Source organism: Solibacillus ferritrahens (assembly GCF_037027585.1).
Classification (GTDB): Bacteria; Bacillota; Bacilli; order Bacillales_A; family Planococcaceae; genus Solibacillus; species Solibacillus ferritrahens.
On the sequence record NZ_JAXCLE010000009.1, the window covers coordinates 1 to 57671 of the forward strand.

Consider the following 57671-nt stretch of genomic DNA (forward strand, 5'->3'; position numbering starts at 1 on the left):
CCGTTATTTTTAAAATAACATAAAAAATAGTGAAAATAACGGAAGGGATTTCCGTTATTGACCTAAAAAACATGAAATTTCAGGATTTTATTTAAAATAACGGTAAAACGTTCCCTTATTTTTCCTAAAACGAGTTACATCATTCAAATAGCGGTAAAATCTCCCTTTATTTTAGGAGGGCACTGAAAAACTTAATAATAAGGCACTTTCTGTCTACTAAGGCGTTTTGCCCACTCAAAGTTGGTCGGATACTTCAGTGCTTTTATTCTACCACTTTATAACGAGGGAAAATTTTCGGATTGGTGGGCCTCGCAAACGGTAATAAAGGCAGTGATAAAGACATGTATCACGTGGTTTTAGCGCGGTCTACCGTAGCCCACGAATCAATCAATTGAAATTTTATTAGAAAATCTTCCCCATGTTATGGTGATGAGCGGAATCTTTCGTTTTTAATAGATAATTTTATAGGCGGAAAGACATTTATTAGAAAAACATACAAGCTTTTCGTAACAACGAGGATATAAATTTGTTAAAATAAAAGTAGAAAGTAAAGTGGAGGTGCATGATCATAGAGAAAATAAAAAAGCTCATCCAATTAATAAGTTTTCGTGCGTTGCTAATTATCGTACTTGCTGCTACGGCATTGTTACAATTTTCTTTGATGATTGATAATGTCCGTGGTGTTACATATGATATTAAATTAACAGAATTATCACCAGAAACAATTCGTTCAATAAAAACCATTGAAGATACTGTCAAAACAGAACTGGAAGTAGAGAATGCCGAACGTTCAGTAGAACCTGTTTACATATTTAAAGAAGATGTACCAAGCCATCGTGCTACTTTCGTTACGACTATATTTGATATTGTATTGGACGTAAAAAAGGATATTGGGAATCAGGATGGCGAAGTAGCCCAATCTGAACAGCTAGAGTTATTGCGTTCAAGTCTAAAAGATATAATAGAGAATCAGCAGACCCTGATTTTATCGGATGCACAGCTATTAAATTTACTGAATGCTACACAAGGGAATATTGAATCGACACGCGATTCGCTGGCCACATTGGTAGAAGCGAATTTAAATCGTCCTCTTCGGAAGGAAAATCTGATTACATATCGTAATGACCTTGAAAGTAAGATTCGTCAGCATCCTTCCATATCGGAAGGCTTAATGAGTGTAGCTGTTGCTGTTGGACGTGCTGCTGTCGTAGAAACAGAAATACTTGATGAAGAAAAAACAGCAATTGCTGTGCAGCAAGCTAAAGATGCGGTTGAACCGACCCGGATTCTGCAAGGACAAATCATTGTTCAGGAAGGCGAAGTGGTTACTAGGGAGATTTACCGACAACTCGAATTACTGGGGATGCTGGATAGTGAGGAATCGATCAAACCAATTGCCGGTCTATTCATATTAATTCTTCTGCAGATGTCATTTTTATTTGCATTATTCGATCGTTCAAAAAAGGACCCTGCAAAAAAGCGTAACGAATTATTCGTTACGATGATTGTCTATACTATTGCATTGGTTATGATGAAATTGATTGGTATGATTGCAGGGAATTTCGATCTAACGATTGCATTTATATTCCCTTCAGCCATGGTGACTATGCTTGTTCGTGTATTGGCAAATGACCGTACAGCAAGTATTGTAACGGTAATGACCGCAGCATCTGCAGGCATTATTTTTCATGAAGGTTATTCGGCCATTTTACAGATGGATATGGCACTTTATATTTTATTTGGTGGTTTTGCATCAATTATTTTCATGCGCAGTCTGGAAAAGAGGAAAGATATTTTACAGGCCGTTGGTATTGTAACGCTTGTTAACATACTATTTATTGCATTTTATTTACTTATGGCACAATCAGGCTATGGCTTTGTGGAAATTTCATTCTATGTAGCGTCTGCAATCATATCGGGATTATTATCCGGTGCACTGATGATGGGCTTACTTCCATATTTTGAGTCTGCATTTGGACTTTTATCAGTCATGCGATTAATTGAACTATCGAACCCAAACCATCCACTTTTGAAAAAAATCTTAACGGAAACGCCTGGTACGTACCATCATAGTATTATGGTAGCGAATTTAGCAGAAGCTGCCTGTGAAGCAATTGGAGCGGATGGCTTGCTGGCAAGAGTAAGTTGCTATTATCATGATGTAGGCAAAACGCGAAGACCGATGTTCTTTATAGAAAACCAAATGGGTACAAACCCACATGATTCCATGTCACCTGAAAGCAGTGCGGAAATTATCATTGCTCACACAACTGATGGGGCAGAGCTTCTCCGCAAGCATAAAATGCCTCAGGAGATTATTGATGTTTGTTTACAGCATCATGGGACAAGTACATTGAAATACTTCTTGTTTAAGGCGAAGGAAGAAGGGAAAGAATTGGATGAAAGTATATTCCGCTATCCTGGTCCAAAGCCACAAACGAAAGAGGCAGCAATTATTAGCATTGCAGATAGTGTAGAGGCTGCAGTAAGGTCATTGCATCAGCCGAGTGCAGAAAAAATTCAAAAGCTTGTACAGACGATTATTCAGGACCGTGTGCAAGATGATCAGTTTGATGAATGTGACATTTCTTTGAAAGAACTGAAAATTATTGAAGATATTTTATGTGAAACTTTAAATGGGACGTTCCACTCGCGTATTGAATATCCAAAGGAAAAATAGGAGGGAACAAATTGTTATTAATTGATTTTTTAGATGAAACAAATGAAGTGAAAGATTCGCATTTAAAATTGGTGGAAGAACTTCTGCAGCACGCTGCAGAGCATGAAGGAATTGAAGATGGATCAGAAGTTTCGATTACGTTTGTAACGAATGAGGCCATTCATGAAATTAATCGTGAATATCGCGATAAAGATCAACCGACTGATGTTATTTCATTCGCTCTGGAAGAAATGGGTGAAGGGGAAATGCAAATTATCGGAGAAGGTATACCGCGTATATTGGGAGATATTATTATTTCGACGGACCGCACAAGAGAGCAGGCAACAGAATATGGGCATACTTTTGAGCGTGAGCTAGGCTTTTTGGCGGTGCACGGATTCTTGCATCTACTCGGGTATGACCATATGACGCCAGAAGATGAAAAAGTTATGTTCGGAAAGCAGGATGCCATTTTACAATCATACGGCTTAGGTCGTGATACAAATGAACGTCCGTAAGTTTTTCCAATCATTCCGTTATGCAATGGAGGGAATACTTACAGCTCTAAAGGAACAAAATTTCAAATTTCACTTAGTGAGTGCAATAATAGTAATCCTTGCTGGTTTATTGACAGGCTTAACTGCAGTGGAATGGAGTATTATTCTAATGGTAATTTTCCTTGTCATAGGTGCAGAGCTGATAAATACAGCAATTGAACGTGTGGTTGATCTTGCATCCCCGGAATTTCATCCTATTGCAAAGCAAGCAAAGGATGTTGCAGCAGGTGCTGTACTTGTTTTTGCGCTCGCAAGTGTTATAATCGGACTACTCATATTTTTACCAAAATGGTTTTAATTTCTTTTGGAATATAAGAATACTTACTGGAAAGTTATTACTCTGCTCGACGGTTGAACTTGGAAACAAGGTCAGGTAGTGATTAAAATAATATGTATATGTTGGGGGAACTGACGATGAACATGGAACAACTAATGGAACAATCAAAAATTGCACGTGAAAATGCCTATGTACCTTATTCAAAATTTAAAGTAGGTGCAGCATTATTGGCCGAAGACGGTACTGTATACAATGGCTGTAATATTGAAAATGCAGGATATAGTATGACTAACTGCGCGGAACGTACAGCATTTTTTAAAGCGGTTTCGGAAGGCAATATGAAATTTAAAGCACTTGCGGTTGTAGCAGATACGCCAGGTCCATGTTCCCCATGTGGGGCCTGTCGACAAGTAATGAGTGAATTTTGTGCACCAGATATGCCAGTCTACTTAACAAATATGAATGGTGACGTTCAGCAAACAACAGTAGGCGAGCTAATTCCAGGTGCTTTTAATACGGAGGATATGAAAAATGCAGGAAAATAAAGGTTACAAGTCGGGCTTTGTCTCGATTGTAGGTCGACCAAATGTCGGCAAATCAACATTCTTAAACCGAGTGATTGGTCAAAAAATCGCTATTATGTCAGACAAACCCCAAACGACGCGAAATAAAGTTCAGGGTGTATTAACACAGGAAAACTCTCAGACGATTTTTATCGATACACCGGGAATTCATAAGCCTAAACATAAGTTAGGCGAATTTATGTTAAAAACATCACGTAATGCATTAAGGGAAGTTGATGTCATTATGTTTATGGTGAATGCAGAGCAGGCAATAGGTAAAGGCGATGAATTTATCATCGAGTTACTGCAGGGCAATAAAACACCTGTATTTTTAATCATTAACAAAATCGATTTAATACACCCAGATCAATTAATGAAAATTATTGATTCCTATAAAGATAAGTTTGATTTTGCGGAGATAATTCCAATTTCGGCTTTGCAAGGAAACAATGTAGAAAATTTATTGACGACAATTGAAAAGTATTTGCCGGAAGGTCCGCAATATTATCCAGCAGACCAAGTAACAGATCACCCGGAGCGCTTTATCATCTCTGAATTAATTCGTGAAAAAGTATTGCACTTAACACGCGAAGAAATTCCGCATTCAATTGCTGTAGTGATTGAACGCATCAAGCCTCATGAAGAAAAGGAAAATATGATTCATGTGCAGGCGACTATCATGGTTGAACGTGATTCGCAAAAAGGAATTGTCATTGGGAAGCGCGGCGCCCTTTTAAAAGAAGTTGGCGTACGTGCGCGCCAGGATATCGAAATGTTGCTAGGCTCAAAAGTTTATTTAGAGCTTTGGGTAAAAGTACAAAAGGATTGGCGTAATAAGCAAACGCATTTACGTGATTTCGGCTTTAGAGAAGACGAATATTAAAAATATGAACAGATGCAGCTTTTATGTTGCATCTGTTTTTTATTCATTTTTTCATTTTTGCTAGTGTATACTTGAATAAACTTTAGTATTATAAGATATAATAGGAATTATTTTACAATAAACTTAGTAGGTGAAAGATTGAATACATTGAATAAATTTTTGCTGTCACTGTGGGTCGTCTCATTGGCAATTTTAGTGTTCGTTATGGTGACAATGAATAAAGACAATCCAATACTCATGGCAGAAGGGCAAATGACTGCACCAGTTAAAGAGCAGATTGCCCAAAATAGTAATATAAAAAAAACTTTTGATTCGGTATCTGAGCTTGAATCAGTACAGGAACCAGAGATTGAGCCACAGCCAGAAATTATAAAAGAATCTATGCGACTGGCGATGGTTGGCGATGTCCTGCTTCATTTGAGGCTCGCTCAATACCAGGACTTTACGTCATCTTTTGCAGGGGTGGCATCTACCATGCAAAGTTATGATTATTTAATTGCGAATCAGGAATCACCACCTGTAGGGAACAAATATGCATTAAGTGGCTTCCCTCAATTCTCGAGCCCTCCTCATATTGTTCGAGATCTTCAAAATGCAGGTGTAGATATGGTTACTATTGCAAATAACCATATAGTTGACAAGGGGGAAGGTGGTGTCCGTACGTTTTTTGAAAATCTAGATGAGTACGGCATGCCTTACGTAGGGGCTTATAAAAATTCTGAAGATAAAGCAAACCACCGAATTATTGAAGTAGGTTCGATAAAAATCGGATTACTTGCATATACGTATGGTACTAATGGGTTGTATTTACCAAAAGGCTCCCCATATATTATCAATTATATCGATGAGGCAAAAATAAAGACGGATATAGAATTATTAAAGGGAGAAGTAGATGTCGTAGCAGTTTCAATGCACTGGGGACCAGAATATGTATATAGCGAAAGTGACTATCAGAAGCATTTCGCAAAAGTTTTAAACGAAGCAGGGGCACATATCGTATTGGGGACACATCCGCATGTGCTGCAACCTTATAAAAAGCTTATAACTGAACAAGGCCATGAAACACATGTCTTTTATTCCCTAGGCAATTTCTTTTCGACGATTTTAACAATTCCCAACACAATGATTGGCGGGATCGCTAGCCTGGAAATTATGAAGGAAGGCGATGTCATTACCATTCACCAACCAGAGCTTTATGCAACATCCGTATTAAAGGATGCTGATGGTGTTTATCGAGTATATCCATTAAAAGATGTAGAACAGCGCTCCGTTCAAAATTTAGATTGGGTAAAGAAAATAATTGGAGATGAGGTAACCGTTTATTAAACATTTGATGTAGCAGTACGGTATAATAATACTACGATAGAATTAGAAGGATGTGCAATAGATGCTACATAAATGGGAAGGCATCGTTTTAAAAGCGCGTGCTTACGGTGAATCAAATAAAATTGTTACAATTATGACTCGTGAAGCGGGGAAAGTAGCGTGTATGGCGCGTGGAGCAAAAAAACCTACAAGCCGCCTAGCTGGTGTGACTCAGCCTTTTATGCACGGCTCATTTTTAGTACAGCGTACGTCAGGTATGGGAACATTGCAGCAAGGTGAGCATTTCAATTCAATGCGCCATATTCAAACAGACATTACAGCAACAGCCTATGCGAGCTATATTGTGGAAATTGTTGATCGTTTAGTTGAAGAAGGTAAACCCGAGCAGTATGCCTTTGAAATTTTAATACAGGCGCTAAATGCGATTGAAGAAGGCTATGACCCTGAAGCGATTACATTATTTGTAGATTGGAAGATGCTCCCGTATGCTGGGGTGCAACCAATTTTACATGCATGTGCCGGCTGTGGTGCAGTAGACGGGGAATTTGCTTTTTCATTTTCACAAGGTGGCTTTATATGTCATCGTTGTTTTCATATGGACCAGTATATCATTCGACTATCTCCAACACAGTTAAAACTCATTCGCATGTTTTATACAGTGCCGATTGATCAAGTAGGTAAGCTTGAACTGAAGTCACAGACGAAGCAATTTATAAAGAAAATTGTCACGACTATCTATGAAGAACAAACAGGAATTAGGCTGAAATCACGAAGTTTTATAGAGCAATTGGAGCGTACACCTTTATTGCAACGTGAAAAAAAGGAAGAAAACTGAATTAATTGCCTAGGAAATAAGCTAGTCAGATGGAGCGTTTCTACATTTGACTAGCTTTATTATTTGGAAGGATGATAAAGGATGCATCAGTTTACAAATGAGAATATAACGGTTTTTCAAAGTGTGCTCTATCAAACAACGTCCGCAGTAGTTAAAACAAAGCAGGCAATCATTTTAACCGATCCAAATTGGTTGCCGAATGAAATTGATGAAATAAAAGCATACATCCGATCAATTATTGGGGGCAGGAAATTATTTATTATTTATACCCATAGTGATTATGATCATATTATTGCAGCCGGGGCCTTTCCAAATGCTACGACAATAGCGAGTGAGGCATTTGTGAACCGTCCGGATAAAGAAAAAGTGTTGGAGGAAATACATCAGTTTGACGCGCAGTACTATATACAAAGAGATTATCCGATAATATATCCAACGATTGATATCGTTATTAAAGAAGATGGTCAGACAGTAGATTTGGAAGATGCGTCATGCACATTTTATTTGGCACCCGGGCATACTCAGGATGGTTTATTTACTGTGATGGAACATTATGGGGTTTTATTGGCGGGAGATTATTTATCGGACGTTGAGTTTCCCTTTATTGAGGATTTGAAATCTTATAAGAATACATTACAAAAGGCAGCAGCAATTATATCTGATAAAAAAATTCAAACACTTGTACCGGGTCATGGCCAAGTTACAAATGATTTTATCGAAATGCAAAAGCGGGTAGACGAGTCGATGTTATATTTGAATAATTTGAGTAAGGGAATTGATCAAGAAGAAGCATTGCGAAATCAATATCCTTTTTACAATGGATTGAAAGATATGCACGAATCAAATAAAAAGATAGCTTCAACATAGAAAACGCCAAGTACTTAAGGGAAACTTAATTACTTGGCTTTATTTATAGTTTCATTTCACTTTTGCTTCTTGCTGACCTTATAGTTCACTACTTACCATTTGATCCATACGTTCCATTACACGTCTTTTCCGATAGAGCATCATTCCTGCTTCGGAAATATCTTCAATCATAGATTTGTTAATAAATGCCCCGAAAATCATACCTGCCACTGGAATCATCTGGAATAGCTTTTTCATACCAAAATTGTCTCTGTACGTATAAAATACTTCCTGCCATCCTTGCAGTTGGGATACCATATTTTCGGAAGAGCGGGGCTGTTCATAGTTTTGGGCAAGTTCATTTAATATCGCCTCTTTACCGACGATATCGGATGAAGCGAATTGCAGACATTTAACAATAAAAATACGCTCTGTTTTTTCATTTGGATCATAACCATGAATCAGCGCAATTTCCTGCAATGTTTTTAAAGCAATGCCCAATATAACGGGGATATCAATTGCTAATGTAAAAATACCGCCAACCCCCGTAGATGCCCCCTGTACCGTAGCAATATTCGCCCGGTTTTTCTGAAGCTTTTCACTAATTGCCACCATATCATCTATCGGCATTTGACCAATGTCTTGTATGGACGAAACCGAGTGCAATGTATGCTTTTGAATATGGCGCATCATTGTCTTCTCACTTACTAAATATTTACCGCCCGTTTGCACATAACTTACTAGTTCATCTACTAATACTGAAATTTTTTCCTGAATGAATTTAGGTGTTAATTTATCAAGTATTTTGAATGGAATACGACCAATTTTTTCCCAAAACCATAAGCCGCTTTGGTCTTTTTCCCATTGTTGAATAGCCTGTAAATAATCCTCCAGCTGTTGTTTAGTTTCCAAAGTTCATCCTCCTAATAGACCTGCTAGTCAATTTACGAATTCAAGCAGTAAAGGTTTCATCGCTGTTACTCCAATTGTGTTAACAAGGGAGCTACATCTTCCATTAATCGTTCATAAAATAATTCTTCAAGTTTGAGATGGTTATGATGCTGCTTCTGTTCGAAAAGACTGTACATTTTCTCGATTTTCTCGTTTGAAAAGCGGAAATGATGGTTGAAATGGTCACGTTTATTGTCCTCGCTTAAATGCATATAGCCTCGAATGATTGTATACAGTTGATGGTATTTTTTATTAGCTTGCTCATACGCTTCTCTACTTAAACAACCTAAAGCACTGCCTGGTTCATCAAAGCGGCGATAAAAATCCTTCGCTTCACGATAGGCTTCAAGCTGCATATTTGCGGTATATAAAATGTGGTGCTGCCCACGATGGTCCGGACATTCGAAATGGAGTATCGCTTTGACAAGTTGAGAGATTTTATCATACGTATCTAAAGGTTTTACAGATGTGTCTTTTAACTGAAAAAACATAATTCCACCTCGTTGTTTATCTTTTCAGAAAATTATAGCGTATATCAAATTGAAATGTTAGTAATCTCTTTCTATTTTTACCATTTTAATAAAGGAATTTGATGTTGGTATAAAATGCTCGTTTAGGAATAAAAAAGCTACAATAAACTAATATATTGTAGAATAATTTTGACAATTCAGAAATTTATTATGTATAATATCGTTATAAGAAAGTAGTTACACAATATGCGTAATTGGAGGTTATATTATGAATCTACCTAAAGTTCAATTTACAGAAGAACAAAAACAATTTAGACAGGAAGTGCGGAGCTTTTTAAAACAACATATTGAGAAAGGGACCTTTGAGACTCGTTGTGATTCATGGTTGAGTGGATCGAATCCTGATTTCTCTAAAATTGTAGCAGAGCAGGGCTGGATTGGGATGACTTGGCCGAAGCAGTATGGAGGCAAAGAACGCAGTACGTTAGACCGTTACATTTTAACAGAGGAATTTTTGGCATTTGGAGCTCCAGTAGCTGCTCATTGGTTTGCTGACCGTCAAACTGGACCGCTGTTACTGCGTTTTGGTACAGAATATCAAAAGGAATTCTTCCTGCCAAAAATTATAAAGGGTGAATGTTTCTTCGCTATTGGGTTAAGTGAACCAAACAGTGGATCAGATTTAGCGTCCGTTACAACACGTGCCGAAAAAGTTGAAGGTGGCTGGATAGTAAACGGTGCAAAAACTTGGTCCAGTAATGCCCAGGACTCACATTACATGGTAACGCTTATTCGTACGGAACCATTAGGTGAAAAAAAGCACGAAGGTCTTTCGCAGTTTATTATCGATTTGAAAGGTGAGGGAGTGACTATTACGCCAATTCGCTATTTGACAGGGGAGCCACATTTCAATGATGTATTTTTCGATAATGTATTTGTTCCGGATGAAATGGTCGTCGGAACACTAGGCAACGGGTGGAAGCAAGGTTTGGCAGAGCTGGCATTTGAGCGTAGTGGACCTGAGCGTATTTTAAGTACATTCCCGCTTTTAAATGAAGCGATAGAGCAATTAAAGAAAAAGAGAGATTATGCCGGATTGGAAGAGGCAATGAAACTAGTTGCAGAGCTTTGGTCATTGCGTAATTTATCTATCGGTGTCGCTAAAGTACTTGAAGAAGGTGGCGAAGTAAATATTCCTGCAGCACTTGTAAAAAGTATCGGTACGAAATTTGAACAGAAAATTCCGGAGATCGTACGTTTATTGCTTGACGTTTATCCGGATCTACAAAGCGAAAAAGAGATTGAACGTTATTTGGCAGAATCCATTTTACATGCACCTGGCTTCACGATTCGTGGTGGCACATCCGAAGTTCTATACGGAATTTTAGCAAAGGGGGTTATTGCACAATGAGTGAAATAAAAGAGATGGTCGCAGAAGTAGTAGAAAAAGTATTGAAACATAAAGTCGAAAAAGAAACGGTGGATTTACTGGAGGAGAATCTCTGGGCTGAAAATGTATGGCAACTCTTACTTGAAAATGAATTGCACAATGTAGCAGTCAGTGAAGAAGAGGGGGGGGCAGGTGGAGATATTGAAGATTTACTGGAACTGTATGGCCTGATTGGAAAGTATGCTGCACCTGTTCCATTCATTGAGCATACATTAGCCAACTATTTACTAAAACAGATTGATATAAAAGGGTATGAGCAGTTGACAACGTACAGTATTACTGCCCCGCTTCAGCTTAAGGAAGATGCTTTGTTTGGTACGTTAAAGCATGTTCCGTGGGCTAAATACGCTGAGAAGATCGTTGCATTGGCACAGGAGGGTTCACAGCAGTTTATCGTTGTTGCAGATCTGGAAAATGCGGTATTGAAAAATGGGACAAACCTAGCTGCAGAACCAAGATCAGAAGTTGTTTTCGAAAATATGAAAGCGCTTCAAAAAGTACCGATTACTGCAAAACAGTATATGTCACTTTCGAAATTGGTTACAGCAGCATCTGTCAGTAAAATGAACGGTGCCCTTACGACAGTATTCCAGCTAAGTGTGCAATTCAGCAAGGAGCGCGAGCAATTTGGCCGACCAATTCATCGATTCCAGCTCGTGCAGCAGCATTTGGCGAATATGGCTGGCGAACAGACGTTAATGACAGTAGCAACGAACAATGTGCAAACATTATTGGGCGACGGACAAGAGGGGCTCGAAGTAGCGTATACACGATTACGAATGGATGATGCAAGCCGCGCAGTTGCCACTGCCGCACATCAGGTTCACGCAGCAATCGGCGTTACACACGAGCATCGATTACATCAATTTACACGTCGCTTATGGGCTTGGAGAGATGAGGAATTTACGGCTCGCTATTGGAAGCAGCAGTTAGCTAAGCAGATGCTAGAGTCGAAAATGGATTTATGGGAAAGTATTACAGAACAAAATGAAGCGCATGTTCATGCATAAGGAGGAAGAAAATATGGCGGATTTATTATTTGATGTGAAGGATCATATTGCAACGATTACACTGAATCGTCCAGATAGTATGAATGCATTTAGCGAAGAAATGATTTTATCGTGGATTAAGGCTTTGGAAGAAGTACGGGATAATGATGATATACGTGTTGTCATTTTAAAAGGTAACGGCAAAGCATTTTGCGCCGGTGGTGATGTGAAAGCGATGATTGCTGGAAATGGATTTTTCAATAGTGAAGAAGATATTACTTCAACAGCTTTGGCTCGTAAAAACTCGTTATGGAAAAAGGTTCAGCGTGTCCCTCTTCTCCTTGAAGAAATCGATAAGCCGGTCATTGCACAAATGCATGGATTTGCGATGGGTGCGGGGCTGGATATGGCATTAATGTGTGATATCCGAATTGCTGCACAATCTGCTAAGTTCTCAGAAAGCTATATTAATGTTGGGATTGTTCCAGGAGACGGGGGTGCGTATTTTTTACCTCGTATTGTAGGAATTGATCAGGCGCTTGATATGTTATGGACAGCGCGCGTATTAACAGCCGAGGAAGCGAAGGAAACACGTTTAGTTACCTACGTTGTCAATGACGATGAACTTGAGGACTATACATTGAATTATGCGAAAAAATTAGCTGCTGGACCAATTGAATCAATAAAAATTATTAAGCGTGCGGTTTACCAAAGCCAAACAATGAGCTTACGTTCGTCGCTGGATTATATATCTTCAAAAATGGGCCTAGTAACGGAATTACCGACATACGAAGAAGGGGTTAAAGCAATTGTAGAAAAACGAAAAGCCGTATTTAAATAATACATCTCAAAAGGGGTATGCGGATGAAGAAAAAAATGCTCGCAGCTATTTCGATAGCTGCTATGTTGTTGGTAGGTTGTCAAAGTAATATTGAGCGATATGGGGAGCCTTTAATTTTTACTACAGGTACAACAACAGGTGTCTTTTATTCACTTGGTGCAGGAATTTCTACAATGTGGACAAATGAGCTGGAAAAGCGTGTCGCTTCACAGGCATCTAATGGAAGTATTGAAAACTTGAATTTAATGCGAAAAGGCGAGGCGAATATTTCCTTTACAACAGTCAATATTGCATATGAAGCTTACAACGGTGTAGGAAGCTTCGAAGGAAGGCAATATGAGAACGTTCGTATATTAGGGAACTTATATCCAAATATCAGTCATATTATTGTGAAAAAAAACGATAAATACAAATCGATTGAAGATTTAAAAGGAACTAGCTTCGTATTCGGAGCAGCGGGGAGTGCCACTGAAGTGGAATCTCGACTTGTCCTTGAGGCACATGGCATTGGGGAAAATGATATTAAAGCCAACTATGTCGGGTTTACGGAAGCTACAGATTTAATGCGAAATGGTCAAGTGGAAGGTGTCAATATATACACAGGGGTACCAGCAGCAGCCGCGACAGAGCTTATTTCAACAGTAGATTCCAGAGTATTAAGCATGTCTGATAGCGCAATTGACTATTTAGTGGAAGAATACCCTTGGAACTTTGCTTATACAATCGAGCCAAACACATATGATAAACAGCCGGAAGCAATTCAAACTGTCGGTCAATACAGTACGATCGTCATTGATGAAAGTGTAAATGAAGAAACCGTTTATCAGTTAACGAAAGCTTTATGGGAAAACTTAAGTTCACTTGAAAAATCCTACAGTATTGCAAAGCAGTTCAGTCCGGAAAATGCGGTTTCGGGAACAGCGGATATTCCGCTTCATCCAGGAGCAGAGCGCTATTATCGCGAAATTGGTGTTGTCGAATAAAAGTAAAGGGATAAGGAGGAAACTTTATGACTGGAAAACCTCTTGAAAAAGATGAGCTACAGCAGCTAATGGATCTTGAAGATAAAAATATAAATTCACGTACCTATATTGGTCTATTTGGCAAAATCGTCGTTGGGGTTGCAATTATTTGGTCGATTTTTCAAATTTATATGAGCAGCATTGGCGTAATGGAAGCAACAAAGTTTCGTGCATGGCATTTAGGATTTCTACTTTTATTTAGCTTTATTTTTTATCCCGCAACAAAGAAAAGTGTAGGGACGAGAAGGTTGCCTACATGGTTTGACAGTATTTGTATTACGTTATCGATATTCGTGACATTATATTTTGTTATTGTATATGACATTCTTGTTCGTGACCGAGCAGGGGAAAATACGATTCTTGATCTATGGGTCGGTGCGATTGCCATTTTACTATTATTTGAAGCGGCACGTCGTGTAGTCGGCAATGCATTGACATTAATAGCATTATTTTTCCTAGCTTACAATTTCTTTGGTGCCTATATCCCAGGTATACTTGGACATTACGGCTTCAGTTTAGAGCGAATTATTAACATTATGTTCTGGGGTGGACAAGGTATTTTCGGTACAGCACTTGGTGTATCGGCAACATACATTTTCATTTTCGTACTGTTTGGTGCCTTCTTGAAAAATAGTGGCTTTTCGGATTTTATTAACGATTTAGCGCTAACGATTGCAGGTCGAACAGCAGGTGGACCGGCTAAAGTTGCAGTATTCGCGAGTGCGCTTATGGCAACTATTAGCGGGAGTGCTGTAAGTAATGTTGTAACAACAGGTACAGTAACTATTCCAATGATGAAAAAGGCTGGTTATTCGAAAAAATTCGCCGGTGCTGTAGAGGCAGTTGCTTCAACCGGGGGCTTGATTGCACCTCCTGTAATGGGGGCTGCTGCTTTCATTATGGCTGAGTACTTAGGAGTTTCGTATTCAGTTGTTATGCTGGCTGCGATTATCCCGGCAGTGCTCTACTATTTAACACTGTTTATGATCGTCCATTTTGAAGCGAAGAAAATGGGGTTATCGGGTATTTCAAAGGAAAATATTCCAATAGCCAAGCAAGTTTTGAAAAATGGTGGACACTTATTGATTCCATTATTTATTTTATTATTTATGTTGTTTGCCGGTTATTCGCCACTATATGCAGCCATTTTTGCGTTATTCTCGATCGTGCCGACAGCGGCCATCCGCAAGCACACACGCATGAACTTGAAAACGGTGATTGATTCGGTCGTCGAAGGGGTCAAAGGAGCAATCAGTGTAGGGATTGCCTGTGCCATAGTCGGTATCGTTATTGCAACAATTACGTTGACGAGTATCGGTTTAATCATCGGTAACAACGTATTAAGCTTTGCTGGCGACAGTGTTATGTTGGCGGCTATATTAACAGCGGTTATTAGTATCGTGTTAGGAATGGGTATCCCAGCCACTGCGGCATATATTATTGTGGCAACCATTTCAGTACCGATTTTAACGCAATTAGGTGTACCGGCGATAGCAGCTCATATGTTTGCCTTTTACTTTGCTGCTTTATCCAGTATTACACCACCTGTAGCGTTGGCGCCATATGCAGCGGCCGGTATTGCAGGGGAATCCCCAAATAAAGTATCGTTTGAGTCGGTTCGTTTAGGGATGATTGGTTTTATTGTACCGTTCTTCTTCATTTTCAATCCGGCCCTCCTATTAACAGGCGGTACAATTGGAGAATATATTATTGCAGCGATTACGGCATGTATCGGTGGGGTATCAATTGCGGCTGGGATTAAAGGTTATTTATTCCGCCGGACATATTTTATCGAGCGAATTGTCTTCTTTTTTGCAGGCATAGCACTAATGGATACGACTTTACTCTATAACTTAATAGCATTGGCAATGATTGCTATTGCTGTTGCAACACAAATTATGATGAAGCAGCCTGAACGTAAAGTTGCACCATCATTAATAAAAGGTGAAGAAGCGAGGTGATGGGAATGCGCCCATTAGAAAATATAAAAATATTGGATTTATCCCGCGTTTATGCGGCACCAGCAGGAACGATGATTTTGGCGGATTTAGGTGCAGAAGTTATTCGAATTGAGCATCCGAATGGTTCTGATAGTATGCGTGAATGGGGGCCCTTCATAAATGGTGAGAGCACCTATTATATTAGTGCCAACCGTAATAAAAAGTCGATTACTTTAAACTTAAAGGAACACTCGGATAAAGAAGTTCTACTGGATTTAGTAAAAGAATCGGATGTCATTATTGATAATTTTAAAACGGGTGATATGAAAAAGATGGGGCTCAATTATGAGAATCTTAAACAAATTAATCCGCGCATCATTCAATGCTCTGTAACGGGCTTTGGCCAAACGGGACCCCTTGCCAATGAGCCAGGCTTTGATCCAGTTATCCAGGCAATGAGCGGCTTAATGGATGTAACAGGACATCCGGATGGGGAAGCAACGAAAGTAGGAGTGCCAATTGCCGATATTTTAACATCCCATTATGTAGTGATCGGTATTTTATCAGCGTTGCGTATGCGTGATTTAACAGGGAAGGGTCAGTTTATCGATTTAGCGCTGCTCGATGTCCAAATGAGCTCCCTTGCGAATATTTCAAGCGCATATTTAAATACAGGCTTTGAATCTTCCAGACTAGGAAACAAACATAATAATGTAGCGCCATATCAAGTATTTGAGTGCGAAGATGGTCCACTCATGTTTTGTGTAGGGACAGAAGATCAATTTAGAAAGTTTTGCGAGATGGTTAATCGACGTGAGTGGCTTTCGGATGAGCGTTTCAAGACGAATACACTTCGTAAGCAAAATGAACGTGCATTGACAGCATATATTTCTCAGGTCACGTTAACAAAAACTCGGGATGAATGGATTGAGTTATTGCAGCACTACAAAATTCCAGGTGGACGTGTCAATACTGTAGCAGAGGCGTTTCAACAACCTCAAGTTATTGCGCGCAACCTAATAGGGGAAATGGACCATCCGGTATATGGGACTGTAAAATTTGTGAAAAATCCCCTGCAATATTCCGAATTGAACATTTCCTATGATAGTAGCCCGCCGCTTTTAGGTGAGCACACTGAAGAAATCCTGAAAATGAATAAAAACTAAAGTAGTATAAATGGCATCACCAAAGACTATTTGGAATAATTCTTTTGGGATGAAGATATTAATAACTTGCTATTATATACTGGAAACAACTTTATTGTAGAGATTATTGCCATGAGTTAGATGGCGGGAAAGATAATGATGACTTTTAACATAAGCCCTTCTTTTTTCTTCCAATTAATTTTGATACTATTAGGAAAGGGGGGCGTCTGAATGGAGCAAAACAAGTTTGAAAAAATGTATTTAATGCAGACCGTACAAAAAACAATTGTTATACTGCGTGCCTTTACAAAAGAACAACCTAAGCTGTCTTTAACAGAATTAAATAAAAAAACAGGTATCGGATTATCAAGTCTCCAAAGATTTGTAGCTACTTTAGTATATGAAGGATTTCTAATTCGAGATGATCGTACGAAACATTATCAACTTGGCTTATCGTTAATTCACTTAGGGAAGTTAGTGGAGGAAGAATCCAGTATCATTACAATTGCGCAGCCTATACTCCAGCAGCTAAATCAGAAAACAAATGAAAGTATTTCAATGAGTATTATTGATGGCAATGAGCGCCGTTGTATTATGAATATAGAAAGTAATTATGCATTATCAGCACGTAATCATGTTGGAGATACTTCGCCACTATATGCAGGGGCCTCTGCAAAATCAATGCTGGCCTTTTTACCCCAGGAAGAAATCGATGAGTATTTAAATAAGGTGGATTTGCAGCGTGTGACAGAAAATACTATTGTTGATCGTGAACAGTTACTGCAACAGCTACAGCAAGTGCGTGAACAACAATATATTTTTACAAGAGCAGAACGCATTGTTGGGGCCTGTTCCTTCAGTACTGCCATTATCTCAAATGGAAGACCGATTGCATCCATTGCAATTATTATTCCGGAAGCACGCTTTGATGAGGCGCAATTTGACGACTTACGGGATTTGATTCTGCAGGCGAAATTTGATATTGAAAGGCAACTTAATAAGTGAAACAATCCAACCGGGTATGAATCGGTTGGATTGTTTTTATTTTGATAGGGTAAGGAGTGAATAGGGAAATAGAGGAACGAATTTCCCTTATTTCACAAATAAATTAAAAAATAGTGAAAATAAGGGAAGGAATTTCCGTTATTGACCTAAAAAACATGAAATTTCAGGATTTTATTTAAAATAACGGTAAAACGTTCCCTTATTTATCCTAAAATGAGCTACATCATTCAAATAACGGTAATATCTCCCCTTATTTTAGCGTCGGGTACTCGGTAGGGAAGTTACTTTAATAAAAAAATAAGAAAAAGGCACTTTCTATTCGTAACGAACGGAAAGTGCCATATAAAATTAAAATACTAAATGCTTCTCAATATAAGCTTTAACTTCAGCAATCGGCAAATCCGCATGCCTACTGCAAGCTATAATTAAATTTTATAATTAGAATACTAAATGCTTTTCAATATAAGCTTTAACCTCAGCAATTGGCATACGGATTTGTTCCATAGAATCACGGTGACGAACTGTTACTTGGCCGTCTTCTTTTGAGTCGAAATCGTACGTGATACAGAATGGTGTACCGATTTCATCTTGGCGGCGGTAGCGTTTACCGATTGATTGAGACTCGTCGAAGTCAACAGGGAATGCTTTACGTAAGTCAGCCCATACTTCGCCTGCTTCGTCTGATAATTTTTTCGATAATGGTAATACTGCTGCCTTAAATGGTGCTAGTGCAGGGTGGAAACGTAATACGGTACGTTTGTCATCGCCTTCTAACGCTTCTTCATCATAAGCGTCACATAAGAATGCTAATGTTACACGGTCAGCACCTAAAGATGGCTCGATGCAGTATGGTACATAGCGTTCGTTTGTAATTGGATCAATGTACGTGAAATCTTCACCTGAATGCTCCATATGTTGTTTTAAGTCGAAGTCTGTACGGTCAGCGATACCCCATAGCTCGCCCCAGCCGAATGGGAAGCGGAATTCGATATCAGAAGTTGCATTTGAGTAGTGAGACAACTCATCTTCCTCATGGTCACGCATACGCATAGATTCTTCGTTCATGCCTAAGTTTAATAACCAGTTTTTACAGAAGTTTTTCCAGTATTCGTGCCACTCTAAGTCTTCACCTGGCTTACAGAAGAATTCTAATTCCATTTGTTCAAATTCACGTGTACGGAATGTGAAGTTACCTGGTGTGATTTCGTTACGGAAACTTTTACCTACTTGTGCGATACCAAATGGTGTACGTTTACGCATAGAACGTTGAACGTTTTTGAAGTTCACGAAGATCCCTTGTGCTGTTTCAGGACGTAGGAAGATTTCGTTTGTTGAAGATTCAGTTACACCTTGGAACGTTTTGAACATTAAGTTGAATTGGCGGATGTCTGTGAAATCGATTTTGCCGCAATCAGGACAAGCTACTTCAAGCTCTTCCATTTTTGCTTTCATTTGGTCGAATGTCATACCGTCAACGATGATTTCTTCGCCCGTTTTAGCTAAGTTTGCATCCTCGATTAATTTGTCCGCACGGTGACGCGCTTTACAAGATTTACAGTCGATCATTGGGTCGTTGAAGTTACCAACGTGACCAGAAGCAACCCAAGCTTTTGGATTCATTAAAATTGCTGCGTCTAATCCTACGTTGTGTTCAGATTCCTGAACGAATTTTTGCCACCAAGCTTTTTTAACGTTGTTTTTTAATTCCACACCTAATGGACCGTAATCCCAAGTGTTTGCTAAACCACCGTAAATATCAGATCCAGGGAATACGAATCCACGATGTTTTGCTAATGATACAATTGTTTCCATTGATTTTTCTGCCATGAAAAATCCCTCCTAATAAATATTAATGTACGTTGGCGCAGTGTCCGAATTTCTTCGGCACGCGCTGCAAGAAGATAAAAAGCACCCGTCTCCGGGCACAAACTCCATGCCCGGGGACGAGTGCATCAATGATGATATACCCGCGGTTCCACCCCGCTTGTTTTTAAATAAATAAAAACCTCTTTTATAAAATTAGCTCAGGGGTGCCGTTTCTCAATTCAATGTAGGCTTGCACTATCCCTACTCGCTCATGTTAGAATTGATACTTATTATTCCCTTCATCGCTTACATATGAAATTAAATTGTTCGCTCATATTGTAGCATGGGATTGTTTTCTTCGCAATATAGAAGAAAATAGTATATAATAATTGATGAAAAAGTATAACATTATTTGAAGCGGGTGAGTCCAATCGAACTCAATAAACGTCAAGATGCAATCTTGCAAATTGTAAAAGAAAATGGTCCTATTACGGGCGAACATATTGCTGAGCGCCTTGGATTAACACGGGCAACTTTAAGACCGGACTTAGCCATATTAACGATGGCAGGATTTTTAGATGCGCGACCTCGTGTCGGCTATTTTTATGCGGGGAAAAAATCGACGGCTGCCTTTACAGAATCGATGCTAAATTTAAAAGTAAAAGATTTCCAGTCTGTTCCTGTAGTTGTTTCAGAAGAGATGACAATATATGAAGCTATTATACATATGTTCTCTGAAGATGTAGGGACACTGTTTGTAGTGGATAAAAATGAAATGCTGCAAGGTGTATTATCGCGCAAAGACTTGTTACGTTCTAGTATCGGGACACAGGATTTAAATAAAATGCCTGTGCATATAATTATGACGAGAATGCCCAATATCGCTTATTGTCTTAATTCCGATTCATTAGTAAATACAGCTAAAAAGTTAATTGAACGAGAAATTGATTCCGTGCCGGTTGTAGAAGAGACGGAGCAAGGGCTTATTATTACAGGACGATTAACGAAAACGAGTATTACACGTGCATTTATTTCATTAGCTGAAACACATGATTTATAGGTGATTTTATGAAAAAATTAACAATATTTGTAGTATCCGATTCTGTTGGTGAAACAGGAGAAGCAGCTGTTAAAGCAGTTGTTAGCCAATTTCGACCAAACTTCGAAAAAGTAAGAATTCGTAAATTTCCACATATAACGCATATAGATGTACTTGAAAAAATAGTGCAGATTGCCCAAACGAATGAGGCAACAATTGTATTTACGCTAGTAGAAAAGAACATGCGTCTGGTCTTACAAAAAATTGCTTTGGAGTATAAGGTACCTGTTATTGACCTCTTAGGTTCTATGCTCGATTTAATCGAAACTTCTTTTGATGAAAAGCCTTTGCAAAAGCCGGGTTTAGTTCATCAATTGGATGATGATTACTTCAAGAAAATCGAGGCGATTGAATTTGCTGTAAAATATGATGATGGACAAGATCCGCGCGGTATTTTACTGGCTGATATTGTACTAATCGGTGTATCAAGAACTTCAAAAACACCTTTATCCCAATATTTGGCGCATAAAAGATATAAAGTAGCGAATGTCCCACTTGTACCTGAAGTTAAGCCGCCTATAGAATTGATGCAAATTGATCCGAAAAAGTGCTTTGGATTGGTTATTACGCCTGAAAAGTTAAATAACATTCGAAAAGAGCGCTTAATTACGTTAGGTTTAACAGAAGATGCTTTTTATGCACAACAAAAAAGAATTGAAGATGAAATTCGCTATTTTTATAGCATTGTTGATAAAATAGGCTGTCGGGCGATTGATGTAACGAATCGTGCTGTAGAAGAAACAGCCCACAAAATATTAGATATGCTAGAGCTTGAATGTAAATAAACTCTAAAGCCACCTCTAACAACTAGAAGAGGAGGTTTTTTTAGTGGAAGGATATTTTATACTTTTGAAATATTAATATCTATACTTTTGGTCTAGTTAAAACTTTTATAAATCGATAAAATTCGTTGTATTTAGCCTTTTTTCTTGATTTTTTTACGAAATAATATAGCAACAGTAGTCTTTTTGTTTTATAATATTAAAATTGTGGTAAAAATATTAATTATAGAGTAATTACAAATTTGTTTTATAAATTTTGTCGTATTTTAGAGGATTTTTGTAATTTATCTCGAATAGTGTAGATGGTGATAATGTGGCTGGAAAAATACCTGAACATGTGATTGAACAAATTCGCTCTCAGTCGGATATAGTCGATGTTATAAGCGATTATATGCAATTGACGAAAAAAGGGCGCAACTATTTCGGCTTATGTCCGTTTCATGGAGAGCAAACACCTTCATTTTCAGTTTCTACCGACAAACAGATTTTTCATTGTTTTGGCTGTGGCGCTGGAGGAAATGCAATCACTTTTGTTATGGACATCGAACAATTGTCGTTTCCAGATGCACTCATTAAATTAAGTCAGCGTGCAGGGATTCCGCTTGAAATGGAATTATCGACTGAACAGACAATGTCGAATTCGACCGTCTCAAAGAAAGAACAACAAATGAGAGAAGCTCATAATTTTGCAGTAGAGTTTTATCATCATATTTTGATAAACACTGAAGACGGCGAACCTGCATTAAATTATTTACTTGAAAGAGGATTTACACAGGAACAAATCGAAACACATCAAATAGGATGGGCTTTACCGAATTGGGATACGCTTTCTACATTATTGGAACGTAAAGGGTATGACTTAACGGAAATGGCTGAAAGCGGTCTTATTATTCAAAAAGAAAGCGACGGTAGTTATTTTGATCGTTTCCGTGGGCGGATTATGTTTCCTATTCGAGATGAAAATGGAAAGCCAATAGCATTTTCAGGCAGGATTTTAAATACGGATGGCGAAGATGCTAAGTACCTGAATAGTCCCGAAACGCCTATCTTTCATAAAAGTCAAGTGCTTTATAATTTAGATAAGGCACGAGCATCAATTCGAAAAGTAAGACAAGTTATTTTAATGGAAGGCTTTATTGATGTTTTGGCAGCTAATCGTGCAGGCATATTCAATGCAGTTGCAACGATGGGTACGTCGCTAACACCCCAGCATATTACAAAGCTCAAACGCTTAGTTCAGCAAGTTACAGTTTGCTATGATGGTGATAATGCTGGTTTTGAGGCGGCAAAGCGAGCTGCACAAATGCTTCATGAAGAACAGATTAAAGTCGAAGTTGCTGTTATACCGGATAAACTTGACCCAGATGATTATATTCGTACTCATGGTCAAGAGGCATTTAAAAACCAAATAATCGAAAAGCCACAAGCGTATATTGCATTTATGATGATGCATGCTAAACGTGGCAAAAATTTTCAGTTTGAAAATGACACACTTCAATACATTCAGGAAGTACTTGAGACGTTAAAGAATAATACTTCTCCTATTGAAAGAGATTTATACATTCGCCAACTTTCCAATGAGACAAATATTTCTCAAGAGGCGATAAGTACGCAATTGCGAAAAATCGCTGCGGATAATGTGAAAGAAAAAAAACGCGAGCAAAGTACAGTGAATGTGCCGAGTACCCAAATGCAGCGGGATCGCAAAAAAGATGCAACAGATCGTGCTGAAAGTATACTTTTAGCCTATATGTTGCATGATGTAAATATTGTGAACAAAGTGCTTAGAGAAGGAAATAATGAACCGTTCATTCATGAGGAATATTTATCCGTATTTGTTCGTTTAATTGGATTTTACGAAGAATATGAAATGGCTGATTTTCATCGGTTCGTTGAAGTTTTAAATGATAATGATTTACGCAAGATTGTGATGGATGCTGCGTTACTTGAACGTGACCCTGATAATGGAGAAGCGGAAATTAACGATTGTTTAAAACAAATCGAAAAACGTCGATTAGAACTAAAAATAGAAGAATTAAAGCACAAACAAAAAGAAGCAGAAAAGATGCACGAGCATAGACGAGCACTTGAGATTGCCCAACAGATTATCGAATTAAGCAGAAGGATAAAAAAGGGCGTTTAACTCGATTTGTTTTTAGAAGGAGGAAGGTTTATGGCGGACAAGTCAAAACATTCAAAAGATACGGTGGTAAACGGGGTTTCATTAGAGCAAGTAAAAAAGCAACTTTTAGCTAAAGCAAAACAAGTTGGCGAAATGTCAATGAAGGAAATATCTGATACATTAGCATTTTTCGAATTAGAAAATGAAGAAATTTTCAACTTTGCCGATGAAATCGAGAAAAATGATATAACTGTTGAAGGTAAAGAAGAATTTGAGGAAGAAGCACTTTCCAAGCAAGAATCTAGTGAAGAGGCTTTTGATTTAAATGATTTAAGTGTGCCTCCTGGTGTTAAAATTAACGATCCAGTGCGCATGTATTTAAAGGAAATCGGGCGTGTAGATTTACTTTCTGCAGAGGAAGAAATTCGTTTAGCAGAACGAATCGAGCAGGGTGATGAAGAAGCTCGTAAACGTTTGGCGGAAGCGAACCTGCGTCTTGTAGTTTCAATTGCAAAGCGCTATGTTGGACGAGGCATGCTGTTTTTAGACCTTATTCAAGAAGGAAATATGGGACTTATTAAAGCGGTTGAAAAGTTTGATCACCGCAAAGGGTTTAAGTTCTCAACATATGCTACATGGTGGATTCGTCAGGCAATTACACGTGCTATTGCAGACCAAGCACGTACGATTCGTATACCGGTACACATGGTCGAAACGATTAACAAATTAATCCGTGTTCAACGTCAACTTCTTCAAGATCTAGGTCGTGAGCCATCTCCTGAGGAAATTGGAGAAGAAATGGATTTAACACCTGAAAAAGTACGTGAAATTTTGAAAATTGCTCAAGAACCTGTTTCATTGGAAACGCCAATTGGGGAAGAAGATGATTCGCACTTAGGAGACTTCATTGAAGACTCGGAAGCACAATCGCCTTCTGATCATGCAGCGTATGAGCTTTTAAAAGAACAGTTAGAAGATGTACTTGATACATTGACGGACCGTGAAGAGAATGTTTTACGTCTACGTTTCGGTCTGGATGATGGTCGTACTCGTACATTGGAAGAGGTAGGAAAAGTATTTGGCGTTACACGTGAACGTATTCGTCAAATCGAGGCAAAAGCATTGCGTAAACTTCGCCACCCATCTCGTTCAAAACGCTTAAAAGATTTCCTAGAATAGGTTGAATATGGAAAAGATGAAGAAATTTTTTCTTCATCTTTTTTCTTATGTGTATTAGTTAATAAGTATTGTTTTTTATGGTAGATGCCATTACTTTTTGCTGATGTTCTTCCTTGAGGTATTAATTACAATAGTATATATAATTTACATATATGGGGCGAAGTCATGTCGAATCAGAAAAAGCAGATTATTATGAACGAAATTAGCTTTTGGAAACAAAATAAATTGTTGCCAGGGCAGTATTGCGATTTTTTAATGACACTTTATTCAGAAGGCAATAATAGCGATGATGAAATTACAGGTCAGGCCAAAAAAGCGATACATAATGTTGAAAAACGTAAAAAGTTTAATTTAGCTGTATTCTTTCCAATAAGTGCGATTGTTATTTTACTCTTGCTCTTCACTATTCAATTTGAATGGGTAGTCATTGCGGTGGCAGCTGTATTTGCAGTAAGCTGCCTAATCGGAGCGCTCTATTTCGCTAAAAGGAACCATCTATTGGCGGTCATGCTGCAACTGGCTACGGCTTTATCGACTTTAGGTGTTACCTTAAAAATAAGTACCACATATTTTACCGGCAATAATGAGATGCTTTATATTTTTCTGATTATTAACTGTGTATTTTGGTTGGTAAGTGGTGTAATGATGAAAATTATTTATTTTACGATTTCAGGCATTCTCGGTTTACTCGTAATAATTGGTGCTTGGATTTATTTCCTTTAAGCAACAATATATAATTATTAATTTAGGGCTATGTAGAAAGTTATGAACTTTTTATATAGCTTTTTTATTTTACCATTCTACAAAATTCTCTTTAAATTGCGTGTATTTTCTGTAAAAAACAAGATTTTTAGATTACAATAGAAATGTAGCAAATTGAGGGTGAGGGGATGAATGCCATGAATTTTGATTTAACAGCAGAGCAAGGTATGTTACAAAAAATGATACGGGAATTTTCAGATGAAGTAGTGGCATCTGGAGCAATCGAACGTGATAAGAATAAAGCCTTTCCAGTAGAGATTTTCAAGCAGCTTTCTGATATGGGAATTATGGGGTTACCGTTTCCGGAAGAATACGGCGGGGCAGGAGCAGACACGATTAGTTTTGCTATTGTAACAGAAGAATTAAGCCGTACATGTGCATCTACTGGTATTACGTATTCGGCTCATATTTCGTTAGGCGGCGCACCATTACATTTATTCGGTACAGAGAAGCAAAAGGAAAAATATTTGACACCGATTTGTACAGGGGAATCATTTGGCGCGTTCGGATTAACTGAACCTAACGCGGGATCGGATGCTGGGGGTACTGAAACGACGGCATCATTGGAAAATGGTGAATTTGTTATTAACGGGTCAAAAGTTTTTATCACAAATGCAAGTTATGCAAAACATTTGGCATTGACAGCGATTACAGATCGTAATGGTAACAATAAAGAAATCAGTGCAATAATTGTGCCGACTGATGCACAAGGATTCACTATTAAATCAGAGTACGAGAAAATGGGCTTAAATGCATCCAATACGACAGAACTTATTTTGGAAAATGTGCGTGTGCCAGAGGAAAATCTACTAGGTGTAAGAGGGAATGGCTTTAAGCAATTTTTAACGACCCTTGATGGTGGACGTATCGGCATTGCGGCGATGGCAGTAGGGATTGCCCAAGGTGCATTAAATAAAGCAGTTCAGTACGCAAAAGAACGTAAGCAATTTGGCAAGACTTTATCGCAGTTTCAGGCAACGCAGTTTAAATTGGCTGATATGGAGGTAAAAATACAATTAGCCCGAACTTTTGTTTACAAAGCAGCCTGGTTAAAAGACCAAGGACGTCCATTCGGGAAAGAGGCAGCCATTGCAAAATACTATGCTTCTGAAATGGCGATGGAAGTGTGCGATGAGGCGATTCAAATCCATGGTGGCTATGGCTATATGAAAGAATATGAAGTAGAGCGCTATTTACGTGATGCAAAGTTATTGGAAATCGGAGAAGGTACTTCGGAAGTACAGAAAATGGTAATTGCAAGACATATATTGTGATGAAAATGACAAATTGGATAAATTGTTACAAAGCTAGTAAAAGTTGTCCAATAGGTCTTTTAGTTTTCTAGTGAATCAAGTACAATTAGTATTGTTTACTAGGCATTTACCTAGAAAGAAATAGAATATTTAATGAGGGAGGGGAACGCAATGAAAAACAATCCACTTATTCCTTACACGCTTATCATGGCATTCGGTATAGCACTAATTTTCTTCATGTCATTTGAGGGTGCAGCTGATAAAAACAGTGCGGATGGTGATCATGCAGGCGAAACTGCTGAATTAAACGGTGAAGATATCGCTCAAAAGAACTGTATTTCTTGTCACGGTGGAGATTTAACTGGTGGCGGAGGTCCTAGTATTGTTGGCTTAGATGCAGAACATATTAAAGATGTAGCATTAAACGGTACAGAAAGCGGCGCTATGCCAGCAATTCTTAAAAACGAAGCTGAGGCTGAAGCGGTAGCAGAATATATTTCTGGTCTGTAAAGATCATAAAAGTGTAGAAATTAGAGAAATCTATTTTCTGCACTTTTTTGATATGCAAATATTTGTTGGAAAGAGACGTTTTTATAAAAGTTCTATATAATATAGTTAGTTTGTGATATAGAAATGAGGATATTTAATATGAACGCACAAAAACTTTCAAAACGACTAGAAAAGGTTGCTTCATTTGTACCTACAGGGGCAGTTGTAGCTGATATTGGCAGTGACCATGCATACCTACCATGTTATTTAGTGCATAAAGGGATTGCTTCTCGTGCAGTAGCGGGTGAAGTAGTTAAGGGGCCTTATGAATCAGCTGTTAAACAAGTACGGACAGAAGGTTTAACTGATAAAATTACAGTTCGCATGGCCGATGGTTTAGCCGCAGTAGAAGAAGGGGATGAGATAACTGCGGTAACAATTGCAGGAATGGGTGGCCCTTTAATCGTTTCAATTCTAGAAAAGCATCCACAGGCATTAAAAACGGTTACCCGCCTAATTTTACAGCCAAATATCCATGCTAAAGCGATACGGGAATGGGCGCTTGCGAATCAATGGGCAATTCAGGATGAAGTGATTTTGGAAGAGGACGGCAAAGTTTATGAAGTGCTCGTTTTACAGCGCGGTGAAATGAAGCTAACGGAGGCGGAAATTTTACTAGGACCAAAGTTAATGAATGCAAAAACACCTGTTTTTGTAGAAAAATGGTCTCGGGAAATCGCCAATTGGCAACGTGTTCAACAAGCGATTGAGCAAGCCGGTAAAACCCCTGAAAATCAGGCAAAGCATGAAGAATTATCACATTTAATAAAACTAGTACAGGAGGCGATTGCGTGAAGTCAGTAAATGGCAACGAAATTATTCAACTGTTCGAATCATGGTCACCGAAAAAATATGCATGCATGCCTAATGACCCTATTGGCTTAGCTATCGGAACATTAAATAAACCCGTCTCAAAAGTGCTTGTTACTCTAGACGTGACACATGAAATTGTTAATGAAGCGATTGAAAATGGGTGTGAACTTATCATTGCGCATCATCCACCTATTTTTATGAAATTATCCAATTTACGGACAGATAATCCGCAGGGGGCATTATATGAAAAGTGTCTGAAAAACGATATTGCGGTATATGCAGCCCATACAAATTTAGATGTTGCACCGGGTGGGGTAAATGACTTATTAGCAGATGCACTGCAATTGGAAGAGCGCAGGATTTTAGATATTTCCTATGAGGAAAAAATGATGAAGCTTGCTGTTTTTGTTCCTGTTGACGATGCCGATGCTTTACGCGAGGTTTTAGCAAAAGCCGGTGCCGGACGTTTAGGGAATTATGAGGCTTGCAGCTACACATTGGCTGGTAAAGGGCGTTTCCGTGCTGTAGAAGGAGCGGATCCTGCTGTAGGGGAAATAGGAGAACTGCATATCGAGCAGGAAGAGAAAGTTGAAGTCGTATTCCCGCAGTCTATGAAAAACAAAATACTAAAGGCTATGTTAAATAGTCATCCATATGAAGAGCCGGCGTATGATTTGTTTACGATGGATGTGGCGACAAACGAAGAAGGATTGGGACGTATCGGAAAATTAAAAGAACCGATGACGTTACGTGAATTTGCGGAGTTTGTGAAAGTTCAATTAGATGTCCCTTGCCTGCGTGCAGTAGGTCCTCTTGATCAGCCTGTGCAAAAGGTTGCTATCGTCGGTGGTGACGGCAATAAGTACATTCGTACAGCAAAATTTGCAGGTGCCGATGTATTTGTAACAGGAGATATTGGCTTCCATATGGCTCAAAGTGCGGAATTGGATGGCTTAAGCATAATTGACCCTGGTCATCATGTAGAAAAAGTGATGATTAAAGGGGTTGCAGAAAAAATGGCGACATTATGTACTGATAAAAAATTACCTGTCGAATTTCTTCAATCCAAGGTTCATACAGAGCCGTTTAAATTTATTTAGAATGTGATTAGAGATTAAAATAAGCGGAGTATTTCCCCTTATTTTCAGAATTCCGCTCATTTTAAGTGAAATAAAGGAAGTAATTCCGGTTATTTACATGAAATTCTTTAAATTACATGCTTTTTTAATCAATAGGCGTAATATCTCCGCTTATTTTGGTTGTTTTTTCGTTAAATTAATAATTAAGCGGAATTTGTCCGTCTATTTTGCGCACTATAGCAAACCCAAAAATGCCAATATTCTCCTTGAGGGAAATGGCATTTTTTTGCTGGCATAGAAAATTGATTTCCATTCCGGGACGCTTTCCGCGGGCACGGCCTGAGCCTGTAGTCTCAGGCGTCGGTGCTCCTGCGGTTACTCGTCGCAAAATAAATTTTGCTGTTCCCGCAGGAAGCTTTGCTTGTAGCGAAAGGCGTTAGCCGTCAGCTACACTCGCCCTCCATTCCAATCAATTTTTAAAGTATCGTTTTTTTATTAAGGATCTTTTCCTTAATCAATGAAATCTCTACTTCTGTCCCAGCCCCTTTAATTTTGAATTAATTTTTTTCCGGCTGCTGCATTAAATAAGGATACGACACTACTAATCCCAGTAAATAAATGACAACCAAAAAATAGAGAGGAAGCAAGTGGATGAATGCTGTATAACCGATTGCAAAGTGTGTACCTATACCTGCTAAAAAGGCGGGAAGGGCACCGAAAGCATACGTAAACCATAACCAGCGTTCCCCAGCGCGAAATCCCCAAAGTGATAAACATAATACAAGGATACCTACACTAATAAGTGCACTGCCAAACCCAGCACGATCATGTGCAATCACTGGTATTAACATGTCGCTTATAGATTGCAGCATTTCAACAGGCATACATAAAAAGCTAATATCGGTTGAAACAAATACTTTTGTGATACCAATGAATGAAATCACGACTCCGCCGGCCAACAGTAAAAAGCCGAGCATAACGAACAGCAGTTGCCCATAAACACCACGCATCCAAATCCGGTCATTTGTGTCATGCCAAGATTGCGGGCTGCGGTTTGCTGTTTTGCTTTCCCGCCAGCTCAGTGCATAAAGAGGCAGCAAGAGTAGCCAAAAAAGTCCGTGCAGCCAATCAAAATAACCATAGCCTATAAATAATAAAATGCCTAAAAATCCAGTTATTGCTGCACTATGAAAAGTTACTTTGGCCCAGTGCAGCTGACGCCTTATCCCGAAATAGGCAAGCGACATATATAGAATACTTGCAGAAATCATCGTGCCAGCGAGTGACATCCGGTCATGTGCCATAAAGGCTAAAATCTGTGGATTAATGAGATTTAATTGTTGATGCGTTAAACCGATAAAATTTTCATCATAATTTAAAATGACGGTAGTAAGTGCAAAATATTGTGCAATTAAGCCACCGATCAAAATGGCAAGCCCGAATAAAAATGACCAATGCCAGCTCTGTGATGAGCTATGGATCTCTTTTTCATAGAGTAGCCGTTCATGAATCCTTTTTGGTAAGCCAGGACCTGTTTTTACATAACCTTCTGAAAGCATGATTAAGTCCGTACCGTATTCCTTTAAACATAGTGCCTGTGATGGCGACTCTACTCCACCTCTAGTAACGATAGGGTAGTCAGGAAAGGACTTTTTTAATTCCTGTACAGCTTGTTGCAATAATGGGAAAGCATTACTGTGTTCACTGTAATGGTCTTTGGTAGCTGTAATAGGGGCATCGATAACAAAGCCACGCACTATTGCTGGAACTTGCCTAATCGTTTTTGCTGAATCCACTGAAACTATTTGATATAGAGTTGCCCCTATATCCAAATCGAGTTGCGCAATCTGATCTGAATATAGAAAGAATCCCTCTACATATGGGGTAAGCTGTGTTATGCATGTGTACAATTCTTGCTTACTTAAGTTTTCGTCGAAGCGGGCAAACAGTGGTATACGAATATTTTTCGTAATTACTAGTTTTAACACATTTTTTAGCAGTACTTTTTCCTCTGTATGGGAAAATGAGATATGCTGATCGTGCCATTGAGGTGGTAGCTGTACTGCAGGCTTTTTAACTACTATAGGGCCTATTTCAATAAAATTAAAGCCAAGTTCCTGAAAAGCGGTTACCCCAGTAAGTTGGGGGTCCAATTTACTGCTAAGACCTATTGGTGAATTAAAGTGAGTACCGTTTACCTGTTGCTTCAAAAGTGGGTTAGTTCGGTTGTGACCTAAAAATTCGATGAGGTGCTTTCCACCGGGAATGGCAGCAATAGTCCGCATGGAATGATGGATAAATTGCCTACTGTTTTTCGCTTCCATCTTAGATAAAGCTATCTTTTTTAAAGGATGATAGGACCAATCAGGCATTTGAAGTCACCCCATTTTTGTTTTATTTCCAGTTTACCATACGGAAAAGGTATATTTGGAAACTGATTTTATGTAATAGTATAGAGGAAAAAATCGATTATATCGCCGATGAGCAATATAATCGATTTACGTTTTTTTTGGAAGTCCTCATAGATTAGTGAGGCATAATTTTTTCTACTGGCTTTGGTGTTTTGATCTTCGGTAAAATTTTATCCAACGTTACCGAACGTACAATTTCGTGTGTTGCCGGATCGTTTTTATCGAATTTCTCCAAAAATGCAATGACTTCCTTTACGATTGGTGTTGGTGTTGAAGCTCCGGCTGTAACCGCAACTGTTTCAACATTTTCCAACCACTCGATTTGGAGCTCTGAAATATCGGAAATGCGGTAAGACGGGGTACCTGCTATTTCCACTGATACTTGAGTTAAACGGTTAGAGTTGTTTGATTTTGGGTCTCCGACAACGATTAATAAATCAGAAGCCCCGGCTTGGTCAGCTACTGCTTCTTGACGAACTTGTGTCGCTAAACAAATTTCTTTGTGTACTTCTACATGTGGAAATTTCTCTTTTAAACTATCCATTAGGAAAGCTACATCCCATTGGCTCATCGTCGTTTGGTTCGTAACGAGAATTTTTTGGTTTTCAAATGATAGATTATCAATATCTTTCATCGATTGGACTAAGTGAACATGGTCCGGAGCTACACCAATAGCGCCTTCTGGTTCTGGATGTCCTTTTTTACCGATGTAAATAATGTCATAACCTTCTGCTGTTTTTTCGCGAATTAAATCATGTGTAACCGTAACGTCCGGACATGTGGCATCAATTGATACCAATCCTTTACGCTTCGCAATTTCACGTATTTCCGGTGATACCCCATGTGCTGTAAAAATAACCGTCCCTTGTTCTACCTGCTCAATAATATCTTTTCTGTTATCGCCATCAAGCGTAATAATACCATCCTGTTCAAATGCATCTGTTACATGTTTATTGTGGACAATCATACCTAAAATATAGATTGGTCTTGGTAATGACTTGTCAAGTGCAGCATTGCGAGCGATTACCATAGCGTCAACTACGCCATAGCAGTAACCACGCGGATTAATTTTAATTACTTTCATTTTACGTAACTCCTTTCAAAGCCCTGTAAGTTCATTATATAGGACGTATATACTTTATTCAAAGTTCGCTTACTGAATTTGATAACAAATTATGAAGTAGGCTGCTAAAGAAAGAGACTAAGCACGAATCACATGGAGAAACCGTATGAGTTTGCTATAATGAAAGAAATAAATGGAAGTAAAGCGGGGGGAGTGACATGGTGTTTTCTTTTTTTAAACGTAGCAAAACAAAAGAGTTAAAAAATCAGGTTGAGTTTTGCATGACAAATTTATCGCTCGGTGCAGCAGATGTATATGATGTATTGGTCGAAAGAGATGATGTAGAAATTACTGAATTAGGCTGTACATCCAACTGTGAAATATGTGAAGCCAATCTTTTTACTATAGTTAATGGCGATATTATTAAAGCGGAAGATTCTCAGCAATTGCTGGATTTAGTTGAAAGAGAGTTGGAAGAAAACTCTGTCCTATCTTAAGTTCACTTGTTTTAAATAATTTCAATAGGGAAGAAATATTACGGAAATGAAAAAAATATTTTTATTTCAAATTGTTCATTAGAGGAGTGTTTCTTTCATGACAAATGTTGAAAATAAACAAGTTGGTGGCACACCCGCACAAACGTAACCATCCCAGCCTGGTATCGAAAGTGAAATGAATCCCTTGCCAACGCAGCCTTATGATTATATAGGCAGCAATAAGCTAAAAGGGAAAGTAGCGATTATTACAGGTGGCGATTCAGGAATTGGTCGAGCTGTAGCGGTTGCATATGCAAAAGAAGGTGCAAACCTTGTCATAAACTATTTGGAAAAAGAACAATCTGATGCGGAAGATACAAAACGCATTGTTGAAAAAGAAGGTATTAAAGCCATTTTGGTTGAAGGGGACATTGCAGACTATGAAACAAGTAAAAAGCTTGTTCAGTCAGCGATTGATCATTTCGGTCAAATTAATATTGTTGTCAATAATGCAGCGGTTCAATATCCGGTAGATTCATTTTTGGATATTACAGTAGAGCAATGGGACAAAACGTTCCGTACAAATATTGATAGCATGTTTTATTTAAGTAAGGAAGTCCTCCCACATTTGGGACAGGGAGATTCCATTATATGTACGACATCCGTCAATGCATATAGAGGACATTCTATTTTAATCGATTATACAGCGACTAAAGGAGCTATCGTAGGCTTTGTAAGAAGTCTCGCACAAAATGTAGCAGACAAAGGAATTCGAGTTAATATGGTTGCCCCAGGACCTATTTGGACGCCATTAATCCCATCAACCTTTGATGCAAGCCAAGTTGAAGAGTTTGGTACAGATACACCATTGAAACGACCTGGTCAACCGAGTGAGCTGGCGGGATCGTATGTTTTATTGGCATCTCAGGATGGCTCATATATTACAGGACAGTGTATTCATGTAAACGGTGGAAGTATAATGAGTTCTTAAAAAAGAATATATGATGAAATAATAAACTACCCCATATTCGAATTAGAGGTGACTCGTTACTTAATTGACGAATCACCCCTAATTTGTTAAATGTGGGGTAGTTTTTTTGTTGTTATTAGTCAAAGGGTGGCTGAAATATCATTGGTCGGGAAGGTTTTGTTGCTATAGGTTGAACCGGCTCAGGATTTTGTCTTGACCCTCTACCTCTGCCGGACCGTTCTCTCTGCGACCGTTCTCCAGGTGTTGTATCTCCCCTAGGACGTTCTGTTGGCATAGCAACAGTGGATGATTCAAGTGGATCCGGAGAATCTTTGAAACCTCTGTACATACGCCATAAAGCTGGCAAATTTTTAAACATTGGAGCAGCTTGCTGAATATAAGGGGTGAACTTTTGTGCATTACTAAATAAAGAGTTTGCTCCTGCTAAAAAACCTTCTAGCCTAGGTGCACCTGCTGCAACACCAGCAGCACCTGCCGCGGCAGCAGCGCCTGCAGCATCCATAGGTATTTGTGGCGGCATTTGCATTGGCATTTGGTTCATCATTGGTGTCCGCATCATATAAGGTGCATACATTGGAAAACGTGGTGCAACAGGTGCAGCAGGCATTTGATTCATCATACCTTGAGGTGGAAAATAATAGGGTGGGCGCATAATGAACTCCTTTCTTAATGTCCTCATGAAATTGTAATTTCTTTTATGCCTCGGCGTAATTGCTTCCAGATTTTTTTAAGATACTAAAAAAATCTATGACATGCGCCGGGGTCTTTCTTCATTCAGTGGGCGCCTTAGACACCTGCTGAGCCTAACAAAACCAAGCATTCATTAGCCCCTTGAAGATGAGAGTGATTTTTGCTGAATGAAGAAAATTCATCTCAACTGTTTGACGTTGAAACTATTTATAAGTTATGATATGCAGATGGTCACTTAAATGTACGAAACATGGTACAATAGGAAAGATGTAAGGAGGTACGAAACATGTCAAAATATACTGATTATCAATTCAAGCCATTTTTGCAGGACGCCATTGCAAAGCTTGGATTTACAGAACCGACACCAATTCAAAAAGAAATAATTCCACTCGTACTAAAAGGAAAGAGTGCGATTGGACAAGCTCATACAGGTACAGGGAAAACACATAGTTTTTTATTGCCAATTGTTGAGCGTATTGTAGAAGAAAAACAAGAAGTACAGGCCGTAATTACTTCACCAACACGTGAATTAGCCCAACAGATTTTTGATGCATTAAATCAACTTGTTGAAGGAACGGAAATTTCAACGAAGTTATTTATCGGAGGTACGGATAAACAACGTACAATTGACCGCTTAAAAACTCAACCACAAATTGTTGTTGGTACACCAGGACGCATTAGGGATCTAGTGAAAGAAAATGCGCTACTCGTACACACGGCACCAATACTTGTGGTGGATGAAGCAGATTTAGCATTTGATATGGGATTCATTGAAGAAATTGACGGATTTGCTTCCGCAATGCCTGAAAAGCTTGAAATGTTTGTGTTCTCCGCAACCATTCCAGAAAAATTAAAACCATTCCTAAAAAAATATATGGATGCACCTATCCATATTCATATGAATGACAAACGCCCTGTAGCTGAAGGAATTAACTTCCTATTAGTACCTGTGCGTTCTAAGTCACGTAATACCCGCCTGCTTGAAGTTATGAAAGCAATCAATCCATTTTTAGCTGTTATTTTCTGTAACACACGTAAAAATGCAGAGGCTGTAGCGAACTTCTTAGCTGAAGAAGGTATTCGTGCCGGTCAAATTCACGGAGATTTAAGCCCGCGTGATCGTAAAAAAATGATGAAACAAGTTCGTGATTTAGAATTCCAATACATCGTTGCAACAGACTTAGCTGCACGTGGTATCGATATTCAAGGTATTTCACACGTTATTAACTACGAAATCCCGGAAGATTTAGAATTCTTCATTCACCGAGTGGGCCGTACAGCCCGTGCAGGTACAAAAGGGACAGCCATTACTTTGTTCCAGCCTGAAGATGAAGATGCAGTAGTACGCATCGAAAAAATGGGTATTCCATTTGAGCAAAAAGATGTGAAAAATGGTGAATGGACAGACTTAAAAGACCGTCACCAGCGTGCAAATCGTAAGACTGAGCGGAAGCAAGATGAAATCGATGTAAAAGCAAAAGCCCTCGTACGTAAGCCGAAGAAAGTAAAACCAGGCTATAAACGTAATATGAAGTGGGAAATGGAAAAAGTGAAGAAGCGCGAACGCCGTATTAAAGCGCGTCGTAATAATAGAGAACAATAAATAATTTTCGCAAGGGGCTGCTTAGAATGTATTTCTTTGCGGTCTCTTTTGTTTTTTATGGACAGCAAATTTGGAGGGAAGAGTAATGTTATTAGGTTCACATGTTTCAATGAGTGGTAAGAAAATGCTGTTAGGCGCTAGTGAAGAAGCATTAAGCTACGGTGCCAATACATTTATGATTTATACAGGTGCTCCTCAAAATACGCGCCGTAAACCGATTGAAGAGCTTAATATTATGAAGGGCTTACTTCATATGCAGGAAAATAATATTTCGAATATTATTGTGCACGCACCATATATTATTAACTTAGGTAATACGACGAAGCCAGAAACATTTGAGCTAGGCGTAAATTTCTTGCAAGAAGAAATTAAACGAACAGCAGCATTAGAAGCGACGCAAATCGTTTTGCATCCAGGTGCTCATGTTGGTGCAGGTGTCGATGAAGGCATTGCACGAATTGTAGAAGGCTTAAACGAAGTACTGACACAAGACTACCCTGTGCAAATCGCATTGGAAACGATGGCTGGAAAAGGCTCTGAAATCGGTCGTACATTTGAAGAGTTAGCCCGTATTATAGATGGTGTAACGAATAATGAACGTTTATCAATTTGTATGGATACTTGTCATATTCACGACGCAGGTTATGATGTAGTGAATGATTTTGATGGGGTTTTAAATGAATTTGATAAAGTGATTGGTTTAGATCGTTTAAAAGTGATCCATGTTAATGATTCAAAAAATGTGCGCGGTGCAGCAAAAGACCGCCATGAAAATATTGGATTTGGTGAAATTGGCTTTGATGCAATGAAATATATTGTTCATCATCCGCAACTAATGCATTTACCTAAAATATTGGAAACACCATTTGTCGGTATTGATGCAAAAAATAAAAAAGCACCTTATTTACATGAAATTGCAATGCTACGTGATGGGGAATTCCGCCCAGCATTAATTGATCAATTGCGTAATTAATAAGAATAAATGAACATACTTTGCACGAATTTGATGCAAAGTATGTTTTTTTACATTTTTTTATTACATTATTTGCTATAATTAATTAACTGTAAATTTCAAAAATTAAACGGGGGTACTGTTATGAAAAAAGTTATACAACTTATCATTTTATTTGCATTATTCTTTTCATTACCTATTCAAGGTTTCGCCTCGGTCAGCGGTGCCGTTACGTCGAACTTAGGGAAAAGCAATGCAGCGGTGACAATCCGCGATATTGATAGTGGGAAAATCGTTTATTCTCAAAATGGGAATAAGCTTATGCGTCCAGCTTCTAATATGAAATTAATCTCCGGTGGTGCCGCACTATCCATTTTAGGAGAAGATTACCGTTTTACTACAGACTTATTTATTGATGGAAAGGTTGTCAACAAAACGTTGAACGGCAACGTTTACATAAAAGGCAGTGGAGATCCGACTTTGAATAAAGAGGATTTTCAGGAGTTTGCTAAAATATTGAAGCGCAATGGCATACGGACTATTAACGGCCATTTAATAGGTGATGACACAGCCTTTTCTGGCAGTACATTACCGCCAGGAGTCGACAAAACAGATGAGACGTATTACTTCGGTGCACGTACATCAGCTATTACGATGTCTCAAAATGCTGACTTTGATGCAAGTACAATTATTATTACAGCAAAGCCAGGAAAAGTTGGGGCTAAACCAAGCTATTCAGTGGAGCCGAATTTAAGTGGCATGGTAATTACTAATCAGGCGAGAACTGTTAATAAAGGCAGTAAAAATACACTTACGATTAAACGATCCTACAATACGAATCGCATTATTATTTCCGGAAACATTCCACAGGGGAGTAGCAAAAAAGAGTGGGTAACACTGCAGGATCCTTCGCAAAACACGATGCAGGCAATTAAGCTAACATGGCAAAGTGCAGGCATCAAGTTCTCAAAGGATTCAAAAATTCAATTGGGTAAAGTACCACAAAAGGCTAAGTTGCTCTACACAAATGAATCACGTACTTTAGCGTCCATTTTCCCTGCATTTATGAAGCTGAGTAATAATAGTATTGCAGATATCCTCGTAAAAGCGATGGGCAAGGAGCAGCTAGGGGAAGGAAGCACGAAAAAGGGCGTAACGCTATTAAAGAGCTATGCAGAGTCATTGGATATTCCTGTGGATAATTGGCGTATCGTAGATGGTTCAGGGTTGTCCAATTCAAATCTTGTGACGACAAATAGTTTGTCCCAATTATTATTTAAAGTTCAAAAAGAACCTTATTTCAATACGTTTTATCGATCATTGCCAATCGCAGGTAATGATGAACGTTTTGTCGGAGGGACATTGCGTAAGCGTTTAACGAGCGCTAATTTACAAAACCGGATTTATGCGAAGACTGGATATATCCCAAATGTTTATACATTATCAGGCTATATTAAAGGACAAAGTGGCAAAGAGTATATATTCTCGATTTTATTGCATAACACGGCGAACGGAAATGCATATATAGATCGTACAATGACAGCGCTTGTTAAAAATTTGTAGAGGTGTAATGAGATGAAAAAAGTATTAGTAACAGGATTCGAGCCATTCCTGACAAATCCGATTAATCCAACGATGGATATTGTACAGGCACTGAACGGGAAAACTATTGGTCAATATGAAGTAGTTGGGCATGTACTATCTGTTGATTTTCAAAAAGCACCTGAACAATTTTTGAACCTTATTGAAGAAGTACAGCCTACAATCATTGTTTCACTGGGACTTGCAGCAGGTATTTCGAAAATTTCACCGGAACGTGTTGCCATCAATGTAAAGGATGGAGAAAAAGATAATGCAGGTCATGAATTTGAAGATGCATCAATTCGAACAGATGGCGATGTTGCCTATTTTTCAACATTGCCAATACGAAAAATTATCAATCGTTTGAATTCGGCAGGGTATCCAACGGCGATCTCTAATTCAGCAGGAACGTACCTCTGCAATAATATTATGTATGAAGGACTGTATTACGCAGTAAATCATGAGTCGATTCGTGCTGCCGGGTTTATCCATATACCGGCGTCATTTGAATTGGCTATCCAACATGGTAGAATACCCGGCTGGTCTGGACGTGATTTGGAAGCTGCAATAGAGCTTGCATTAGAAGTATGTATAGAAAACGTTTAATTGGAATATATTATTAAATAACTAAGCTTGGAAATTTATAAAGTTCTTAAAAAGGAACTAACTATAAATTCCAAGCTTTTTTACTGGCCACAATAGCCTTTCAGATAAGACTAAAATCCGATTACTTTTCTTAGTTTTTTATATCTTTTGGAGCCGATCAGCTGCTCTATTTCCTCGCGTACATTTTGTGGTATCCCGTAAATGCCCCAAGTAATGGAAGCATTACTTAAAATTTTGCGCAGCTTTTTAATTTCTTCAATAGAAAATTCAAGCTCCTGTTGTTTGGCAAACTTCTGTAACTGTTTATCATTCATTCCTTTAAGATTTTCAAACCATTGTAACATTTGAATAGTCATCATCCTTTCAAGTTTATTTCCTTTACATGAACCAAAAAGTCTATTATACTAACATGATGTAAATCGTAATGATTTTGAATTAGAAAGAAGCGAACGATATGAAAAAAATACTAATTGAATTGAAGGATGTTTCATTTCAATATGAATACACACAAGCTTTGAAAAATATTTCTTTACGCGTTCATGAGGGCGACTTTTTGGCGTTAATGGGGCAAAATGGCTCTGGAAAATCGACACTTTTAAAATTAATTTTAGGTCTATTGAAGCCAATGTCTGGAGAAATTAAATTATTTGGCGAACAAGCCAATCATTTTAAGCACCGTGAATGGATTGGCTATGTGTCGCAAAAGTCCAATGCCTTTAATTCCGGTTTCCCTGCAACAGTTGAAGAAGTTGTAAAAAGCGGTTTGGTACAAAAGGTTGGGTTATTTAAACGATATCCAAAAGATGCTGACATTTTAGTGAAGGGTGCTTTAAAGGATGTCGGTATGGAAAAATATTTGAAGCGTAATATTGGGCAGCTTTCTGGTGGCCAACAGCAACGCGTATTTATCGCACGTGCTTTAGTGTCAGACCCTAAGCTCCTTATTTTAGACGAACCTACAGTAGGAATTGACCGCGAAAATGTGCAGGCATTCTATGATATGCTTGCACACTTGAATAAGCATCACAATATGACGATGATTTTAGTTACGCATGATGTTGATACGGTTTCGGATCGTGTCAGTCATGTAGCATGCCTAAATCAATCGATCCATTTCCACGGATATAAAAATGATTTTGATACGATTTCGGAAGAACAGATCGCTAGCTGGAACGGTCACTCTGTTCGAAAGATTCATTAAGGAGTAGACCGCCGTTATGATAGAAGCAATATTAAACTATGAATTTTTACAAAATGCCTTTTTCTCGGGATTGATTATTGGCGTGATTGCACCGCTTCTAGGGGTGTTTATCGTTGTTCGTCGATTGTCGTTAATAGCAGATGCTTTATCGCATGTAACACTTGCCGGTATCGCTGGAAGTCTTTACTTAAGTCAGTCATTCGCAGGACTGGCATTGCTAAACCCTATTTATCTAGGTATTGTGGCATCTGTAAGTGGCTCGATTTTAATTGAGCGTTTACGTCGACTGTATAAACATTATGAAGAACTTGCGATTCCGATTATTATGTCAGGTGGTATCGGAATTAGCGCGATATTTATTTCGTTGGCAAGTGGCTTTAATACCGATCTGATGAGCTATTTATTCGGCTCAGTTTCCGCTGTATCGCGGCAGGATTTGTATGTTGTGATGGCGATTGCGGTCGTTGTCGTATTATTTTTAGTTCTGTTTTTTAAAGAACTCTTTGTTTTATCGTTTGATGAAGAATACGCTAAAGCGAGTGGCTTACCTGCAAAGTGGATTCATCTGCTGTTTATGGTAGTGGTTGCATTAGTCATTGCCGCAAGTATGCGAATCGTAGGGATTTTACTTGTATCAAGCTTGATGACATTACCGGTAGCCGCTGCGATGCGGTTGGCGCGTGGATTTAAAGAAGCCATTATTTTAGCAATTGTATTTGGAGAGCTGGCAGTAATTATTGGATTGATTTCTGCATTTTACTTAAACTTAGCACCTGGTGGAACAATTGTTGTCACATCGATCATTATTTTATTGCTAGTTATATTTATCAAAAAAATTGTGCTAAAAGTATCGATTAAATCGAAAGGGGAAGAAGTACTATGAATGCAACTCGCGCGTGGGAAATATTAAAGGAAAACGGCTATAAAAAGACCGATAAACGAGAATTGATTTTGGATATGTTTGCAGCTACTGATAAATATTTGACTGCCCGTGATTTGCTGTCAGTATTGAAAAAGGATTTCCCTGGGATGAGCTTCGATACGATCTATCGCAACTTAGCGACTTTTGTCGAGCTTGATATTTTGGAAGAAACGGAATTAAACGGTGAGCGTAATTTCCGCATGCACTGCGAGTCAGACCACCATCACCATCATTTTATTTGCCGTGATTGTGGTAAAGTAAAAGAGCTATCCGTCTGCCCAATGGAAATGCTTGGTGAAAAGTTGCCGGGGTATGCTGTAGAAGCACATAAATTTGAGATTTACGGCAAATGTCCTGAATGTTTATAAAATGTAGTTTGCATAAAATTTTTTATATGCTAAAGTGATAAAGACAAATTGAATAAATTTGCAGGAAAAAGATGCATGATGCATAAATGGGAATTCGGTGTAAATCCGAAGCTATATCCGTAACTGTAAGCGTTGATGAAAATAAGTGTAATACCACTGCTAATATAGCGGGAAGGTACTTGTGAGTAAAGTGAAACGCAGAGCCAGGAGACCAATCTTTTTCTTATCGTAACATCCCTCTTCGGAATTAAAGAGAATGTACGGCAATCACTGATCGAATGAGCGTTTTGCACCCTTTTATTGATTTTTGAAGCCATCCATTTTCTTGGGTGGCTTTTTTTCGTTCACTCAATAATTGCGAGGAGGCACTACTTGAAGTGAGGAGAACTATATGAAAAAAGATATTCGTTATTCCTGCTATCCGTTTATGCGGGAAAAATCAAGCTGTGTTGACTATGAGATTCGGACGGATTCTTTAACAACGCGAATCGGCGCAGTATTTCCAACATTAGTCGATGATGCATTAGGTCAGATTGTGCTTGAAGATTTAAAAAAGATTCAGCCGCTAGCCTATCATGCCAATGGTTCGGTCCGCGGTAAATTAGCTATTACATCTGAAGATTTACTATGGTTAAGCGATCGATACGATTTTTATGTAAGTGAAGTCGGGGAAACGATTCAGCAGTTTGTCCTGCCACAGGGAATTGAAAGTGCCGCAAGACTGCATATTTGTCGCAGCGAGGCGAAAAAGTCTTACAGGGCATTACATAAAGTAAGCGAAGAAAGAGAAGTGGATGAAATTCTGTTTGATTTTCTCGGGCTGCTTGCCAATGTATTTTTTGTCATGGCGGTCTATATGAATCAACAGCATCAGCAGGAAGAAATTCCATTTATCTCAAAATCTTATCCAACGAAAAAGAAAAAAGGAGTTACAACAAATGAAATTGAATAACAAATGGGTCGTTGCATTAGCGGCAACATTATTACTAGCAGCATGTGGATCAGATGAGGAAAAAACAGAAAAGGACGTTAAAAATGAGGAGCAAGCTACAACCAAAAATGATGGCGCTCCTTATACAGTTGTCGATGACCGTGGTGTTGAGGTGACATTTGATGAAGTCCCGGAAACGATTATTTCACTACAGCCAAGCAATACAGAGATTTTGTTTGAACTAGGAGTAGGTGAACAAATTATCGGTGCAACGGACTTTGATACATATCCGGAAGCAGCACAAAAAATTGAACGTGTTTCAACGTCTACCGTCATTAATGCAGAACGAATTTTGGAATTGGATCCGGATGTAGTTGTGGCATATACAATTGGGGAGGAAGCACAAATTGCTCAACTGGAAGATGCGGGTCTGAAAGTATTTGTTATTGCTTCTGCCACGACATTCGATGATGTTTATTCAGATATTATTCAGTTGTCAGAAGTAATGGGTATCGAAGAAAAAGGTGAAGAAGTTGTAGCCGATATTAAAGCACAAATTAAGACAGTACAAGAAAAAACAGAAACAATCGATACGAAGAAAAAAGTGTATTACGAAGTGTCCCCAGCTCCGGATCTTTGGACAACCGGCAACAGTACTTTCCAGCAAGAAATAATGGATTATGCAAATATCGAAAATATTTATGCTGATCAGACGAGCTGGATTAGTGTGACAGAAGAGGATGTTATTACTCGCAATCCTGAAATTATTATTTCACCTGCAACTTATATGGAAAATGCGGTCGAAGAAATTTTAGGACGTACAGGGTGGGATAAAATACAAGCAGTCACAGACAAGGCAGTTTATTTAGTGGATGGCGATATTATGTCACGTCCTGGACCACGTATTGGTGAAGCAGTAGAAATTATGGCACAATCAGTATATCCGGAATTGTTTAAATAGTTATAGAATAGAAGAACATGCCTTAGTTGGGCATGTTCTTTTTGAACTGGAAAGGAGGCATACGATTGATTTTTATAACAGGTGGTGTACGCAGCGGGAAAAGTGCTTTTGCAGAAAAATATGCGAGGCGGTTAGGTGAAAATAAGTTGCTTTACTATGTCGCTACGGGAGTATCATTTGATGATGAAATGAAAAAACGGATTGTCCGCCATCAGTGGGACCGTCAAAACCAAAACGCTACCTGGAACACGGTGGAAATGCAAGTACAGATTCCTTTAACGATACAACAACTTTCAAAAGATGCAGTCGTGCTTTTTGAATGTGTGACAACCTGGCTTTCGAATGTACTTTTTAACTATGAAGCAGAATGCAAAAATAGCGAATATATCAATAATTGTATTGAATCGCTGCAAAAGCAATTGCTAGCTTGGCATCAGCAAGGTGCTACAATAGTAGTTGTATCAAATGAAGTGTTAGACGAATTGCCTTCTCGTTATAATGAGGTAAATTTATATCGTAAACTTTTGGGAGAACTTCATCAGTGGATTGTCCAACATAGCGATGAAGCATATGAAGTACAATATCAGCTTGTACAGCAATGGAAATAAGGAGTGGGCAAGTTGAAAAACAGCTTTACAGGATTTTTATTAGCATGGCAGTTCTTCTCGGCAGTACCAATTAAGAGGCAGCTCGATATGAATGCCAAGTCGGTTACATGGATGTACGCTTTCTTACCGATCGTTGGTTTATTCATAGGCGTAATGATTAGTGGTGGTGTTTTTGTCATCTCAAGTTATAGTGACATTTCGAGTCTGCTTTTGGCGATTTTAATCGTAATTATGTTCATTATTCTGACAGGCGGTCTGCATTTAGATGGCTGGATTGATATGAGCGACGCCTTTTTTTCCTATGGTGAAAAAGAAAAACGATTGGAAATTTTGGATGATCCGCGTACAGGTGCTTTCGGTGTCATCAGTGTTTTTTGCTTATTGCTGTTAAAAGTCGGTGTTATTTATGAAATGCTTTTAAATGGTCATGAGGAGATTATTCCCTTTATTATTTTTATCCCTTTTATTGCACGTTTAGGGATGCTCATTTACTTTTTAACGATGCAAACGGCCAAGCAGACAGGGCTCGCAGCTTATTTTAAATCCATTATCATTCCAAAGAAACTGATGCTAATCATAAGCTTTTTTTCTATATTATTTTTAGGGGTATGGATTTATTTTTCGATGTACAGCTTATTTATTTTAGTTATTGTTATGCTGCTATCTATTTTCTTTTACCGGAAATGGACGCAAAAGCATTTTGGCGGGATGAGCGGTGATTTACTCGGTGCTTTAGGAGAAGGGTTGGAGGTTGTACTATGGCTGACGGTATTACTTTGCATTTAATTCGTCATGAAAAGACAAAAGCGAATATAGAAAGAAAATATATTGGCTGGACAGATGAGCCGATATTAAAGATGGTTCAGGCACAGATGCCAATCCACACAAATGAAGTATTTGGAAGTGATTTGTTGCGTTGCCGTGAAACAGCGCAATGCTATTTTCCGCATGCTTCATATTATCAAAACAAAAACTTAAGGGAACTGCATTTCGGGGATTTTGAAATGTGTACATATGAACAACTACAGCATAACGATACTTACCGGGCCTGGATAGATGATCCGGTAAATATGCCAACTCCTAACGGGGAGCACTTTTTACAGTTTCAACAGCGCGTTTTAACGGGTGTTCATGAAATTGTTCAACAAGAGAAAGAATATACATTGATTGTTCATGGTGGTGTCATTCGGATACTGCTTGCGAAATATGGTTTTACAGAGCAGACATTTCAGCAAACGATTGCCAACCACCGAACAATTTATACGCTTAGCTGGGATTCCATTGAAGACTTTATAGGAGGTGCAAGATGTTCATTATACTCGGAGGCGCACATAACGGTAAACGAGCATATGTAGAGGATTTAATTGCACAATTACCGACAAAAAAGCTTGTCAAATACGAAGGGATATTACCTCGGATAGAGGAAGAAACTGAAGATAAACGAATTATTATTAGCAATTTCGAACAGATTGTATTACCGCATCTTCATCAGCCAGAGGAGCTGGTTGCACAGCAGATTTTTGAACGTATTGCTGAAACTTCCGCACTCGCTGAAGTATTTTGTATTTGTACAGATACGAGCAGGGGGATAGTGCCGCTTGAAAAGGAAGCACGTCAATTAAGAGATACTTGTGGTCGACTATACCAAAAGCTTTGCAACGAAGGGCATACGGTTGTTCGTGTATGGTACGGTATTCCACAAATTTTAAAAGGAGCACATTATGGACAAAACTAAATTACGTTATATCATTTTAACCGCTTTAATCGCTGCAATGTGTGCGATTGGAAGTTTTATTAAAATACCGGTAGGCATTGTTACAACAGCAGCACTGGATTCGGCTCCCGCATTTATTAGTGCCATTTTTTTACCGCCTATTTTCGCAGGCGCAGCAGGATCACTCGGTCATATTGCAACAGGACTCACATCCGGCTTTCCATTGGGTGTTTTTCATATCATTATTGCAGTAGAGATGTTCATTATTGTCGCAATTTTCGCTGTAATGCATCGAAAAGGACTGCATATTTCAAAATGGATATTTGTCGTAATTGGAAATGGAGTTATTGCACCACTACCATTTTACTTCCTTATTTCGCCGGCATTTTATATCGGATCCATTGCTTCACTTTCTATTGCAACATTAGTGAACTGTCTCATTGCCATTGGCGTAATGCCGCTCATTAAAAACGTTGTACAGCGTGTTGGAGTGAACGCATGAGAAACGCGATAGAAGTAAACGGGTTAATCGTAACAATCGATAATTCAGGATGTATTGGAACAAAAGAGCATGATCTTGTGAAAGTGCCAAATGAAATTACAGCATATTTTACAGCACGTACCGCCATTTTGGAGCAGTTATGTGCGGGGGCAATCCCTGTACAGTTATTAATGGCCAACTTTTCGGGTGACAACGTATGGAATGAGTATGCAGAAGGGTTTAAAAAGACGTTTAATGAAATGGCGTTAAATATGCCACCATTGACCGGCTCGAGTGAAACGAATTTCTCCGCTCTGCAGTCGGCTGTCTCCTTAACAATAATAGGGAAAAAGCAATTTAACGGTGATCGGTCGAACTGCCTGTATTATGTTGTCGGTGAACCGCTAGTAGGCAATGATGTAATGAAAAACCTTCACAAAATTGCAAACTTAAAAGAGCTGTTCGAAGGGTTACAAAGTGGGGTCATTGAAGCAATCTGGCCTACAGGTTCAAAAGGAATTGGTGCCGAAATTAAGCGCTTTATCGGTGAAGGATACAGTGCACATATCAATTTAGAAATATCGGCCGGACCATCATGTGCTGTTCTAGTCGCAGTAAAAAAGGAACACGAGGAGACTTTCAAAAATAATATGACAGCACCTTTAACTGGAATTGTAAAAATGAATTAATTTTAAATGCCGAAATATGCTCGAAAACTATTTGAACTGCTAGGAAAAAATATTTTTTGTTTAAAATTAAAAAATACTAAATATTCTAAAAATAAAGTGGTATGATAGAGTGTATCAATTTCAATAAGTTAAGGAGCATGAATTATGACAACGTACCAAATTACAACTGAGTTATCAACAAACAAAAAAGAAAAGACACCTGCAGAAAAGCTTGGTTTTGGTCAAATTTTTACGGACCACATGTTTGTAATGGATTATGAAGAAGGTAAAGGGTGGCATAATGCATCTATTGAACCTTATGAACCGATTACATTAAGCCCTGCTGCAATGGTATTTCATTACGGACAAGCGGTTTTTGAAGGTTTAAAAGCATACATGACAGAGCAAGGTGACGTACAATTATTCCGTCCTGAACGTAACTTCCAACGGTTGAATACTTCAAATGCACGCCTTTGCATCCCACCAATCGATGAGGATTTTGCACTGGAAGCATTAAAGGAATTAATCCGAGTGGACCGCGAATGGGTACCAACAGAACCAGGTACATCTCTTTATATTCGTCCATTCATTATTGCAACGGAAAGCTATTTAGGTGTAAACCCTGCGAAAAGCTATAAATTCATGATTATTATGTCACCAGTTGGCTCTTATTATAAAGAAGGCATTAACCCGGTTAAAATTTTAGTAGAGCAGCATTATGTACGTGCTGTAGTTGGGGGTACCGGCGAAGCAAAAACAGCGGGTAACTACGCTTCAAGCTTAAAAGGTTCGGAACTTGCCGCAAAACAAGGATACTCTCAAACATTATGGTTAGACGGTAAGGAAAATAAGTATGTAGAAGAAGTAGGAAGCATGAACATCTTCTTCAAAATTGCAGGAACAGTCATTACACCTGCATTAAATGGCAGTATTTTACCCGGTATTACACGTGACTCGATGATTCAAGTATTAAAATCAAAAAACATTCGGCTTGAAGAACGTGCAATCGAGTTTGCAGAAATTGTCGCTGCAGCCCAAAACGGTACGCTGGAAGAAGCGTTCGGTACGGGTACAGCTGCAGTTATTTCTCCAGTTGGTGAATTAAAGTGGCTGGATGATGTGATTACAGTCAACAACGGCCAAATTGGTGAAGTGACACAAATGCTGTATGATACATTAACAGGCATTCAGTACGGAAAAATGGAAGATCCATTTGGCTGGACGGTTAAAATCTAATTTAGATGCCGGGACAAAACAAAACTACAATTTTTCTCCGCGGAGAAAAATTGTAGTTTTTTGAGTGCGCTAAAAATTGGTTTCCGTTACGGGTACGCTTTCCGCGGGCACGGCCTTACACGAACGTCTCAGGCGTCGTGCTCCTGCGATTACTCGTAGCAAAATAATTTCGCTGGTCCCGCTGGAGTCGACCCTTCACTTCAACCAATTTTAATAAAGATTATTTTTATTATACAGTTTCTGCTCATTTAATAAATTCTCTACTTAGGTCCCGATCACTATTTTCACTTTATTTTTCCACTAATTCCTCTACATGGTTAAATCTTTCGTGAGAAACGGGAGCTGCTTTTTCAAATGCATTTTTACCGACATATGATTCGATTAATGTTTTTACATCAATACCAGATGATGCTTTTAAAGTTTCCTGCAGACCGGCCATTAAATCTGTTGCATAGCCTGTAACTTTACCAGCGCCACCATTTGCACCGCCTCCAGTATCAACAACAGTAATTTTATCGATATTGGCAAGTGGACTTGCAACTTGTTTTGCATATTCAGGTAACATTTTCACAATCATATCAAGGACAGCAGCCTGACCGTATTGTTCAAATGCTTCTGCAATTTTTTCTTTCGCTTCTGCTTCTGCAAGACCGCGTAAACGAATAATTTCAGCTTCAGCCGTACCTTGTGCACGCTCTGCATCAGCTTTAGCAAGACCATCTAAACGAATACGTTCCGCTTCTGCTTGTGCATGTGTTTCGATACGATATTTCTCCGCATCTGCCTGCGCAAGCTCTTTTCGTTTTTGAGCTTCTGCGTTTTGTTCGATGGCATAACGGTCTGCATCTGCCTTTTTCTTCACTTCAGAATCATATTGCTTTTCTCGACGTAGAATTTCTTTTTCTTCTAATTCGATTTGCTTTTGACGTTCAATGATCTTAACTTGCATTTCCTGTTCTGTTACGTCCTGTTTTGCACGTGCAGATTCTAATTCATAGGCCTGGTCGGCACGAGCTTTTGCAATATCCTGCTCACGACGGAATTCAGCTACTTTTAACTGGTTATTTTTTTCAGCTTCTGCAATCTGAGTAGCGCGTTCTAATTCTGCTTGTTGCGCTTCCTGAGCAGCCTGAGCACGTTTAATACGTGTTTCTTTATCCGCCTCAGCTGTTGCGATATCGGCATCACGCTTTACTTGAGCGATTCGAGGCTTACCGAGTGAATCTAAATAGCCGTTTTTATCGCGGACATCTTTAATTGTAAATGAAACAATGACTAAGCCCATTTTCGCTAAATCCTGCGATGCGACACGCTGTACTTCCTGCGAGAACTTATCACGGTTTTTATAAATTTCTTCAACAGTCATCGATCCTAAAATAGAACGCAGGTGACCTTCTAGTACTTCACGTGCTTCACTTTCGCGATCTTGCTTTGCTTTCCCTAAAAACTGTTCGGCAGCTGTAGCAATTTCCGCAATGGAACCACCAATTTTAATGATGGCTGTACCATCTGCCATAACCGGTACACCTTGTTCTGTGTATACTTCAGGTGTTGTTACTTCTAATTTACTAGAAAGTAAACTAAGCGGTTTTGCCTGCTGGAATACAGGGAACACAAATGTACCACCACCACGGATAATCTTAATGCGATTACCTGATTCGTCTGTATGTACATTTTTACTCCCTAAATAACTACCTGTTACGATTAATGCTTCATCTGGACCTGCTGTACGGTATTTCATTACATAAACCGCTACAAGAGCGACAATCAGAAATACGACAACCCCCACTGCAATTAAAATACCTGACATTTCTGCAATACTTGACATATACTTTTCCTCCTAAAATTTAAAATTGAAACTCCTCTTTCTCATAAACCGCAACCATTGCCGTACCATTACGCATCTCAATTATTAAAACTTTTGTATCATATGGAATTTCTACATGATGAAAGCTCGCCGCACGTTTGGAAATGATACCGTTTGCGGATTCTATTACGATTTCCCCGAAGCCATCTAAAGGAACAGGTACAATGACTTTTCCAGCCTGGCCTTCAAGCGATTCATCTGTATAAGCAAGAGATACTTCAGCTGTGCGTAAAGGAACGAGTAAGAAATAATAAAGAAGTGCTGTGAGTAAACACGCTATAATGAATGCGATTATTAAGATGATGAGGCTTGTAAAACCTGAAAAACGCTCAAAAATATAACCGGCAGCAGAAGTGAATGTAATAAACGAAAGGATAACAGCCGGATCTAAAAAAGGAAGTCCATCGATAGATACATCAGCAAAATCTGCAAAAAATAAATAAAGAATCGTACAGCATCCGATAACGATTAAGATGGTTAAATAAATGGTTTCAATGGAATACCCAAACAAGTTGTCACCTCCTTAAGTCCTTTGTATTAGTAAATACGGATGGAACTGGAAAAAGTTTCAGAAAAAACAAAATTTTAAAGGAATAACAAATTGAAAGTTAAAAATAATATCTCTTCCTTAAATCTCGCTGTCAATACGGTCAAGACAAGATTGCGTCGTGCACGTCAAATGCTCGGCATAGAGTTAACAAGGGAAGGTGAACTATATGGATCCAATTAAAGAGGCCATGAAGGAATCATATAAGGGACACGGTTTATCAAAATTAAAAAAGATGGAAACGCAGCAAAAAGTTCGTGAGCAACGTAAAACGATGTTACCTGTCGTTATTTCAACGGTAGTAACATTTACGATTTTTTTATTCATTTTTCTGACGATTAATGAGCAGAATCCTGAATTAAAAATGTCAGCTAGTATTTCAAGCAAAGTAGAAGGACAGGATGCAGTCAACGAAATGATGGAAAGGAAACTTCAATTTCAAACAATTATAGAGGACGAAGAAATAACAGCAGCGGAACGAGTAGAATATTTGCGGACGAGTGATTGGAAATTGCAACTAGCTTTTGAGCATATTACTAATTCAACATATGAGATTCCTGACGTAACAGAGGATGCTGTATGCGACATTATTATTTTATATGCGCCAATTTATGCTGGAGCCTCATAGTATTACAGAAGTAGCGGATGCCTTTTCACAAGTAAGGAGGTTCCAACAATTACCTGAATTAGTTCCGGTATTAGATGCGCTTATTTTAGCCAATTATCAACCTACGAAAGCAGAACAGATGCCAGCTAACCAGAAATTTTTCTTAGTCAATCGTACGTTACAAACTGTCATCGTATGTATGTATATCCTTAGTATTTTTTTCATTATAAAAAATATTTTAAAGCGTCAGCATTTGTGGATTACTCTCTTGAATATAGGTATCGTAATTGCGACATTAGTATTCCTTTTTAAACCGCTTCCTCATTTTTATACTAACGATGAAACGACATTATCATTATCAAGTATAAAAGCAATAAAAGAGGCGGGGTTACCTACTGATCAAGCTCAATTCATTTCGGCAGCAACATTTGATAATAGCCGTTTTGCCTTAATTAAAGAGCAGCAAAACCATTTGCTAGTGAGATTTCAAAAAGGGGATAACTACTATCAGTTTACGGATTTTAATTTTTCTGTACCGGGTGAAAATGTACCAGTAATAAGCAATATTTTTCATGTTCGTAACGATGGGCAAGCAATCTATGTTATGGCGTTTACAGAAGGACATCCAATTGTTAAAGGAGTGCTGATTGATCATGCTAGTAAGGAAATAGAGTTTCAGGTAGAGCAAGGGAAAGCTGGGATTGAAGCAATTTACCTACCTCAAAGAAATACGAGTTTTGGATTGAAGTTTTATGATGCCAATGGGGAAATAGTAAGGTAGCAATTAAAAGCGTATGTCGTTTTGTTCGGAGCGACATACGCTATTTTTGAGTATTTATTTCATTGTAAAAAAGTTTTTTAGCTCTACTGTTAATGGGCTGTTCTGTTCAATATATTCCATCATTAAGTCAGGTATGAATTTTTTTGATTTACGAATAGGCTGCTGTTTAAACATGTGGAAATGATGGGCACCTGTCGCGCGGTAGCTGTTGACCGCTACTTCAAACAATGAAGTGTCTTGTATAGGGCAACCATTATAGTTTAGTTTAACTACACGTTGTCCGACTGGTTTACTTAAATCAATTTCATAGTCAATGCCACCCCATAAATCATAAATATAAGGCTGCGGCTCTGGATAAAAAACAGAAAGACTAAAATCGACTTCGCCTTTGTTATTCAGTGCAAAGACGGCTGCGCTTTGTTCAATTGCTTCGCGAATGTCAGCTCCAGTCAGTTCAACAACTAGCAAACGATTGGCGCGCGGCATATTGTGTATAACTTGTTCCCGCGTTATAAATTTGTGAAAGCCGCCTGATGAATGGTAGGGGAGTTCAATGACAGAAATCTGAGCTCCTGAATAATGAAGCTGCATGTTATGTATCAATTGCGTGTACGATGTTGATATTATTCGCGGAGTAAAGAAATCCGAGTATGTTAAATCGTTTTCTGTATTACCGATTTCTTCACTTTTCCAGTGGTTAAATTCGGGAAAGGGCTGTATTGGAATGTTTGAATCCACGTGTACAAGAGATGGTTCATGAATTATTTGGTCATTTTCTATCGTTACATCGATTTGGGCAAAGCAATGCGCATTCGCTCCAGGCTGCACGACAGAAATTCCGTTAATCTTTGTCGCGATTTCTAAATGCTGATGACCAGTAATGAATACGTCAATACCCTCTATTTCATAAAGCATGCGGTAGCCTTCATTTTCCCCATGTTCAAGATCAATTTGAATCCCGTTATGCAAATCCCGTTCAAAGCCGCCATGATAGCTTAAAATTACGAATTGGGCTTTTTCTACTTCTCGTACGTACTTCACAGTATTTTTCGCACTTTCAAATGCCTGTTCAAAATGTAAATTCTTTATCGTGTTTACTTCATCCCAAAGCTTCGTGAAATGCGTCACAACGCCTACTACCGCTATCCGTATTCCGTGAATTTCCTTTATAAAATACGGTTTTGCAAAGCCTGTAATATTGGCAGCTATCCATGGGAAGTTACAGGCTTTCTGTATTTTTCGCACTTTTTCGAGTGGATAATTAAATTCATGATTTCCGAAAATGCCAACATCATAGCCGAGCTCATTAGCCAGCTCTATTTGAGGATGCTGTTTATGTATAATATGGTCGTAATAGTAGCTTAAATGGCTGCCCTGAAGAAAATCACCGTTATCAATTAACAATGCAGGCTGTCTTTTTGAAATCATTTGAGCAAGCTGCGAAAACCGCTCTGTATGGCCATGTATGTCACTAGTGGCAATAATAGAAAACTGCATATGTAAAAACTTCCTTCAACTATTCATTTTCCTTCATTATAGCGTGTGTGAATTATTGCGCAACAGTGATGAAAGTGCTTTAATAAAAAGTGAATACACTTACTTTTAAATTTTAGGAGTTGGAATAATGATTACAGTAACAAACCGCATTAAAGTAAAAAAAGGCTTTGCCGAAATGATGGCGCCAAAATTTGTGCAACCAGGTCCATTACAACAGTTTGAAGGATTCCAAAAGGTTGAAGTATTAGTTTCGACTCAATTTGAAGAGTATGATGAAATGAGTGTCGTAATGTACTGGGATTCAAAAGAAAGCTTCGCAGTATGGCGTGAAAGTGATGCATTTAAAGAGTCACATAAACGTCCATCAGAAGGACAAGGACATGGTGAGCAAGGCGACTCTCCAATGCTAGGTTCAGAAATTATTATTGCTGAAGTAGCAGGCACTATTTCAAAATAAGTTTAAAAAAAGCGTCCTAATGATGATTAGGGCGCTTCTTTTTCATACGATGATTCATCAAGATTAGGAAGGTGCTTTTCGTGTTATTAATGGAAAAATATTTTTATGACGGGCAATTTTTGAAATGCTATGAAGAGTCTACACGTCAGTTACAGGACGCCAATGACGCATTAGCTATACAATTTTTAAATTTATTTAAAAAATACGAGTATGAAAATTTCCCTAAGCCGACTGAGAAACATACGCAAAGTATTGAACGTGCCAATGAAAGCTATGAAGAAAATGATGAACTAGAACAATTGCGAAGCATTAAAGACGAACAGGAATTTTCAGCTAAAGTGAAGCAGCTTGAGCATGATGCACGAACAGCCGATGATAAACGGAAAGCACAGTCGTTTTATGTACAAGGTCATTTGTTTTTAATGGCACATCAATATGATGAAAGTGTTCATTGTTTTATCGAGGCAGTAAAGCATAATCCGAATAAAGCACTTTATTACGGAATAGCAGGTCAGACGATGAACCGGTTTAATTGGTCTCCTTTTGAGATAATGGTTTACATAGAACGGGCCATTGATCTGGATCCGGATAACGCACGCTGGTATTGGAACAAGGCACTTGTATTAACAAGACTTTATAAAGACTTAAATGCTGAGCCATTTTTAGAGCAGGCACTCGTTACTATTGAAAAGGCAATCGAGACTTGCCGTGAAGACCAAGCTTCACTTCGCAATGGCATTGATTCAACATTAGAAAACTTAAAAGAATATCTTTTCAATTAGGAGAGGCGTACAGTTGCTCGCTGTAAAAAACATTAGATACAATTAAATGATCTGAAATAAAATGGGGCTCACGAACGGTTTCAATAAGTAGGTTCGTGAGTTTTTCTTGTTAAAAAAGTTCTAATATCGGTCCGTGATTTTCTAATAAACTAAAAAAAGTTCTAATATAGTTTTGATCTTCTAATATATCTCCGAGATTTTCAAATAAAGGTATCAGATATTCAAATATCTTCCCCAGAAGTTCTAAAATCCCCACCGAATGTTCTAATAAACTGTGAAAACTTCTAATATCGTAAAACGAGAAAAAAAGCTATCTAAAAAGGACTTAAAAATCCCTTCAAGACAGCCTTTTCCACTATAAGTTATTTCTTCTTTTTGTCCCTCACAAATGCAAACACTATTAATCCAACTTGTATCACGACGATTGCAATAAAAAAGTAAAAATTCTTCGATGAACCGACTAAATTAAGTTCATCTGCCAAAATGCCTTCAATTGACTGCAATTGTGCACTTAGCAAAATAATTAATGCACCAATAAATAACATGATTTTAGGATTTATTGCAAAGCGCAGCAGCACAATAATGAACAGTGCTGAAAAAATCAGCAATAGTGTGAAGAGGGGATCCAATAATGTAAGGGTCCCATCCTGTGCAAATTTTTCATATGTGAATGTCACCGTATAACAAACCTCCTTACTTAACTAAGCCGTTTTGAAATGCATAAACGACTGCTTGTGTACGATCCTGTACTTCGAGCTTGCTTAAAATATTGCTTACATGTGTTTTTACCGTTTTTAGTGCAATAAATAGCTCTTCGGCAATTTCCTGATTGGCAAGACCCCTAGTCATACACAATAACACTTCCATTTCCCGGTCTGTTAAATGATCGTGCAAAGCAGGTACAGTACCGCGCATACGGGCCATTACTTTTGTCGTAGCTTCAGGCTCAAGTACTGTTTCACCAGCCATCGTTTTACGGATTGCTTCAGCAATTTGTTTTGCGTTACTCGTTTTCAGTATATAACTGACAGCCCCTGCTTCAAGTGCCGGATATAATTTGTCGTCATCAATAAAGCTTGTGACAATCATTACTTTCGCTTGCCGCCACTGCGCTAAAATCTCGGCTGTCGCTTCCGCCCCTGTTTTTATTGGCATAACATTATCCATCAAGACAATATCAGGTTTTAATGATAGCACCTTTTCAACCGCTTCCTCACCGTTTGTTGCTTCTCCGATGACTTCGATATCAGGCTGTGCTGACAAATAGGCAGCGACACCGATACGTACCATTTCGTGATCATCTACAATGACAACTTTAATCATTTAATTGTTCCTCCTTTTTGATCGGAACTTTTACTTCTACAATGGTCCCTTCATTTGGAACGGAGACGATTTTATACGTACACCCAATTTCGACAGCTCGCTCGGCAATATTTCTTAATCCGTACGAAGATGTTTTGTCGCCATCATTACTAAAACCAAGACCGTTATCCTGAATCCGTAAAATGGCTAACTGATCACGTGCAATTAATAACAGTTCAACCTCTGTCGCTTTTGCATGCCTTAAAGTATTGGATAATGCTTCTTGTGCAATACGGAATAAATGGTCTTCCTCCGCTTTAGATAAATTGATTTCCTCTATTTGATAATCAATATTAAAGTAGACTTTTTCCTGTAATTCGACAATTAAATCTTCCAATCCTTCTGCCAGACTTTTATTGTGCAAAGCAATTGGGCGTAAATGCAGGAGCAGTGCCCGCATTTCAAGCTGGGCTTGCTGGACAACCTTTTCTACTTGAGCCAGCTGTTTTTGGGCGTGCTCGTCTTGCTGCTGTTCTGTCAGGGCAGATAATAGCAAGGAAGCTGCAAAAAGCTGTTGCGATACGGAATCATGGAGCTCACGTGCTAGACGTTGACGTTCTGCAAGAAGCCGCTCCTGAACGATTGCATCATTTGTTTCGACCTTCTCATGTGAAAGCCGTTGCAGAGAAGCACGCTGGGTATCAATTAATTCGTTGGCATCACGCAATGCTTTATTTAAAGAACCGTTAGTTTTCTTTAATTTTTGTGCAAAATCAGGTTCTGCAATTTTTTTGACGATCCGTGTCGTCTGATTTTCCTTTATTTTCACGGTGACAGCCATCCATAATGCAATGAAGAAGCTAATACCGGTAGCGCTAATGGCGATAATTCCAAGCAATGGAATGTCATAATCAACATTTTCCCATAAAAAGCGCCACGTTTCTTCTTCTGGCTGTCCAAGTACAAAAATTAGTATATTCATTGTAAAAGAGGCAAAAATTAAAATGAGTACGAAGAATCGAGCAATAAATGCAATCATCCGCGTTGCACCTCCACATCGCCTATCCAGGAAGTAACGTACAGTACGAGTACACGTTTTGCATCCGGGTCGCCATCTTCAATATAGAACTGCTCATTTATACATAACTTAGGCGAGTAGTGTAAG

General features: G+C 38.6%; 60 protein-coding genes and 1 riboswitch (1 of these 61 running past the window's edge). Of the genes, 46 read left to right on the top strand and 14 right to left on the bottom strand.

Annotation, left to right across the window (positions count from 1 at the left end; translation table 11 throughout):
- Nucleotides 1–562 precede the first annotated feature (562 nt).
- From SNE38_RS10195 to SNE38_RS10230, 8 genes are all read left to right on the top strand, one after another.
- Nucleotides 563–2680 (top strand): HD family phosphohydrolase, encoded by a 2118-nt coding sequence (locus SNE38_RS10195; RefSeq protein ID WP_191702476.1) that lies wholly within the window; start codon nucleotides 563–565, stop codon nucleotides 2678–2680.
- A gap of 11 nt (nucleotides 2681–2691) precedes the next feature.
- Complete coding sequence (gene ybeY / locus SNE38_RS10200; protein ID WP_191702477.1) at nucleotides 2692–3177, top strand: rRNA maturation RNase YbeY; 486 nt, start codon at nucleotides 2692–2694, stop codon at nucleotides 3175–3177.
- Nucleotides 3164–3514, top strand: a complete 351-nt coding sequence (locus SNE38_RS10205; RefSeq protein ID WP_191702478.1) for a diacylglycerol kinase family protein — start codon at nucleotides 3164–3166, stop codon at nucleotides 3512–3514. The genes ybeY and SNE38_RS10205 overlap by 14 nt, the downstream gene beginning before the upstream one ends.
- 116 nt (nucleotides 3515–3630) lie before the next feature.
- A complete protein-coding gene (locus SNE38_RS10210; RefSeq protein ID WP_191702479.1) occupies nucleotides 3631–4038 on the top strand; it encodes a cytidine deaminase in 408 nt (135 codons plus the stop codon).
- The gene (gene era, locus SNE38_RS10215; RefSeq protein WP_191702480.1) at nucleotides 4025–4939 is read left to right on the top strand and encodes a GTPase Era; all 915 of its coding nucleotides are present in this window, start codon (nucleotides 4025–4027) and stop codon (nucleotides 4937–4939) included. Before SNE38_RS10210 ends, era begins: the two co-directional genes overlap by 14 nt.
- A gap of 138 nt (nucleotides 4940–5077) precedes the next feature.
- A complete protein-coding gene (locus SNE38_RS10220) occupies nucleotides 5078–6265 on the top strand; it encodes a CapA family protein (RefSeq protein WP_191702481.1) in 1188 nt (395 codons plus the stop codon).
- A gap of 61 nt (nucleotides 6266–6326) precedes the next feature.
- Complete coding sequence (gene recO, locus SNE38_RS10225) at nucleotides 6327–7100, top strand: DNA repair protein RecO (RefSeq protein ID WP_191702482.1); 774 nt, start codon at nucleotides 6327–6329, stop codon at nucleotides 7098–7100.
- A gap of 81 nt (nucleotides 7101–7181) precedes the next feature.
- Nucleotides 7182–7967: an MBL fold metallo-hydrolase gene (locus SNE38_RS10230; RefSeq protein WP_191702483.1), complete on the top strand. Its 786-nt coding sequence runs from the start codon at nucleotides 7182–7184 to the stop codon at nucleotides 7965–7967.
- Between the two features lie 78 nt (nucleotides 7968–8045).
- Here the strand turns inward: SNE38_RS10230 and SNE38_RS10235 are convergent, their stop codons facing one another.
- Nucleotides 8046–8858, bottom strand: a complete 813-nt coding sequence (locus SNE38_RS10235; RefSeq protein WP_191702484.1) for an EcsC family protein — start codon at nucleotides 8856–8858, stop codon at nucleotides 8046–8048.
- Between the two features lie 65 nt (nucleotides 8859–8923).
- Nucleotides 8924–9388: a hypothetical protein gene (locus tag SNE38_RS10240; RefSeq protein ID WP_191702485.1), complete on the bottom strand. Its 465-nt coding sequence runs from the start codon at nucleotides 9386–9388 to the stop codon at nucleotides 8924–8926.
- Between the two features lie 247 nt (nucleotides 9389–9635).
- Between SNE38_RS10240 and SNE38_RS10245 the strand changes: the two genes are divergently transcribed.
- The 7 genes from SNE38_RS10245 (at nucleotide 9636) to SNE38_RS10275 (ending at nucleotide 17759) form a co-directional block, all read left to right on the top strand.
- Nucleotides 9636–10778: an acyl-CoA dehydrogenase family protein gene (locus SNE38_RS10245; protein WP_191702486.1), complete on the top strand. Its 1143-nt coding sequence runs from the start codon at nucleotides 9636–9638 to the stop codon at nucleotides 10776–10778.
- Entirely contained in the window at nucleotides 10775–11827 is a 1053-nt protein-coding gene (locus SNE38_RS10250; protein ID WP_191702487.1) for an acyl-CoA dehydrogenase family protein, read from the top strand. Before SNE38_RS10245 ends, SNE38_RS10250 begins: the two co-directional genes overlap by 4 nt.
- Nucleotides 11828–11840: 13 nt before the next feature.
- On the top strand, nucleotides 11841–12647 hold the full coding sequence (locus SNE38_RS10255; RefSeq protein WP_191698292.1) for an enoyl-CoA hydratase/isomerase family protein: 807 nt from the start codon (nucleotides 11841–11843) through the stop codon (nucleotides 12645–12647).
- Between the two features lie 23 nt (nucleotides 12648–12670).
- Nucleotides 12671–13630 carry a TAXI family TRAP transporter solute-binding subunit gene (locus SNE38_RS10260; RefSeq protein ID WP_336046444.1) on the top strand — a complete coding sequence of 320 codons (960 nt, stop codon included), beginning with the start codon at nucleotides 12671–12673 and terminating at the stop codon, nucleotides 13628–13630.
- A 26-nt stretch (nucleotides 13631–13656) separates the two neighbouring features.
- Nucleotides 13657–15630 (top strand): TRAP transporter permease, encoded by a 1974-nt coding sequence (locus SNE38_RS10265; protein WP_336046445.1) that lies wholly within the window; start codon nucleotides 13657–13659, stop codon nucleotides 15628–15630.
- A 5-nt stretch (nucleotides 15631–15635) separates the two neighbouring features.
- Complete coding sequence (locus SNE38_RS10270; protein WP_191702490.1) at nucleotides 15636–16775, top strand: CaiB/BaiF CoA transferase family protein; 1140 nt, start codon at nucleotides 15636–15638, stop codon at nucleotides 16773–16775.
- A 210-nt stretch (nucleotides 16776–16985) separates the two neighbouring features.
- The gene (locus SNE38_RS10275; RefSeq protein WP_191702491.1) at nucleotides 16986–17759 is read left to right on the top strand and encodes an IclR family transcriptional regulator; all 774 of its coding nucleotides are present in this window, start codon (nucleotides 16986–16988) and stop codon (nucleotides 17757–17759) included.
- A 438-nt stretch (nucleotides 17760–18197) separates the two neighbouring features.
- Here SNE38_RS10275 and SNE38_RS10280 read toward each other — a convergent pair whose 3' ends face one another.
- Nucleotides 18198–19586 carry a glycine--tRNA ligase gene (locus tag SNE38_RS10280; RefSeq protein ID WP_191702492.1) on the bottom strand — a complete coding sequence of 463 codons (1389 nt, stop codon included), beginning with the start codon at nucleotides 19584–19586 and terminating at the stop codon, nucleotides 18198–18200.
- 400 nt (nucleotides 19587–19986) lie between these two features.
- Here SNE38_RS10280 and SNE38_RS10285 point away from each other — a divergent pair, with 400 nt between their 5' ends.
- The 9 genes from SNE38_RS10285 (at nucleotide 19987) to SNE38_RS10325 (ending at nucleotide 29224) form a co-directional block, all read left to right on the top strand.
- Nucleotides 19987–20625, top strand: coding sequence for a helix-turn-helix transcriptional regulator (locus tag SNE38_RS10285; RefSeq protein ID WP_191702493.1), 639 nt, complete (start codon nucleotides 19987–19989; stop codon nucleotides 20623–20625).
- An 8-nt stretch (nucleotides 20626–20633) separates the two neighbouring features.
- A complete protein-coding gene (locus SNE38_RS10290) occupies nucleotides 20634–21449 on the top strand; it encodes a pyruvate, water dikinase regulatory protein (RefSeq protein WP_191702494.1) in 816 nt (271 codons plus the stop codon).
- Nucleotides 21450–21759: 310 nt separating this feature from the next.
- Complete coding sequence (gene dnaG / locus SNE38_RS10295) at nucleotides 21760–23589, top strand: DNA primase (protein ID WP_191702495.1); 1830 nt, start codon at nucleotides 21760–21762, stop codon at nucleotides 23587–23589.
- A gap of 30 nt (nucleotides 23590–23619) precedes the next feature.
- Nucleotides 23620–24747: an RNA polymerase sigma factor RpoD gene (gene rpoD / locus SNE38_RS10300; RefSeq protein ID WP_191702496.1), complete on the top strand. Its 1128-nt coding sequence runs from the start codon at nucleotides 23620–23622 to the stop codon at nucleotides 24745–24747.
- A gap of 165 nt (nucleotides 24748–24912) precedes the next feature.
- Nucleotides 24913–25470: a hypothetical protein gene (locus SNE38_RS10305; RefSeq protein ID WP_191702497.1), complete on the top strand. Its 558-nt coding sequence runs from the start codon at nucleotides 24913–24915 to the stop codon at nucleotides 25468–25470.
- A gap of 176 nt (nucleotides 25471–25646) precedes the next feature.
- Nucleotides 25647–26783 (top strand): acyl-CoA dehydrogenase family protein, encoded by a 1137-nt coding sequence (locus SNE38_RS10310; protein ID WP_191702498.1) that lies wholly within the window; start codon nucleotides 25647–25649, stop codon nucleotides 26781–26783.
- 150 nt (nucleotides 26784–26933) lie between these two features.
- Nucleotides 26934–27272 (top strand): c-type cytochrome, encoded by a 339-nt coding sequence (locus tag SNE38_RS10315; protein WP_191702499.1) that lies wholly within the window; start codon nucleotides 26934–26936, stop codon nucleotides 27270–27272.
- Nucleotides 27273–27410: 138 nt separating this feature from the next.
- Nucleotides 27411–28106 carry a tRNA (adenine(22)-N(1))-methyltransferase gene (locus SNE38_RS10320; protein ID WP_191702500.1) on the top strand — a complete coding sequence of 232 codons (696 nt, stop codon included), beginning with the start codon at nucleotides 27411–27413 and terminating at the stop codon, nucleotides 28104–28106.
- Nucleotides 28103–29224: a Nif3-like dinuclear metal center hexameric protein gene (locus SNE38_RS10325; RefSeq protein ID WP_191702501.1), complete on the top strand. Its 1122-nt coding sequence runs from the start codon at nucleotides 28103–28105 to the stop codon at nucleotides 29222–29224. Before SNE38_RS10320 ends, SNE38_RS10325 begins: the two co-directional genes overlap by 4 nt.
- Before the next feature lie 536 nt (nucleotides 29225–29760).
- On the opposite strand, the gene SNE38_RS10330 is transcribed toward SNE38_RS10325, so the two are convergent.
- Nucleotides 29761–31575, bottom strand: coding sequence for a beta/alpha barrel domain-containing protein (locus SNE38_RS10330; protein ID WP_336046448.1), 1815 nt, complete (start codon nucleotides 31573–31575; stop codon nucleotides 29761–29763).
- Nucleotides 31576–31729: 154 nt separating this feature from the next.
- Nucleotides 31730–32698, bottom strand: coding sequence for a 4-hydroxy-3-methylbut-2-enyl diphosphate reductase (locus tag SNE38_RS10335; protein ID WP_191702503.1), 969 nt, complete (start codon nucleotides 32696–32698; stop codon nucleotides 31730–31732).
- A gap of 197 nt (nucleotides 32699–32895) precedes the next feature.
- Here SNE38_RS10335 and SNE38_RS10340 point away from each other — a divergent pair, with 197 nt between their 5' ends.
- The gene (locus SNE38_RS10340) at nucleotides 32896–33174 is read left to right on the top strand and encodes a DUF1450 domain-containing protein (RefSeq protein WP_336046450.1); all 279 of its coding nucleotides are present in this window, start codon (nucleotides 32896–32898) and stop codon (nucleotides 33172–33174) included.
- Nucleotides 33175–33337: 163 nt separating this feature from the next.
- A complete protein-coding gene (locus SNE38_RS10345; protein WP_336046492.1) occupies nucleotides 33338–34144 on the top strand; it encodes an SDR family oxidoreductase in 807 nt (268 codons plus the stop codon).
- 115 nt (nucleotides 34145–34259) lie between these two features.
- On the opposite strand, the gene vrrA is transcribed toward SNE38_RS10345, so the two are convergent.
- On the bottom strand, nucleotides 34260–34823 hold the full coding sequence (vrrA, locus tag SNE38_RS10350; RefSeq protein ID WP_336046451.1) for a VrrA/YqfQ family protein: 564 nt from the start codon (nucleotides 34821–34823) through the stop codon (nucleotides 34260–34262).
- Between the two features lie 297 nt (nucleotides 34824–35120).
- Here vrrA and SNE38_RS10355 point away from each other — a divergent pair, with 297 nt between their 5' ends.
- The 4 genes from SNE38_RS10355 (at nucleotide 35121) to SNE38_RS10370 (ending at nucleotide 39576) form a co-directional block, all read left to right on the top strand.
- Nucleotides 35121–36437 carry a DEAD/DEAH box helicase gene (locus SNE38_RS10355; protein WP_191702506.1) on the top strand — a complete coding sequence of 439 codons (1317 nt, stop codon included), beginning with the start codon at nucleotides 35121–35123 and terminating at the stop codon, nucleotides 36435–36437.
- Between the two features lie 85 nt (nucleotides 36438–36522).
- Nucleotides 36523–37410: a deoxyribonuclease IV gene (locus SNE38_RS10360; protein WP_191702507.1), complete on the top strand. Its 888-nt coding sequence runs from the start codon at nucleotides 36523–36525 to the stop codon at nucleotides 37408–37410.
- 123 nt (nucleotides 37411–37533) lie between these two features.
- Entirely contained in the window at nucleotides 37534–38952 is a 1419-nt protein-coding gene (gene dacB / locus SNE38_RS10365) for a D-alanyl-D-alanine carboxypeptidase/D-alanyl-D-alanine endopeptidase (protein WP_191702508.1), read from the top strand.
- A 12-nt stretch (nucleotides 38953–38964) separates the two neighbouring features.
- Nucleotides 38965–39576: a pyroglutamyl-peptidase I gene (locus tag SNE38_RS10370; protein ID WP_191702509.1), complete on the top strand. Its 612-nt coding sequence runs from the start codon at nucleotides 38965–38967 to the stop codon at nucleotides 39574–39576.
- A 110-nt stretch (nucleotides 39577–39686) separates the two neighbouring features.
- Here SNE38_RS10370 and SNE38_RS10375 read toward each other — a convergent pair whose 3' ends face one another.
- Nucleotides 39687–39932, bottom strand: coding sequence for an isopropylmalate synthase (locus SNE38_RS10375; protein ID WP_336046453.1), 246 nt, complete (start codon nucleotides 39930–39932; stop codon nucleotides 39687–39689).
- Nucleotides 39933–40030: 98 nt separating this feature from the next.
- On the opposite strand from SNE38_RS10375, the gene SNE38_RS10380 reads away from it, so the two are divergent.
- The 12 genes from SNE38_RS10380 to SNE38_RS10435 all read left to right on the top strand — a co-directional run bounded on the left by SNE38_RS10380 (nucleotide 40031) and on the right by SNE38_RS10435 (nucleotide 48666).
- Nucleotides 40031–40777 (top strand): metal ABC transporter ATP-binding protein, encoded by a 747-nt coding sequence (locus SNE38_RS10380; RefSeq protein WP_191702511.1) that lies wholly within the window; start codon nucleotides 40031–40033, stop codon nucleotides 40775–40777.
- A 16-nt stretch (nucleotides 40778–40793) separates the two neighbouring features.
- A complete protein-coding gene (locus tag SNE38_RS10385) occupies nucleotides 40794–41660 on the top strand; it encodes a metal ABC transporter permease (RefSeq protein ID WP_191702512.1) in 867 nt (288 codons plus the stop codon).
- Nucleotides 41657–42067 (top strand): Fur family transcriptional regulator, encoded by a 411-nt coding sequence (locus SNE38_RS10390; RefSeq protein ID WP_191702513.1) that lies wholly within the window; start codon nucleotides 41657–41659, stop codon nucleotides 42065–42067. The genes SNE38_RS10385 and SNE38_RS10390 overlap by 4 nt, the downstream gene beginning before the upstream one ends.
- Nucleotides 42068–42119: 52 nt before the next feature.
- Nucleotides 42120–42301: riboswitch (cobalamin riboswitch) on the top strand.
- 157 nt (nucleotides 42302–42458) lie between these two features.
- Entirely contained in the window at nucleotides 42459–43019 is a 561-nt protein-coding gene (locus SNE38_RS10395; RefSeq protein WP_191702514.1) for a hypothetical protein, read from the top strand.
- Nucleotides 43006–43959, top strand: coding sequence for an ABC transporter substrate-binding protein (locus SNE38_RS10400; protein WP_191702515.1), 954 nt, complete (start codon nucleotides 43006–43008; stop codon nucleotides 43957–43959). The genes SNE38_RS10395 and SNE38_RS10400 overlap by 14 nt, the downstream gene beginning before the upstream one ends.
- Before the next feature lie 65 nt (nucleotides 43960–44024).
- Nucleotides 44025–44567, top strand: coding sequence for a bifunctional adenosylcobinamide kinase/adenosylcobinamide-phosphate guanylyltransferase (locus tag SNE38_RS10405; RefSeq protein WP_191702516.1), 543 nt, complete (start codon nucleotides 44025–44027; stop codon nucleotides 44565–44567).
- A 3-nt stretch (nucleotides 44568–44570) separates the two neighbouring features.
- Nucleotides 44571–45353, top strand: a complete 783-nt coding sequence (gene cobS, locus SNE38_RS10410; protein ID WP_318247658.1) for an adenosylcobinamide-GDP ribazoletransferase — start codon at nucleotides 44571–44573, stop codon at nucleotides 45351–45353.
- The gene (locus SNE38_RS10415; RefSeq protein ID WP_191702518.1) at nucleotides 45326–45922 is read left to right on the top strand and encodes a histidine phosphatase family protein; all 597 of its coding nucleotides are present in this window, start codon (nucleotides 45326–45328) and stop codon (nucleotides 45920–45922) included. The genes cobS and SNE38_RS10415 overlap by 28 nt, the downstream gene beginning before the upstream one ends.
- Nucleotides 45874–46302, top strand: a complete 429-nt coding sequence (locus SNE38_RS10420; RefSeq protein WP_191702519.1) for a bifunctional adenosylcobinamide kinase/adenosylcobinamide-phosphate guanylyltransferase — start codon at nucleotides 45874–45876, stop codon at nucleotides 46300–46302. Before SNE38_RS10415 ends, SNE38_RS10420 begins: the two co-directional genes overlap by 49 nt.
- On the top strand, nucleotides 46289–46783 hold the full coding sequence (locus SNE38_RS10425; protein ID WP_191702520.1) for an ECF transporter S component: 495 nt from the start codon (nucleotides 46289–46291) through the stop codon (nucleotides 46781–46783). The genes SNE38_RS10420 and SNE38_RS10425 overlap by 14 nt, the downstream gene beginning before the upstream one ends.
- Nucleotides 46780–47451, top strand: coding sequence for a hypothetical protein (locus SNE38_RS10430; protein ID WP_191702521.1), 672 nt, complete (start codon nucleotides 46780–46782; stop codon nucleotides 47449–47451). Before SNE38_RS10425 ends, SNE38_RS10430 begins: the two co-directional genes overlap by 4 nt.
- Nucleotides 47452–47595: 144 nt before the next feature.
- Nucleotides 47596–48666, top strand: a complete 1071-nt coding sequence (locus tag SNE38_RS10435) for a branched-chain amino acid aminotransferase (protein WP_336046454.1) — start codon at nucleotides 47596–47598, stop codon at nucleotides 48664–48666.
- Nucleotides 48667–48955: 289 nt separating this feature from the next.
- On the opposite strand, the gene SNE38_RS10440 is transcribed toward SNE38_RS10435, so the two are convergent.
- Entirely contained in the window at nucleotides 48956–50494 is a 1539-nt protein-coding gene (locus SNE38_RS10440) for a flotillin family protein (protein ID WP_318245164.1), read from the bottom strand.
- Between the two features lie 19 nt (nucleotides 50495–50513).
- Entirely contained in the window at nucleotides 50514–51044 is a 531-nt protein-coding gene (locus SNE38_RS10445) for a hypothetical protein (RefSeq protein WP_191698255.1), read from the bottom strand.
- A 205-nt stretch (nucleotides 51045–51249) separates the two neighbouring features.
- Between SNE38_RS10445 and SNE38_RS10450 the strand changes: the two genes are divergently transcribed.
- Both SNE38_RS10450 and SNE38_RS10455 read left to right on the top strand, forming a co-directional pair.
- Nucleotides 51250–51708 carry a hypothetical protein gene (locus SNE38_RS10450; RefSeq protein ID WP_336046455.1) on the top strand — a complete coding sequence of 153 codons (459 nt, stop codon included), beginning with the start codon at nucleotides 51250–51252 and terminating at the stop codon, nucleotides 51706–51708.
- On the top strand, nucleotides 51680–52468 hold the full coding sequence (locus tag SNE38_RS10455; RefSeq protein ID WP_336046456.1) for a hypothetical protein: 789 nt from the start codon (nucleotides 51680–51682) through the stop codon (nucleotides 52466–52468). Before SNE38_RS10450 ends, SNE38_RS10455 begins: the two co-directional genes overlap by 29 nt.
- 54 nt (nucleotides 52469–52522) lie before the next feature.
- On the opposite strand, the gene SNE38_RS10460 is transcribed toward SNE38_RS10455, so the two are convergent.
- Nucleotides 52523–53965, bottom strand: a complete 1443-nt coding sequence (locus SNE38_RS10460; RefSeq protein WP_336046458.1) for a bifunctional metallophosphatase/5'-nucleotidase — start codon at nucleotides 53963–53965, stop codon at nucleotides 52523–52525.
- A gap of 127 nt (nucleotides 53966–54092) precedes the next feature.
- Here SNE38_RS10460 and SNE38_RS10465 point away from each other — a divergent pair, with 127 nt between their 5' ends.
- A complete protein-coding gene (locus SNE38_RS10465; protein ID WP_191702526.1) occupies nucleotides 54093–54422 on the top strand; it encodes a heme oxygenase in 330 nt (109 codons plus the stop codon).
- Between the two features lie 89 nt (nucleotides 54423–54511).
- Complete coding sequence (locus SNE38_RS10470; RefSeq protein ID WP_336046459.1) at nucleotides 54512–55204, top strand: tetratricopeptide repeat protein; 693 nt, start codon at nucleotides 54512–54514, stop codon at nucleotides 55202–55204.
- Between the two features lie 362 nt (nucleotides 55205–55566).
- Here the strand turns inward: SNE38_RS10470 and SNE38_RS10475 are convergent, their stop codons facing one another.
- The 4 genes in view from SNE38_RS10475 to liaF are tightly spaced (at most 16 nt apart) and all read right to left on the bottom strand, a layout consistent with a single transcriptional unit that may run on beyond the window.
- Entirely contained in the window at nucleotides 55567–55881 is a 315-nt protein-coding gene (locus SNE38_RS10475; RefSeq protein WP_191702528.1) for an acyl-CoA dehydrogenase, read from the bottom strand.
- Between the two features lie 16 nt (nucleotides 55882–55897).
- Nucleotides 55898–56527 (bottom strand): response regulator transcription factor, encoded by a 630-nt coding sequence (locus SNE38_RS10480; protein ID WP_336046461.1) that lies wholly within the window; start codon nucleotides 56525–56527, stop codon nucleotides 55898–55900.
- Nucleotides 56520–57545 (bottom strand): sensor histidine kinase, encoded by a 1026-nt coding sequence (locus SNE38_RS10485; RefSeq protein WP_191702530.1) that lies wholly within the window; start codon nucleotides 57543–57545, stop codon nucleotides 56520–56522. The genes SNE38_RS10480 and SNE38_RS10485 overlap by 8 nt, the downstream gene beginning before the upstream one ends.
- Nucleotides 57542–57671 carry the end of a cell wall-active antibiotics response protein LiaF gene (gene liaF, locus SNE38_RS10490; protein ID WP_336046462.1) on the bottom strand. The gene runs 545 nt beyond the window's last position, so 130 of the gene's 675 nt are visible here — the last part of the coding sequence; its start codon lies off the right edge, out of view; the stop codon is at nucleotides 57542–57544. Before liaF ends, SNE38_RS10485 begins: the two co-directional genes overlap by 4 nt.

Excerpts from the sequence above, each read along its gene's own strand:
- SNE38_RS10195 (WP_191702476.1), top strand. The coding sequence starts at position 563 with ATGATCATAGAGAAAATAAAAAAGCTCATCCAATTAATAAGTTTTCGT.
- SNE38_RS10205 (WP_191702478.1), top strand. The coding sequence starts at position 3,164 with ATGAACGTCCGTAAGTTTTTCCAATCATTCCGTTATGCAATGGAGGGA.
- SNE38_RS10210 (WP_191702479.1), top strand. The coding sequence starts at position 3,631 with ATGAACATGGAACAACTAATGGAACAATCAAAAATTGCACGTGAAAAT.
- era (WP_191702480.1), top strand. The coding sequence starts at position 4,025 with ATGCAGGAAAATAAAGGTTACAAGTCGGGCTTTGTCTCGATTGTAGGT.
- recO (WP_191702482.1), top strand. The coding sequence starts at position 6,327 with ATGCTACATAAATGGGAAGGCATCGTTTTAAAAGCGCGTGCTTACGGT.
- SNE38_RS10230 (WP_191702483.1), top strand. The coding sequence starts at position 7,182 with ATGCATCAGTTTACAAATGAGAATATAACGGTTTTTCAAAGTGTGCTC.
- SNE38_RS10240 (WP_191702485.1), bottom strand. The coding sequence starts at position 9,388 with ATGTTTTTTCAGTTAAAAGACACATCTGTAAAACCTTTAGATACGTAT.
- SNE38_RS10245 (WP_191702486.1), top strand. The coding sequence starts at position 9,636 with ATGAATCTACCTAAAGTTCAATTTACAGAAGAACAAAAACAATTTAGA.
- SNE38_RS10250 (WP_191702487.1), top strand. The coding sequence starts at position 10,775 with ATGAGTGAAATAAAAGAGATGGTCGCAGAAGTAGTAGAAAAAGTATTG.
- SNE38_RS10255 (WP_191698292.1), top strand. The coding sequence starts at position 11,841 with ATGGCGGATTTATTATTTGATGTGAAGGATCATATTGCAACGATTACA.
- SNE38_RS10260 (WP_336046444.1), top strand. The coding sequence starts at position 12,671 with ATGAAGAAAAAAATGCTCGCAGCTATTTCGATAGCTGCTATGTTGTTG.
- SNE38_RS10265 (WP_336046445.1), top strand. The coding sequence starts at position 13,657 with ATGACTGGAAAACCTCTTGAAAAAGATGAGCTACAGCAGCTAATGGAT.
- SNE38_RS10270 (WP_191702490.1), top strand. The coding sequence starts at position 15,636 with ATGCGCCCATTAGAAAATATAAAAATATTGGATTTATCCCGCGTTTAT.
- SNE38_RS10275 (WP_191702491.1), top strand. The coding sequence starts at position 16,986 with ATGGAGCAAAACAAGTTTGAAAAAATGTATTTAATGCAGACCGTACAA.
- SNE38_RS10280 (WP_191702492.1), bottom strand. The coding sequence starts at position 19,586 with ATGGCAGAAAAATCAATGGAAACAATTGTATCATTAGCAAAACATCGT.
- SNE38_RS10290 (WP_191702494.1), top strand. The coding sequence starts at position 20,634 with ATGAAAAAATTAACAATATTTGTAGTATCCGATTCTGTTGGTGAAACA.
- rpoD (WP_191702496.1), top strand. The coding sequence starts at position 23,620 with ATGGCGGACAAGTCAAAACATTCAAAAGATACGGTGGTAAACGGGGTT.
- SNE38_RS10305 (WP_191702497.1), top strand. The coding sequence starts at position 24,913 with ATGTCGAATCAGAAAAAGCAGATTATTATGAACGAAATTAGCTTTTGG.
- SNE38_RS10310 (WP_191702498.1), top strand. The coding sequence starts at position 25,647 with ATGAATTTTGATTTAACAGCAGAGCAAGGTATGTTACAAAAAATGATA.
- SNE38_RS10315 (WP_191702499.1), top strand. The coding sequence starts at position 26,934 with ATGAAAAACAATCCACTTATTCCTTACACGCTTATCATGGCATTCGGT.
- SNE38_RS10320 (WP_191702500.1), top strand. The coding sequence starts at position 27,411 with ATGAACGCACAAAAACTTTCAAAACGACTAGAAAAGGTTGCTTCATTT.
- SNE38_RS10330 (WP_336046448.1), bottom strand. The coding sequence starts at position 31,575 with ATGCCTGATTGGTCCTATCATCCTTTAAAAAAGATAGCTTTATCTAAG.
- SNE38_RS10335 (WP_191702503.1), bottom strand. The coding sequence starts at position 32,698 with ATGAAAGTAATTAAAATTAATCCGCGTGGTTACTGCTATGGCGTAGTT.
- SNE38_RS10340 (WP_336046450.1), top strand. The coding sequence starts at position 32,896 with ATGGTGTTTTCTTTTTTTAAACGTAGCAAAACAAAAGAGTTAAAAAAT.
- vrrA (WP_336046451.1), bottom strand. The coding sequence starts at position 34,823 with ATGAGGACATTAAGAAAGGAGTTCATTATGCGCCCACCCTATTATTTT.
- SNE38_RS10355 (WP_191702506.1), top strand. The coding sequence starts at position 35,121 with ATGTCAAAATATACTGATTATCAATTCAAGCCATTTTTGCAGGACGCC.
- SNE38_RS10360 (WP_191702507.1), top strand. The coding sequence starts at position 36,523 with ATGTTATTAGGTTCACATGTTTCAATGAGTGGTAAGAAAATGCTGTTA.
- dacB (WP_191702508.1), top strand. The coding sequence starts at position 37,534 with ATGAAAAAAGTTATACAACTTATCATTTTATTTGCATTATTCTTTTCA.
- SNE38_RS10370 (WP_191702509.1), top strand. The coding sequence starts at position 38,965 with ATGAAAAAAGTATTAGTAACAGGATTCGAGCCATTCCTGACAAATCCG.
- SNE38_RS10375 (WP_336046453.1), bottom strand. The coding sequence starts at position 39,932 with ATGACTATTCAAATGTTACAATGGTTTGAAAATCTTAAAGGAATGAAT.
- SNE38_RS10380 (WP_191702511.1), top strand. The coding sequence starts at position 40,031 with ATGAAAAAAATACTAATTGAATTGAAGGATGTTTCATTTCAATATGAA.
- SNE38_RS10385 (WP_191702512.1), top strand. The coding sequence starts at position 40,794 with ATGATAGAAGCAATATTAAACTATGAATTTTTACAAAATGCCTTTTTC.
- SNE38_RS10390 (WP_191702513.1), top strand. The coding sequence starts at position 41,657 with ATGAATGCAACTCGCGCGTGGGAAATATTAAAGGAAAACGGCTATAAA.
- SNE38_RS10395 (WP_191702514.1), top strand. The coding sequence starts at position 42,459 with ATGAAAAAAGATATTCGTTATTCCTGCTATCCGTTTATGCGGGAAAAA.
- SNE38_RS10400 (WP_191702515.1), top strand. The coding sequence starts at position 43,006 with ATGAAATTGAATAACAAATGGGTCGTTGCATTAGCGGCAACATTATTA.
- SNE38_RS10415 (WP_191702518.1), top strand. The coding sequence starts at position 45,326 with ATGGCTGACGGTATTACTTTGCATTTAATTCGTCATGAAAAGACAAAA.
- SNE38_RS10420 (WP_191702519.1), top strand. The coding sequence starts at position 45,874 with ATGTTCATTATACTCGGAGGCGCACATAACGGTAAACGAGCATATGTA.
- SNE38_RS10425 (WP_191702520.1), top strand. The coding sequence starts at position 46,289 with ATGGACAAAACTAAATTACGTTATATCATTTTAACCGCTTTAATCGCT.
- SNE38_RS10430 (WP_191702521.1), top strand. The coding sequence starts at position 46,780 with ATGAGAAACGCGATAGAAGTAAACGGGTTAATCGTAACAATCGATAAT.
- SNE38_RS10435 (WP_336046454.1), top strand. The coding sequence starts at position 47,596 with ATGACAACGTACCAAATTACAACTGAGTTATCAACAAACAAAAAAGAA.
- SNE38_RS10440 (WP_318245164.1), bottom strand. The coding sequence starts at position 50,494 with ATGTCAAGTATTGCAGAAATGTCAGGTATTTTAATTGCAGTGGGGGTT.
- SNE38_RS10450 (WP_336046455.1), top strand. The coding sequence starts at position 51,250 with ATGGATCCAATTAAAGAGGCCATGAAGGAATCATATAAGGGACACGGT.
- SNE38_RS10455 (WP_336046456.1), top strand. The coding sequence starts at position 51,680 with ATGCGCCAATTTATGCTGGAGCCTCATAGTATTACAGAAGTAGCGGAT.
- SNE38_RS10460 (WP_336046458.1), bottom strand. The coding sequence starts at position 53,965 with ATGCAGTTTTCTATTATTGCCACTAGTGACATACATGGCCATACAGAG.
- SNE38_RS10465 (WP_191702526.1), top strand. The coding sequence starts at position 54,093 with ATGATTACAGTAACAAACCGCATTAAAGTAAAAAAAGGCTTTGCCGAA.
- SNE38_RS10470 (WP_336046459.1), top strand. The coding sequence starts at position 54,512 with ATGGAAAAATATTTTTATGACGGGCAATTTTTGAAATGCTATGAAGAG.
- SNE38_RS10480 (WP_336046461.1), bottom strand. The coding sequence starts at position 56,527 with ATGATTAAAGTTGTCATTGTAGATGATCACGAAATGGTACGTATCGGT.
- SNE38_RS10485 (WP_191702530.1), bottom strand. The coding sequence starts at position 57,545 with ATGATTGCATTTATTGCTCGATTCTTCGTACTCATTTTAATTTTTGCC.